At 58.7% G+C, this 57,671-nt stretch carries 49 protein-coding genes and 1 pseudogene (2 of these 50 cut by a window edge); 29 read left to right on the top strand and 21 right to left on the bottom strand.

The window, feature by feature from the left end; all coding sequences use genetic code 11:
• From QP922_RS06530 to QP922_RS06550, 5 genes are all read left to right on the top strand, one after another.
• Nucleotides 1–51 carry the 3' portion of a thiamine pyrophosphate-dependent enzyme gene (locus tag QP922_RS06530; protein ID WP_284808454.1) on the top strand. 1,596 nt of this gene lie to the left of the window's left edge, so only the last 51 of its 1,647 coding nucleotides appear in the window; its start codon lies off the left edge, out of view; the stop codon is at nucleotides 49–51.
• Between the two features lie 12 nt (nucleotides 52–63).
• Nucleotides 64–1,401 carry an aromatic amino acid transport family protein gene (locus QP922_RS06535; RefSeq protein WP_284808455.1) on the top strand — a complete coding sequence of 446 codons (1,338 nt, stop codon included), beginning with the start codon at nucleotides 64–66 and terminating at the stop codon, nucleotides 1,399–1,401.
• Nucleotides 1,402–1,413: 12 nt separating this feature from the next.
• Nucleotides 1,414–2,454 carry a histidinol-phosphate transaminase gene (locus QP922_RS06540; RefSeq protein WP_284808456.1) on the top strand — a complete coding sequence of 347 codons (1,041 nt, stop codon included), beginning with the start codon at nucleotides 1,414–1,416 and terminating at the stop codon, nucleotides 2,452–2,454.
• A 148-nt stretch (nucleotides 2,455–2,602) separates the two neighbouring features.
• Nucleotides 2,603–3,979, top strand: coding sequence for an NAD-dependent succinate-semialdehyde dehydrogenase (locus QP922_RS06545; RefSeq protein ID WP_284808457.1), 1,377 nt, complete (start codon nucleotides 2,603–2,605; stop codon nucleotides 3,977–3,979).
• A 10-nt stretch (nucleotides 3,980–3,989) separates the two neighbouring features.
• On the top strand, nucleotides 3,990–4,763 hold the full coding sequence (locus QP922_RS06550) for a nuclear transport factor 2 family protein (RefSeq protein WP_284808458.1): 774 nt from the start codon (nucleotides 3,990–3,992) through the stop codon (nucleotides 4,761–4,763).
• A 105-nt stretch (nucleotides 4,764–4,868) separates the two neighbouring features.
• On the opposite strand, the gene QP922_RS06555 is transcribed toward QP922_RS06550, so the two are convergent.
• Both QP922_RS06555 and gabT (QP922_RS06560) read right to left on the bottom strand, forming a co-directional pair.
• Nucleotides 4,869–6,098, bottom strand: a complete 1,230-nt coding sequence (locus QP922_RS06555; protein ID WP_502869590.1) for an aromatic amino acid transport family protein — start codon at nucleotides 6,096–6,098, stop codon at nucleotides 4,869–4,871.
• Between the two features lie 78 nt (nucleotides 6,099–6,176).
• Entirely contained in the window at nucleotides 6,177–7,505 is a 1,329-nt protein-coding gene (gene gabT, locus QP922_RS06560) for a 4-aminobutyrate--2-oxoglutarate transaminase (protein WP_284808459.1), read from the bottom strand.
• A gap of 117 nt (nucleotides 7,506–7,622) precedes the next feature.
• On the opposite strand from gabT (QP922_RS06560), the gene QP922_RS06565 reads away from it, so the two are divergent.
• Nucleotides 7,623–9,068, top strand: coding sequence for a PucR family transcriptional regulator (locus tag QP922_RS06565; protein ID WP_284808460.1), 1,446 nt, complete (start codon nucleotides 7,623–7,625; stop codon nucleotides 9,066–9,068).
• 4 nt (nucleotides 9,069–9,072) lie between these two features.
• Here the strand turns inward: QP922_RS06565 and QP922_RS06570 are convergent, their stop codons facing one another.
• Nucleotides 9,073–10,560, bottom strand: coding sequence for a helix-turn-helix domain-containing protein (locus QP922_RS06570; protein WP_284808461.1), 1,488 nt, complete (start codon nucleotides 10,558–10,560; stop codon nucleotides 9,073–9,075).
• Nucleotides 10,561–10,710: 150 nt separating this feature from the next.
• On the opposite strand from QP922_RS06570, the gene gabT (QP922_RS06575) reads away from it, so the two are divergent.
• From gabT (QP922_RS06575) to QP922_RS06605, 7 genes are all read left to right on the top strand, one after another.
• Nucleotides 10,711–12,036 carry a 4-aminobutyrate--2-oxoglutarate transaminase gene (gene gabT, locus QP922_RS06575; RefSeq protein ID WP_284808463.1) on the top strand — a complete coding sequence of 442 codons (1,326 nt, stop codon included), beginning with the start codon at nucleotides 10,711–10,713 and terminating at the stop codon, nucleotides 12,034–12,036.
• Nucleotides 12,037–12,071: 35 nt separating this feature from the next.
• A complete protein-coding gene (locus QP922_RS06580) occupies nucleotides 12,072–13,520 on the top strand; it encodes a flavin-containing monooxygenase (protein WP_284808464.1) in 1,449 nt (482 codons plus the stop codon).
• A 14-nt stretch (nucleotides 13,521–13,534) separates the two neighbouring features.
• Nucleotides 13,535–14,515, top strand: coding sequence for an alpha/beta hydrolase (locus QP922_RS06585; RefSeq protein WP_284808465.1), 981 nt, complete (start codon nucleotides 13,535–13,537; stop codon nucleotides 14,513–14,515).
• Nucleotides 14,516–14,614: 99 nt separating this feature from the next.
• A complete protein-coding gene (locus QP922_RS06590) occupies nucleotides 14,615–15,946 on the top strand; it encodes a YkvI family membrane protein (protein WP_284808466.1) in 1,332 nt (443 codons plus the stop codon).
• A gap of 18 nt (nucleotides 15,947–15,964) precedes the next feature.
• Nucleotides 15,965–17,683: a helix-turn-helix domain-containing protein gene (locus QP922_RS06595; protein WP_284808467.1), complete on the top strand. Its 1,719-nt coding sequence runs from the start codon at nucleotides 15,965–15,967 to the stop codon at nucleotides 17,681–17,683.
• 117 nt (nucleotides 17,684–17,800) lie between these two features.
• A complete protein-coding gene (locus tag QP922_RS06600; protein ID WP_284808469.1) occupies nucleotides 17,801–18,919 on the top strand; it encodes an alcohol dehydrogenase catalytic domain-containing protein in 1,119 nt (372 codons plus the stop codon).
• A 68-nt stretch (nucleotides 18,920–18,987) separates the two neighbouring features.
• Nucleotides 18,988–20,502, top strand: coding sequence for a permease family protein (locus QP922_RS06605; protein WP_284808470.1), 1,515 nt, complete (start codon nucleotides 18,988–18,990; stop codon nucleotides 20,500–20,502).
• A gap of 235 nt (nucleotides 20,503–20,737) precedes the next feature.
• Here the strand turns inward: QP922_RS06605 and QP922_RS06610 are convergent, their stop codons facing one another.
• Nucleotides 20,738–21,922 carry an acyl-CoA dehydrogenase family protein gene (locus tag QP922_RS06610; protein WP_284808472.1) on the bottom strand — a complete coding sequence of 395 codons (1,185 nt, stop codon included), beginning with the start codon at nucleotides 21,920–21,922 and terminating at the stop codon, nucleotides 20,738–20,740.
• Between the two features lie 82 nt (nucleotides 21,923–22,004).
• Between QP922_RS06610 and QP922_RS06615 the strand changes: the two genes are divergently transcribed.
• From QP922_RS06615 to QP922_RS06625, 3 genes are read left to right on the top strand one after another with little or no spacing between them, the layout of a single operon-like run.
• The gene (locus QP922_RS06615) at nucleotides 22,005–22,415 is read left to right on the top strand and encodes an acyl-CoA thioesterase (RefSeq protein WP_284808475.1); all 411 of its coding nucleotides are present in this window, start codon (nucleotides 22,005–22,007) and stop codon (nucleotides 22,413–22,415) included.
• On the top strand, nucleotides 22,405–23,409 hold the full coding sequence (locus QP922_RS06620) for an NAD(P)H-dependent flavin oxidoreductase (protein WP_284808557.1): 1,005 nt from the start codon (nucleotides 22,405–22,407) through the stop codon (nucleotides 23,407–23,409). Before QP922_RS06615 ends, QP922_RS06620 begins: the two co-directional genes overlap by 11 nt.
• A gap of 3 nt (nucleotides 23,410–23,412) precedes the next feature.
• Complete coding sequence (locus tag QP922_RS06625) at nucleotides 23,413–24,213, top strand: enoyl-CoA hydratase-related protein (protein ID WP_284808476.1); 801 nt, start codon at nucleotides 23,413–23,415, stop codon at nucleotides 24,211–24,213.
• A gap of 202 nt (nucleotides 24,214–24,415) precedes the next feature.
• Here the strand turns inward: QP922_RS06625 and QP922_RS06630 are convergent.
• From QP922_RS06630 to QP922_RS06640, 3 genes and pseudogenes are all read right to left on the bottom strand, one after another.
• Nucleotides 24,416–24,620, bottom strand: a pseudogene (locus tag QP922_RS06630) (IS256 family transposase); the annotation flags it as partial.
• Between the two features lie 135 nt (nucleotides 24,621–24,755).
• Nucleotides 24,756–25,868 (bottom strand): FAD-dependent monooxygenase, encoded by a 1,113-nt coding sequence (locus QP922_RS06635; protein WP_284808478.1) that lies wholly within the window; start codon nucleotides 25,866–25,868, stop codon nucleotides 24,756–24,758.
• 399 nt (nucleotides 25,869–26,267) lie between these two features.
• On the bottom strand, nucleotides 26,268–26,963 hold the full coding sequence (locus tag QP922_RS06640) for a hypothetical protein (protein WP_284808480.1): 696 nt from the start codon (nucleotides 26,961–26,963) through the stop codon (nucleotides 26,268–26,270).
• Between the two features lie 377 nt (nucleotides 26,964–27,340).
• Between QP922_RS06640 and QP922_RS06645 the strand changes: the two genes are divergently transcribed.
• The gene (locus QP922_RS06645) at nucleotides 27,341–27,787 is read left to right on the top strand and encodes a MarR family winged helix-turn-helix transcriptional regulator (protein WP_284808482.1); all 447 of its coding nucleotides are present in this window, start codon (nucleotides 27,341–27,343) and stop codon (nucleotides 27,785–27,787) included.
• 26 nt (nucleotides 27,788–27,813) lie between these two features.
• Here the strand turns inward: QP922_RS06645 and QP922_RS06650 are convergent, their stop codons facing one another.
• Together QP922_RS06650 and QP922_RS06655 are read right to left on the bottom strand one after the other, a co-directional pair.
• The gene (locus QP922_RS06650; protein WP_284808484.1) at nucleotides 27,814–29,049 is read right to left on the bottom strand and encodes a M20 family metallo-hydrolase; all 1,236 of its coding nucleotides are present in this window, start codon (nucleotides 29,047–29,049) and stop codon (nucleotides 27,814–27,816) included.
• An 11-nt stretch (nucleotides 29,050–29,060) separates the two neighbouring features.
• A complete protein-coding gene (locus QP922_RS06655; RefSeq protein ID WP_284808486.1) occupies nucleotides 29,061–30,650 on the bottom strand; it encodes an amidohydrolase in 1,590 nt (529 codons plus the stop codon).
• A gap of 99 nt (nucleotides 30,651–30,749) precedes the next feature.
• Between QP922_RS06655 and QP922_RS06660 the strand changes: the two genes are divergently transcribed.
• The 5 genes from QP922_RS06660 to QP922_RS06680 all read left to right on the top strand — a co-directional run bounded on the left by QP922_RS06660 (nucleotide 30,750) and on the right by QP922_RS06680 (nucleotide 37,241).
• Entirely contained in the window at nucleotides 30,750–31,895 is a 1,146-nt protein-coding gene (locus QP922_RS06660) for an RsbRD N-terminal domain-containing protein (protein WP_284808487.1), read from the top strand.
• Between the two features lie 52 nt (nucleotides 31,896–31,947).
• Complete coding sequence (locus tag QP922_RS06665) at nucleotides 31,948–32,556, top strand: cation efflux transmembrane domain-containing protein (protein ID WP_284808488.1); 609 nt, start codon at nucleotides 31,948–31,950, stop codon at nucleotides 32,554–32,556.
• Between the two features lie 410 nt (nucleotides 32,557–32,966).
• Nucleotides 32,967–34,349 (top strand): hypothetical protein, encoded by a 1,383-nt coding sequence (locus tag QP922_RS06670; protein WP_284808490.1) that lies wholly within the window; start codon nucleotides 32,967–32,969, stop codon nucleotides 34,347–34,349.
• 246 nt (nucleotides 34,350–34,595) lie between these two features.
• A complete protein-coding gene (locus QP922_RS06675) occupies nucleotides 34,596–35,753 on the top strand; it encodes an alpha/beta hydrolase (protein WP_284808492.1) in 1,158 nt (385 codons plus the stop codon).
• A 93-nt stretch (nucleotides 35,754–35,846) separates the two neighbouring features.
• The gene (locus tag QP922_RS06680) at nucleotides 35,847–37,241 is read left to right on the top strand and encodes a GntP family permease (protein ID WP_284808558.1); all 1,395 of its coding nucleotides are present in this window, start codon (nucleotides 35,847–35,849) and stop codon (nucleotides 37,239–37,241) included.
• Nucleotides 37,242–37,665: 424 nt separating this feature from the next.
• Here the strand turns inward: QP922_RS06680 and QP922_RS06685 are convergent, their stop codons facing one another.
• The 3 genes from QP922_RS06685 to mmuM are packed head-to-tail and all read right to left on the bottom strand — an operon-like array spanning nucleotide 37,666 to nucleotide 39,514.
• The gene (locus QP922_RS06685) at nucleotides 37,666–38,157 is read right to left on the bottom strand and encodes a gluconokinase (protein ID WP_284808493.1); all 492 of its coding nucleotides are present in this window, start codon (nucleotides 38,155–38,157) and stop codon (nucleotides 37,666–37,668) included.
• A gap of 47 nt (nucleotides 38,158–38,204) precedes the next feature.
• On the bottom strand, nucleotides 38,205–38,591 hold the full coding sequence (locus QP922_RS06690; protein ID WP_284808494.1) for a hypothetical protein: 387 nt from the start codon (nucleotides 38,589–38,591) through the stop codon (nucleotides 38,205–38,207).
• Between the two features lie 44 nt (nucleotides 38,592–38,635).
• Nucleotides 38,636–39,514 (bottom strand): homocysteine S-methyltransferase, encoded by an 879-nt coding sequence (gene mmuM / locus QP922_RS06695; RefSeq protein WP_284808495.1) that lies wholly within the window; start codon nucleotides 39,512–39,514, stop codon nucleotides 38,636–38,638.
• Nucleotides 39,515–39,958: 444 nt separating this feature from the next.
• Between mmuM and QP922_RS06700 the strand changes: the two genes are divergently transcribed.
• The 3 genes from QP922_RS06700 to QP922_RS06710 all read left to right on the top strand — a co-directional run bounded on the left by QP922_RS06700 (nucleotide 39,959) and on the right by QP922_RS06710 (nucleotide 42,404).
• Complete coding sequence (locus tag QP922_RS06700; RefSeq protein WP_070672934.1) at nucleotides 39,959–40,513, top strand: CAP domain-containing protein; 555 nt, start codon at nucleotides 39,959–39,961, stop codon at nucleotides 40,511–40,513.
• Nucleotides 40,514–40,779: 266 nt separating this feature from the next.
• On the top strand, nucleotides 40,780–41,913 hold the full coding sequence (locus tag QP922_RS06705; protein WP_284808497.1) for an ImmA/IrrE family metallo-endopeptidase: 1,134 nt from the start codon (nucleotides 40,780–40,782) through the stop codon (nucleotides 41,911–41,913).
• Entirely contained in the window at nucleotides 41,910–42,404 is a 495-nt protein-coding gene (locus tag QP922_RS06710; protein ID WP_284808498.1) for a DUF4411 family protein, read from the top strand. Before QP922_RS06705 ends, QP922_RS06710 begins: the two co-directional genes overlap by 4 nt.
• A 67-nt stretch (nucleotides 42,405–42,471) precedes the next feature.
• On the opposite strand, the gene QP922_RS06715 is transcribed toward QP922_RS06710, so the two are convergent.
• Complete coding sequence (locus QP922_RS06715) at nucleotides 42,472–43,971, bottom strand: sodium:solute symporter family protein (protein WP_284808499.1); 1,500 nt, start codon at nucleotides 43,969–43,971, stop codon at nucleotides 42,472–42,474.
• A 239-nt stretch (nucleotides 43,972–44,210) separates the two neighbouring features.
• Here QP922_RS06715 and QP922_RS06720 point away from each other — a divergent pair, with 239 nt between their 5' ends.
• On the top strand, nucleotides 44,211–44,927 hold the full coding sequence (locus QP922_RS06720; RefSeq protein WP_284808501.1) for a FadR/GntR family transcriptional regulator: 717 nt from the start codon (nucleotides 44,211–44,213) through the stop codon (nucleotides 44,925–44,927).
• Between the two features lie 9 nt (nucleotides 44,928–44,936).
• On the opposite strand, the gene QP922_RS06725 is transcribed toward QP922_RS06720, so the two are convergent.
• The 7 genes from QP922_RS06725 to QP922_RS06755 all read right to left on the bottom strand — a co-directional run bounded on the left by QP922_RS06725 (nucleotide 44,937) and on the right by QP922_RS06755 (nucleotide 52,319).
• A complete protein-coding gene (locus QP922_RS06725; RefSeq protein WP_284808503.1) occupies nucleotides 44,937–45,647 on the bottom strand; it encodes an N-acetylmannosamine-6-phosphate 2-epimerase in 711 nt (236 codons plus the stop codon).
• Between the two features lie 41 nt (nucleotides 45,648–45,688).
• The gene (locus QP922_RS06730) at nucleotides 45,689–46,630 is read right to left on the bottom strand and encodes an ROK family protein (protein ID WP_284808505.1); all 942 of its coding nucleotides are present in this window, start codon (nucleotides 46,628–46,630) and stop codon (nucleotides 45,689–45,691) included.
• 31 nt (nucleotides 46,631–46,661) lie between these two features.
• Nucleotides 46,662–47,606, bottom strand: a complete 945-nt coding sequence (locus QP922_RS06735) for a dihydrodipicolinate synthase family protein (RefSeq protein WP_284808506.1) — start codon at nucleotides 47,604–47,606, stop codon at nucleotides 46,662–46,664.
• A 114-nt stretch (nucleotides 47,607–47,720) separates the two neighbouring features.
• Nucleotides 47,721–48,806, bottom strand: a complete 1,086-nt coding sequence (locus tag QP922_RS06740; RefSeq protein WP_284808508.1) for a 3'-5' exonuclease — start codon at nucleotides 48,804–48,806, stop codon at nucleotides 47,721–47,723.
• A 19-nt stretch (nucleotides 48,807–48,825) separates the two neighbouring features.
• The gene (locus tag QP922_RS06745; protein ID WP_284808509.1) at nucleotides 48,826–48,990 is read right to left on the bottom strand and encodes a hypothetical protein; all 165 of its coding nucleotides are present in this window, start codon (nucleotides 48,988–48,990) and stop codon (nucleotides 48,826–48,828) included.
• 141 nt (nucleotides 48,991–49,131) lie between these two features.
• On the bottom strand, nucleotides 49,132–50,151 hold the full coding sequence (locus QP922_RS06750; protein ID WP_284808510.1) for a 5-methylcytosine restriction system specificity protein McrC: 1,020 nt from the start codon (nucleotides 50,149–50,151) through the stop codon (nucleotides 49,132–49,134).
• A gap of 56 nt (nucleotides 50,152–50,207) precedes the next feature.
• On the bottom strand, nucleotides 50,208–52,319 hold the full coding sequence (locus QP922_RS06755) for an AAA family ATPase (protein WP_284808512.1): 2,112 nt from the start codon (nucleotides 52,317–52,319) through the stop codon (nucleotides 50,208–50,210).
• 274 nt (nucleotides 52,320–52,593) lie between these two features.
• Here QP922_RS06755 and QP922_RS06760 point away from each other — a divergent pair, with 274 nt between their 5' ends.
• The gene (locus tag QP922_RS06760) at nucleotides 52,594–53,682 is read left to right on the top strand and encodes a thermonuclease family protein (protein ID WP_284808513.1); all 1,089 of its coding nucleotides are present in this window, start codon (nucleotides 52,594–52,596) and stop codon (nucleotides 53,680–53,682) included.
• Nucleotides 53,683–53,719: 37 nt separating this feature from the next.
• Nucleotides 53,720–54,226: a GNAT family N-acetyltransferase gene (locus QP922_RS06765; protein ID WP_284808515.1), complete on the top strand. Its 507-nt coding sequence runs from the start codon at nucleotides 53,720–53,722 to the stop codon at nucleotides 54,224–54,226.
• A gap of 77 nt (nucleotides 54,227–54,303) precedes the next feature.
• Here the strand turns inward: QP922_RS06765 and QP922_RS06770 are convergent, their stop codons facing one another.
• The gene (locus QP922_RS06770) at nucleotides 54,304–56,016 is read right to left on the bottom strand and encodes a bifunctional metallophosphatase/5'-nucleotidase (RefSeq protein ID WP_284808517.1); all 1,713 of its coding nucleotides are present in this window, start codon (nucleotides 56,014–56,016) and stop codon (nucleotides 54,304–54,306) included.
• Between the two features lie 737 nt (nucleotides 56,017–56,753).
• On the opposite strand from QP922_RS06770, the gene QP922_RS06775 reads away from it, so the two are divergent.
• Nucleotides 56,754–57,671, top strand: partial view of an arginine deiminase gene (locus tag QP922_RS06775; protein WP_284808518.1) — the 5' portion only. It continues 330 nt past the right edge of the window; only the first 918 of its 1,248 coding nucleotides appear in the window; its start codon is at nucleotides 56,754–56,756; the stop codon falls past the right edge of the window.

Raw genomic sequence — 57,671 nt, forward strand, 5'->3', positions numbered from 1 at the left:
GCACTCATCAACGTCATCACCGATCAAGACCACTCCCTGCCCATCGAATAGAGGAGGCTCACCATGAGCACCACACACAATCCCCCGACAACATCCTCCGTGCCCGCCAGCGAGCTGAAAGAAGGTGAGCACCTCGTCGGTGATGATGTCGTGGCCAAGCAGCGCCCCGCTGCTTCTACTGCCTCGTGGATCATTACCCTCTTCGGCACCGCGGTGGGTGCTGGTATCCTCTTCCTGCCGCTCAACGCCGGTGGTTTCGGCTTCTGGCCGCTTGTCTTCGCCACCGTCTTTATCCTCCCGCTGGTGTACTTCTCCCACCGCACTTACGCGCGCATCGTGGCCGGTGCGCCGAAAGAGGATCACGGCAAAGACATCCTCGAGCTGGTCACCCAATACCTAGGCAAAGGCTCTGGTGTCGCCTTCGCCCTGCTGTACTGGATTTCGGTCTTTTCCACCGTGCTCATTTACGGTGTCTCCATCACCAACGCCGTCGACAGCTTCATTGTGAACCAGCTCGGCGGCCCCTCCCTTAACCGCTGGCTACTGGCCACCATCTGTGTCGGCATCATGACCGGTGGCTTCGCCATCGGCCGCAAGCCCATGATTTGGCTGGCCCAGGTGCTGGTGTACCCGCTCATCATCGCGCTGGCGGTGACCTCCATCTACCTCATTCCGCGCTGGGATCTCCAGAGCTTCATCCACTTCGACGACGGTGCCGATAGCTGGGGCCAGATGCTCAAAGGCATCTTCCTCATCCTTCCAGTGCTGGTCTTCTCCTTCTCCCACATGGCGGCACTGTCGCAGTTCGCCATCGACATGCAGCCACAGTACGGCGAGAAGACCGAGAAGCGCGTCTCCCGCACGGAGCTCTACACGTCCATCCTGCTCGTGGTCTTTACCATGTTCTTCGTCTGGTCCTGCGTCCTTGCCTTGGGCGCGGACGGCATGAATGAGGCACTGGAGCAAAACATTCCAGTGCTCTCCTACTTCGCCAACGTCACCGGCACGCCGTTCATGGCGTATATGGCGCCCATCGTCGTCATCTGCGCCATCGTGTCCTCCTACTTCGGCCACATGCTCGGCACCGAAGAGGGCACTGAGTACCTGCTCAAGACTGCCGCGCCACAGCTGGCAGAGAAAGTTTCGCATCGCAGCCTTCTCAACATCATCTACCTCATCGCCTTCGTGGGCACCACCCTCGTGGCGGTCTTTAACCCGTCCATCATTTCCATGATTTCCGTGGTCTCTGGCGTGTTCGTGGCATTCATTGTCTACATCGTGCCGGTATACATGTTCAAGAAACTGGACGTTTACAAGAAATTCCGTAACGACCCCTGGAACTACTTCGTCTTCGGTATGGGCGTGCTCATCATGGCCGTCACCATCTGGGACATGCTTTAGAAAGGAAACCGCATGCTTCGCAGCGATCTCTCCAGCTTCCCTGAGTACAAGGTGGGCAAGGATTTTCCTGACGCCCTCAAGTTGTCCTCAAATGAGGTTGCCTTCCCGCCTTCGGAGAACATCATCGCCGCGGCTGCCGACGCCGCCCGCACCACCAACCGCTACCAACAGCCGGGCTCCCCGGAGCTCACCAACGCTCTGTGCAATTACCTTAATCTGCCTGCGGACAACATCTTTGTCTCCGCTGGTTCCACCCCGATTCTGCAGGCCACTATCTTGGCCTGCTGCCAAACCGGCGATGAGGTCATCGTGCCCTGGCGCAGCTTTGAGGCCTACCCCCTCTACGTGCGCATGGCCGGTGCTACTCCAGTGCTGACCCCACTGACGGAAGACTACCGCGTAGACCTTGACGCTGTGCTAGCCGCCCTCACCGACAAGACCAAGCTCATCATCCTGTGCAACCCCAATAACCCCACGGGCACGGTCATTACCCACGGCGAATTCCGCGCGTTCATGGACCGTGTGCCTGAGGACGTCGTCGTCCTCCTCGACGAAGCCTACTGGGAATACAACGATGCCCCCGATACCCCGGACTCCGTCGAGGAATACACCCGCTACCCCAACTTGCTGGGCGTGCGTACGTTCTCCAAGGCCTGGGGCCTCGCTGGAATGCGCGTGGGTTATGCGGTAGCCGGCAGGGAGATTATCAACGCCCTGCGGTTACTCTCCCTTCCCCTGACGGTCACCGCCATAGCGGAAATGGCCGCAGTCGAGGTGCTCAAGCACCACGACGAGCTTCTCGACGCCGTCGCCATCACCAAAGCCCAGCGCGACCGCGTCGCACACGAGCTGGGAGCTGAACAATCCTACGGCAACTTTGTGTGGCTCCCGCGCGGGGACGCCGCGGAGGTAGAGCAAAAGATTCTTGACCAAGGAGTGGTCATCCGCCGCTACCTCGACGAAGGTGTTCGCGTATCGATCACCAACGAGGAAGAGACAACCGAGTTTTTGGAGGCATGGCAGCGGGCCGGCATTAAGCCGTGGACGGGCTAACTAGTTCGCGCTCACCATCTTTTCCCAGCACGACCCCACCTCGTAGTGAGATAAAAGCCATAGAGTAAAAATTTATTGGCGCGCGTCACATGGCAGCGCTATAAAGGGGATCACCCCGTCAGACTAACGACCACAGGAGGACAACATCATGCCTGGAATTCGTGTAGAAAACCCCGCTACCGGCGAGGTACTGGAGACCTTCGACCACATCACCGAACAGGAAGCACTCGCAGCCGTCGACACCGCTCACGAGGCCTTCCTCAGCTGGCGCGAGACTCCCATCGAGGAGCGCGCCAAGATTGTCACCCGCGTTGGCGAGCTCTTCGACGAGCGCAAGGACGAATTAGCTGACATCATCGCCACCGAAATGGGCAAGCCAATCTCTGAAGGCGTGGAGGAGGCCGAGTTCTGCGGCGCTATCTTCTCCTACTACGCCGACAACGGTCCGAAGTTCGCCGCCGATGAGGAAATCCCCGTAGAGATGGATGGCACTGCTTACATCCAGCGCCGCCCCTTCGGTGTTCTGCTGGGCATCATGCCGTGGAACTTCCCCTACTACCAGGTCGCTCGCTTTGCAGCTCCCAACCTGATGCTGGGCAACACCATCATTCTGAAGCATGCGGAAATCTGTCCGCGTTCCGCGCTGGCCATCCAGAAAATCATGGATGATGCCGGCGTGCCCAAGGGTGTGTACACCAACGTCTTCGTTACCCACGAGCAGGTTGAAAAGATCATCGAGCACAAGGAACTGCGCGGCGTATCGCTCACCGGTTCCGAGCGTGCCGGCGCTGCCGTCGGTGCCATCGCTGCCAAGAACCTCAAGAAGGCAGTCCTCGAGCTCGGTGGCTCCGACCCGTACATCATCCTTGACACCGATGACGTCAAGCAGGCAGCCAAGGATGCGTGGGAGACCCGCCTCTACAACACCGGACAGGCCTGCAACTCCAACAAGCGTCTTATCGTCATGGAAGATATCTACGATGAGTTCGTTGCCGAGCTCGTCGAATTGGCCAAGGCCATGAAGCCCGGCAAGCCGGAGGACGCATCCGAGACCGTCTATACGCCACTGTCCTCGCGCGGTGCCGCCGAGAAGCTCAAGCAGCAGCTCGATGATGCCGTTGCTGCCGGCGCTACCCTGCACGTCGGAGGTGAGCTGGTCGATGAGAAGTCCTCGTACCTGAGCCCCGCCGTGCTTACCGACGTCCCCGTTGGCTCCGACGTCTACTACGAAGAACTCTTCGGCCCCGTGGCCACCGTGTTCAAGGTCAGCAGCGACGAAGAAGCACTCAAGCTGGCCAATGACACGCAATACGGCCTTGGCGGCTGCGTCTTCTCCCAAGACGTCGAGCGCGCGAAGAAGATTGGCCAGAAGCTTGAGGTGGGCATGTCCAACGTCAACACCTACGCCGCTGAGGGCGCGGAGGTGCCATTCGGTGGCGTGAAGAACTCCGGTTATGGCCGCGAGCTGGGCCCGTACGGCATGGATGAGTTCGTCAACAAGTGCACCTACTTCGTAGCAAACTAAGGGAGATATCATGAGTTCACTGGGACACTTTGTTCTCGATGTCCACACCGCGCTTTTCGACGGGCACGATACCTCCGTCCTAGACAAGCACTTCGCCGACAACTTTGTTGAGCACTCCCCGCTCATTGCCAACGATGCCGAGGGCCTGAAGAAGTTCGTGGATGATCTCGGCGATGGTTTGAAGTACACCAACGCCCGTGTCATCGCGGATGAGGCCAACAACCTCGTTGCTCTGCATGGCCGCTTCGACGGCATCGAAGAAGAGCCTTTCGTGGGCTTCGATATCTACCGCGTCGAGGGCGACAAGGTTGTCGAGCACTGGGACAACCTCGTCCCTAAGGCAGAACCAAACGCAAGCGGCCGCACACAGCTTGATGGCCCCACCGATCCGGGTGATGAGAACCTTACTGAGCAGAACCGACGGCTCGTCACTGAGTTCTTTGAACGTTCACTCATCGGCGGCGATTACTCCGGTTTCATCGAGTACACGCGCGACGATCAGTTTGCTCAGCACTCTCCCGACATTGCCGATGGCGCCCAGAACTGCGTCGACTTCCTCACCAAACTACGAGAGGACGGCGAGGGGCTTGAGTATGAGCGCATTCACCGCACCGTCGCTCAGGGCCAGTTCGTGCTGACTCACTCCGAGGGCAGCATCGCCGGCGCCCGCCACTCCTACTGCGAGTTGTGGCGCGTCGAGGACGGCAAGATTGCCGAGCTGTGGGATGCGATTGCTGAAGTCCCGTCCGATGACGAGGCTCTGCATAAGCACGGAATCTTCTAGACCACGCGCTTAAGGGCTGGTGTTTAATCCCAGAGGGTTGAACACCAGCCCTTTTGCTATGCACAGTAGAGCGATAGATTACGCCCTAGATAGATACCTTCATGGCTATGCCCAGCCAGCCGGCACCAATCCGACAATGGAAATGATCGAATAGATGAATGCCAGGCAGTACACCACGATGATGGTGCCCTGAATAGCTGGGTGTGCGAGACCGCCCACGGTCCAGCCAGGATCACGGTCGCCCTTCTTGCGGGAGGCGTGCAGCAGCATTACCGGGATAACGGACATGATGGCTCCAGCGAAGCCACCGGCATACGACAATGCTGCAACGAATCCACCGAGGCCAGCAATCGAAATTACCAATGGTGGAACAACCGTCAGTGCCACCGCGACGATGCGCTGTCCCTTTACACCTTCCCAGTGGAAGATATCTAGAACGTTTCGCATGGTGGTGAAACCAATCGCCAGGAACGATGTCAGCATGGCTGCCAAGGCAAAGATGTTGGCCAGGTAGTAGGCAACCGGGCCAAGTGCCTCACCCCATGCAATGGTCACCACTTCGGTAACCTCCATGCCGAGCAGGCCGAGTGCTGCAAATGGAACCAGCGCCAGGGTAAAGCCCGTGATGACCATGCCAACGACAATCGCTCGCGCGGTCTCCTGCGGCTTCGACGGATCCATGCCTTGGACCAGCTCCGGAACCACATACTGCGCCAAGAAGGAGAACACCGCCAGGTTCAGAATCGGAACGATGAAGAAGGGATGAAGAACCAGAAGGTTTTCCACCTTGATGCCTGGGCCCAGGATTGTCCATCCACAAAGGACGGCAATGATGATGGCCATACCGGCGGTAATGGCACCCTCAGTGGCACCCGTGGTGTGCAGGCCGCGGTACATCACCCACGAGCCAAACCCAAAGAAGATCAACGTTCCAAGAAGCGGTGGCAGACCGAAGATGTTGTTAATCAAGTCACCGGAACCTGCAGCATACGCGATGAGTGCGCCGATACCGTTGACGATGATGGCAATGAATACCAGCCACCGGCCCCACTGCCCGAGGTAATGCTCGGCCAGTCCCGAGACTTGCAGCGTGGCCTTGGTGCGCATGGCGCACTCCGCCACGTACAACATGGAAATGGTCGTGAGCGTGCCAGCCACGAGCAGGGCGATGACGAGCGCGAGGAATCCACCGTTGCGAGCGGCATAAGGAATAGAGAGGACTCCAGCACCGATGTTGGTGCCGAAGATGAGGGCGATGCCCTGCACGAAGGACAGCGCAGGCTTGAATTCCTTCGTGGATTCATCCTTCTGCGGCACAGAAATGTTGTTGGACAAAGACTTCTCCGATGACTACTAAACTGCTACTAAAACGTGAACTCACCCGGCCTTCACCGGGTGAGAACTGTATTCGCCTTACTTGTATTCGCTGAACTGCTTGACGACGACTTGCAGCGCCTCACGCCACAGGTCTTCCGGGATGGCTAGGGAAGGCAGGAATCGGATGACGTTGTGGTCCAGGCCGCAGGTCAGTAGCAGGACACCTTCGGCCTTGGCAGCGTCGGCAATTTTGTGCACCAGCTCAGAATCTGGCTCGCCATCAGCAGTGACGAACTCGAGTGCGAGCATGGCGCCGCGGCCGCGGAACTCGGCCACGCGGTCGTCGCCAAGAATCGGCTCCAGCTCCTCGCGGGCGACCTTCTCCAGGTTCTGGGCGCGCGCACCGAAGTCCTTCTCCTCGAATTCCTTGAAGGTTGCCAGCGCAGCGGCACACGCTACCGGGTTACCGGTGTAGGTGCCTCCCAAGCCGCCTGGCTGCGGGGCGTCCATAATTTCCGCACGGCCGGTCACTGCGGACAGCGGCATGCCGGAGGCAATACCCTTCGCGATAGTCACCATGTCTGGAACGATGCCCTCGTGGTCAGAGGCAAACCACGTACCGGTGCGCATCATGCCCGCCTGAATCTCATCAACGATAAAAACGACGTCGTTATCGTTGCACCATTTCTGGATTGCTGCGAGGTAGCCCTCGGCCGGGACGACGAAGCCGCCCTCGCCCTGAATCGGCTCGGCAACAACACAGGCCAGGTTGGCTGCACCCACTTCCTGCTCAATCATGGTGATGGTCTTCTTGGCAGCCTCGGCGCCGCTCAGGCCGTCACGCAACGGGTAGGACATCGGAGCGCGGTAGATCTCCGGAGCAAAGGGACCAAAGCCGTTCTTGTACGGCGACTGCTTAGCGGTCATCGCCATGGTCAGGTTCGTACGGCCGTGGAAAGCGCGGTCCATGACCACGACCCCGCGCTTGCCGGTGTAGTTGCGGGCAATCTTCACGGCGTTTTCCACAGCCTCAGCGCCGGAGTTGAAGAGCGCGGTCTTCTTCGGGTGATCACCCGGCGTAACCTCATTAAGCTTCTCTGCCACGGCAACGTAGGACTCGTATGGGGAGATAGTGAAGGAGGTGTGCGTAAAGTGTGCCACGGCCTCCTGGACCGCGGCCACAACGGCCGGGTTCGAAGCGCCAGCGGAGGTCACGGCGATGCCGGAGGCAAGGTCGATGAAGCGGTTGCCGTCGGCATCGGCAAGAATGCCGCCATCGGCATCCACTACGTAACCCGGAAGCGACGGCGCCATGCCCGCGGGGAGGGCGTTCTTCCGGCGCTCATCCAGGGCGGCGCTCTTCGGGCCCGGGACCTGCTGGCCCAGGTGGCGAGACTGCTCAATGTGGTACTGAAGTTCCTGCATGGTCTTCCTTTTGTGCTCGGATGAATAGTGTGCCCCTTAGTGTGGTCTCCACCACCCTCCGCACACTATGGACAAGATGTATAAATTTCCTCCCCATAGCTGTGTACCCTGTCCACCATGCGTGAGATTTCCTTCCGCTGGCTGCTCAACCAGCGCTCATTGAACCTGCGAAGCATCGTCACCGGTAGCGCCACATTCAACACCATCCACGCTTCCGAGCTCGCGGACCCCAGCGAGTTCACCTCCCCCGGGGCGCTCATGCTCACGTTGGGGCTTGCCTTCCAGGAAGAACCGGAGGGCTTCGAACGCTATGTTGCGGCCCTGGCCGCGGCCGGCGTGCAGGGCATAGGCTTCGGCACCGGGCTAGCCTTTGACGAGGTCCCTACAGAACTTATTCACGCCTGCTCGCAACACAGTCTCGCCCTCTTTGAGGTCCCGCGCGCCACCCGTTTCGTGTCCATCACCACGGCCGTGGCTCAGGAACAGGCCCGCCTGGACAACAACGCACAGTTTGCGCTCCACCGCCAGCAGGAGCGTCTCAATCAAGCTGCGGCCACGAGCATAGGGGCGCTCGTCATGCAAGCAAGCAAAGAACTCGGCGCCGCGGTAGCGGTGGCCAGTTCCTCCGGGGTGGTGGTCAGCCGCAGCGATCGCGGCCAGCTCAGCGCAGCCGACGCAGCGGTGGAAGCCGCGAAACAAACGGGGCGGGGAACGGGAACCTCGACAAGCACTGGCGCCACCATCACCAGCATCTTCGGCTCGGCGGGACGGCGATGGGCCATCGCAGTAACGCGCGCGGAGAAGTTTGATTCCTACTCCCGCGCGCTTATCCGACACCTAGCGGGGCTGGCCAGCCTGCTCTTGGATCACCCCGACACCACTGCGCATACGATCCTCGGGGCATTGGCGCTTGACGCCCAACTCGCCGGCATTGACTCCCCCGCCCTGCAGGCGGCCTTTCATACGGTCGATAGCCATGACCTCATAGATATCCTGTTCCTCACGGCACCATCCCCCTCCCGCCTCGCGCGGGCTTTAAATGAGATTGGAAAGACCAAACCACTCAGCCTTATCCGCCCGGAACACGATTCGGCACTTATCGCCCTTCCCCCGGGCACCGCAAACCCGAACTTAAGCGGGAACCATACGCGCTTCCTCCGGACGTCCATCCTTCAGCGCATCCAATGGCAGGCATTAACACCGGCGCTGTTGTCCTCACTCCAGAGCCACGCACGCAGCTTGCCCCTCGGTACTGTGGCCGCTTTCGATTCCGCTGCTCCCACCTGGCTGGCAGAACCCGGAGTACCCGAAGCCCTCGCTGCCCGGCGCGCGGCAACGGTCAGCCGCCTCATCGAGCACGATGCACAACACAACACCGAGTTGTGCGCCACCCTGCGTTCCTTCCTCGTGGGTAACGCCAACTTGGCCACCGCCGCCGCGGAGCTCGGCGTTCACCGGCACACGGTGCGCGCCCGCTTGGACAAGATCGAGCAACTCTGTGGCGTGGACCTTACCAACCCCGTCACCCGCGCGGAGCTGCTCTTGCTCAGCCTTGATTCTTAAGAACTCAGTCCGGAACGCTCACGCCCAGGATGAGAAGCTCCGCCGCCACGAGAGGATCCTTAAGGTCCACCTCCAATAATTCCTCCAAGTCCGCGATACGCTTTCGCACGGTGTGACGGTGCGATTGCAACTCATCAGCGGTGCGGCTTACATGCCCGCCTGCGCGCAGGTAAACCTCCAGGGTCTTCGCTAATTCGGTGCCGTGCTCCGTGTCGTACGCGCGCACCTTGCCCCAGGTCTCCCTCGCGCGGTCATGCACCGCTCCCTTGACCCTGGGATCCTTGGTCCAGCTCAAGGTGCGCGATTCCGGGCCCGCGAGCATGCCCGGCTGCAGTCCAAAGGCGAAGGACTCCAGCTCGCGGACAATCCCCACCCCCAGCTCGGCCCACGGCATGGGTTGGCCTACGACGATGCGCTTGCTTCCACGAAGATCGCGCAGCAAATCCTGCAGGTTCTTCATCGTTCGGTTTCCCCTAAAGAGCAGAAGGCTGGAGGATTTGTCCAGCGCATACTCAAAGAGCAAACGCCCGTGGTCCTGAAGGCGAGCATCCAGGGCCTGGATGAAGCGCTGGTGGGCGCGCTCCCCTTCAGATTTCACCAGGACCGGCCGCACCCTCCCCTGCGCATCGCCCACGAGGTGGAAGATGCGCCGCATGGGATCTTCCGGTTGGTCCAACCCCAGCTGGATGGCCAAAGCCATGGAGTTGAGCTCATTCTGCGTGCGCCGCAGCTCCTGCGGGCGCTTCACGCTGAGCTCCGCTAGGCCCGCGGCCTGCTTGAGCAGCGCGCGTTCGTTCACACCGAAGCCATCACGCGACACTGCCAAGAGCCCGAAGGAACGCGCACCGTGGTCGGCCAAGCGCTGGGCCAAGACATTCCAACCGCCCACGCGGCGCGCAGCGTAGAAGTTCTGGGCGCGAGTATCGGCGATCACCGGCGCCCAATCCACCGGGGGCAGCCCCGGGTAGCTCGACTGCGCAAAGACGCGCCCGTCTTTATCGACGAGACAGGAATGCGCGCCCAGGAGGCGACTGGTCTTATCCACGAGGGCATCAAGGCCGGCCACAGCGGCGTCGTTCAGCGCGCCCTGCTGGGCAATGAAACGCTCCAACCCTTCCTCACGCTGGCGCTGCAATTCGTCGTGCAAACGCGCGAGCACCGAGACGAAAGGGACGCGCCGCGCCACCGTGAAGAGCGAAATATTGCATTCCCGAGCGGCCTCCAGCATGCCTGGCGGAACCTCGGCAAAGGCCAGCCCAACGCCGAAACCCACCCCCGTCACCCCACCCTCGGCCACCTTGCGGATGTACTCTGCCAGTTCCTCAGGCTGTCCTTCAAATGCCATGCCGGTGAGCAAAATGACGGCCCCAGATCCCACGAATTCGCGCGGATCGCGCAGTTCACACGGGTGCATCACGGAAAAGGAACGCCCGCAATCGTGCAGGATTTCTATCCCCAGATCGGGTTGATTGGCCAACCAAGTAAGGGACACGCTTCCCTCTTCCAGCCCGGCCGCTACCCCCTTATCCACTGTGGACAATTTCTCACCATTCTTTCACCAATACGTCTGTGGCCCTCCTGAAGTTTAGCCATCAGAATGACCTACGTCATACAAAATCTCGAACATTAAGGAGCAGACAGCATGCAGGATCTCAAGCACCGTCTCCCCCAGGAGCGGAATGTCTCCACCGCAATCCCTGGCCCCCGCAGCCAGGAGCTGAATGCCGCCCGTGAAGCAGACGTCGCCGCTGGCGTCATCCCGGGCTACCCCTCCTACATCACCGATGGCGACGGTGGCGTGCTTGTCGACGTCGACGGCAACACCATCGTCGACTTCGCTTCCGGCATCGCCGTGACTTCCGTCGGCGCCTCCAACCAGCGCGTTGCCAAGGCCGTCGCCGAGGCTGCTAGCCACCTCACCCACACCTGCTTCCTCAACGCTCCTTATGAGGGCTTTGTCCAGGTAGCCAAGAAACTCAACGAGCTGACCCCGGGCACCCACGAAAAGAAGTCCTGCCTCTTCTCCACCGGTGCTGAGGCAGTGGAAAACGCCATCAAGATCGCTCGCCGCTACACCGGCAAGAACCGCGTCGTGGTCTTCGACGGCGCCTTCCACGGCCGCACCAACCTGACCATGACCATGACCGCCAAGAACAAGCCGTACAAGTCCGGCTTTGGCACCCTGGCCGCTGACATCTACCGCGCGCCGATGTCCTACCCGCTGCGCGACGGCCTCGACGGCAAGCAGGCAGCAGCACGCACCCTGCGCTACATCGAGCAGTACGTCGGCACCGAAGAACTGGCTGCCGTGATCATCGAGCCGGTTCAGGGCGAGGGCGGCTTCGTCGAGCCGGCCAAGGGCTTCCTCCCGGCACTGCAGGAATGGTGCACCGACAACGGCGTTGTCTTCATCGCCGATGAAATCCAGGCCGGCATCTGCCGCACCGGCTCCTGGTTCGCCTGTGAAGACGAGGGCATCATCCCGGACCTCATCACCACCGCCAAGGGAGTGGGCGGCGGCATGCCGCTCTCCGCTGTGACCGGCCGCGCCGAAATCATGGATGCCCCGGACCCGGGCTCCCTCGGCGGCACCTACGCCGGTAACCCGGTGGCCTGCGCTGCTTCCCTGGCGGCCTTCGAGGAAATGGAGGAGTTGGACCTCAACTCCCGCGCCCGCGAAATCGAGGCCATCATCCGCGAGGAGCTGGAGCCGCTGCTCGAACTCACCACCGTTGCTGAGGTCCGCGGCCGCGGCGCCATGATCGCCATCGAGCTGGTCGATGACAACAACCAGCCAAACACCGACCTCACCGCCAAGGTGGCCAAGACCTGCCGCGAGCAGGGCGTGCTCATCCTCACCTGCGGCCTCGACGGCAACGTCATCCGCCTCCTGCCGCCCCTGGTCATCAACGAGTCCACCCTGCGTGACGGCCTCCAGGTTCTGGCTGAAGCCATCCGCGCGAACTAATCCGAAACACTAACACCTCAAGGAGACACACCACTATGAAGATCTACGACTGCATCATCCTCGGCACCGGCTACGGCGGACTGGGCATGGGCGCCCAACTTGTTCGCGACGAGCAGCAGGACTTCCTCATCCTCGAAGCAGCCGACGAGGTCGGCGGCGTCTGGCGCGACAACACCTACCCGGGTGCCGCCTGCGATACCCAGGCGCTCATCTACTGCTACTCCTACTTCCTTAACCTTGGCGTCTCCCGCATGTTCGCCGGTCAGGACGAGATGCAGGGCTACCTCAAGGCCCTCGCCGAGGAGTTCAACCTCTACGATCACATCAAGTTCAACCACCGAATCACCAACGCCGTGTGGAAGGAAGACCTCAAGGCTTGGGAAATCGAGGCCAACGGCGAGACCTTCTACGGCCGTGTCTTCGTCGGTGCGTGGGGCCAGCTTTCCAAGCCGAAGATCCCGAACTTCCCGAACCGCGAGGCTTTCCAAGGCGTACAGTTCCACTCCGCTGAGTGGAACCACGACGTCGACCTGAACGGCAAGAAGGTTGCCGTCATCGGTAACGCAGCTTCCGCAGTCCAGCTGGTTCCGGAGGTAGCCAAGGAGGCGGAGAAGCTCTCCGTCTTCCAGCGCTCCGCCAACTACATCCTCCCGCGCAACCAGGTCATCTTCACCGAGGAGGAGCTCAAGGAGTTCCAGGAGAACCCGGATTCCTACCGCGCCATCCGGCAGGAAATCCACGAGGTCCGCGAGGAGGGCTTTGACCGCACCCGCAAGGGCACCGATTCCGCTGCCGAGGGTGTCGAGCAGGCTATGGAACACCTGCGCTCCCAGGTCAACGACCCGGAGCTGGTAGAGAAGCTCACCCCGACCTTCGCCTTCGGCTGCAAGCGCATCCTTCGCTCCGATGACTTCTACCCCACCTTCAACCGTGACAACGTAGAGCTTGTCACCGCTGGCATCGAGAAGTTCACCGAGACCGGCATCCGCACCGACGACGGTGCCGAGCACGACTTCGACGTCGTCATCTACGCCACCGGCTTCCACTCCCAGGAGTTCCAGGGTGACCTGCCGATCGCTGGCCGCGACGGCGTCGACCTGCGCGAGCGCTGGGGCAACTCCCCGGAGGCTTACCTGGGCATGACCGTGGACGGTTTCCCGAACTTCTTCATGCTCTACGGCCCGAACACCAACCTCAACCACCACTCCGTGGTGGCCATGCTCGAGGCCCAGGACCGCTACATTTCCCAGGCCGTTGCTTACCTGCGCGAGAACCCGGAGGCAGCCCTCGACGTGAAGAAGAACGTCATCGACGAGTTCAACACCCGTATCCAGAAGGAACTTGAGGCATCTGCGTTCTCCGCTGACTGCTCCTCCTGGTACAAGAACGAGGAAGGCCGCGTTATCAACAACTGGTCCGGCAACGTTGCTGAGTACTACGAGCTCACCGACGAGCTCGAGCTCAACGACTACGAGCTGGTCTAGGAGGTAGTTTCACAATGCACACGCTGCACGACGAATATTCCGGGCGTCCCGTCGCTGAGGATGCGTGGAAGGCGCTGAAACCTTTCCGCGATGGTGGAGCGAAGTCCTTCCACAATTTCCCCATCCCGCAGGTGCGTGAGAACTACGTAGCCTCAGCCCACACCAACCCGCTCCATGAGGAGAAGGAACCCGCAACCACGGATTTCCAGGTCGACGAGTTCCAGGTTCGCCTCTACGATCCCCGCCCGGAGGAGGAGCGCGGCCAGGACACCCCTGCAGTGCTCTACATGCACGGCGGCGGCTGGCTTATGGGAAACCTGGAGACCCACCACTCCTCGGTACGCCGTATCGCGGTGCTGACCGGTCTCCCGGTCGTCGCGGTGGATTATCGCCTCGCCCCGGAGCACACCTACCCGGCGGCTATCGACGATTGCCGCGCCGCCTACCGCTGGCTGTCCAACCCGGAGGCTGAGCACGGACTGACCGTGACCTCCATCGCGGTCGCCGGCGACTCGGCCGGCGGCCAGCTGGCTGCCACGTTGGCGAATGAGTTCGCGGTGCTTGATGACGTCGCCAAGCTCAGCGCCCAAATCCTCCTCTACCCGATCACGGATTGCTCCCGTGAGCGCACCGAGAACGGTGCTTCCTACAAGCGCTTGGAGGAAGGCTTCCCGCTGGCGTCGGACACCATGCGCTGGTTCATCGATACCTTCGTCACGGAGGAATCCCAGCGCACCGCCACGGATCTCTCCCCACTGTTGCTGGAAGAGCTACCGGAGGGCCTGCCCCCGTCACTCGTCATCACGGTGGACAACGATCCGCTGGCGGATGAGGGCATCGAGTATGCCGGCAAGCTGGCCAAGGCTGGTGTGGATGTCACGCACAAGCACCTCGTGGGATACCACCACGGCTTGTTTACTTCCGCCGCCATCATTGACCGCGGCGAAGAAGAGCTCGCTGGAATCGCTGAGTTCATCAAGGCGGTGACGAGCTAGCAGCCACCACTGACCCACGGGGCAGGCTCCCATTTTTTAAAGGCAGCCTGCCCCGTTCGCATAAGCAAAAGTTTCAATCCTTTAACAGTTAGGTTTATCATGCTCAAGCGCTCATTCGGCATCGCGATGGCCTTTATCGGCGTGCTCGCAGGTGCGTCCTTTGCCTCGGGACGCGAGGCCCTCCAGTACTTCGTTGCCTTCGGCAACATGGGTGTTGTCGGCGCCATCGTCACAGCCCTCGCCATGACTATTTCCGGCATCACCATTCTTCAATTAGGTTCTTATCACCGCGCCAAGGAGCACACCTCCGTGTTCAATGCGGTGTCCACCCCCATCGTGTCGAAGATCCTCGATGTCGCCACGCTGACCTGTCTCTTCTGCATCGGCTTTGCCATGTTTGCCGGCGCCGGCACCAACCTCAATCAACAGTGGGGCTGGCCGGTATGGATCGGCGCGATCCTCATGCTGGTCCTCACGTTGCTGACTGGTCGGCTTGACGTGGACAAGGTGACTATCGCCATCGGCGCTATCACCCCGTTCATCATCGTCCTGCTGACCATCGGCACCGTCTACACCGTGTTGACGTCCAACCCTGATTGGTCGCATCTCAACGAGCAGGCGCAGAACATTCCCACCACGCTTCCGAATTGGTGGGTCTCCGCTATCAACAACTTGGGCCTGAACGTCATCGTGGTGGTCTCCATGATGATCGTCATCGGCGGCAACTTCCTCGATGCCAAGGAAGTGGGCTACGGTGGCATTCTCGGCGGCCTGTGCTTCCTGTTCCTGCTGGCAGTCCTAGTCGGCGGCCTCTACGTTTCCGTGGGCCCGATCACTGAGGCCGAAATGCCGACTTTGGCCATGATTGAGCAGATCCATCCATGGCTTGGCTTTGCCATGTCCGTTGCTATCTACGGCATGATTTATAACACCGCCATCGGCATGTTCTACGCCTTTGCTAAGCGCCTGACCCGTGGCAAGCCACAGCACTTCTACAAGGTCTACGTCATCTCCGTGCTCATCGGCTTCGTCCTTTCCTTCATTGGCTTCTCCAACCTCATCGGCTGGGTCTACCCGATTCTGGGCTACATGGGCATCGCCATCATGTTCATCATCGGCTTTGCCTGGCTCAAGAACCGCAAGGACCTGCAGTCTGAAGCGGACCTACGCCGCCGTGCACGCGAGCTGCTCAAGAAACGCTTTGAGAATGACAACCACCTCTCCGACGAAGAGATGCAGGAGCTCACCGCCATCGCCCGCAATTCCTCCATCCCTGAATCTGACTTCATTAGGGAAATCATGACCGAGGTCGACTCTGCGGACCTCCCGGAAGAAATGCAGATTGGTGACGGAAAGCTGCACGCACTCATTACGGGCAAGCCCATCCCGCGTGCGAAAAAGCCCGGTCCGCGTACCAAGAAGAAGGTCTAACCCTAATAAGCTGTAGGCATGTCTCTCCTCGGCCCCGTCCTCTTCCACCTCGCCAGCGGCACCCGTGTCCCCGACGAGCTGCGCGAGCAACTGGCGGCCGAGGAGCTGAGCGCGCTGCGAGCTGTGGAAGAGACGATGCGCGCCAACCACACATGGCGCGTGATGTCGACGAAGCTTCTCGACGTCTCCCACATGCTCAACGCTGGCCGCGATTCAACTGACATTCTCCAAGCTATCGTGCGGCATGCGCGCACCACTATCGGAACCGATGTTGGCTACCTCAGCCTCAACGATGAGGACACCGGTTTCACCAAGGTGCTGGCGACCAGCGGTGTGGTCACCGAGGAATTCCGCACCATCAACATGCCGATGGGTTCGGGAATCCTCGGCATTGTGGCCGCCACCAACCGCCCAGCGTGGACCTATGATCATTCGGCTGATCCTGATGTCACTCATGTGGACTACGTCGACCGTGCGGTGCAAGCGGAAGGCATTCGGGGCATCCTCGGGGCCCCGATTCGCATCGGCGGCACAACCATCGGAGCGCTCCTCGTGGGTGATCGGCACCCACGCCACTACACGCACGAGGAAATCGCAGCCCTGGAGGTGCTCGGCTCTATCACCTCCGTAGCACTGGAGAATGCACAGGTCATTGAGAGCCAGGGCAAGTCCGTAGCGGAGCTGACCCGCTCCCAGATAGCGCTGAGCCGTCATATCGAAGAGCTTCAGTGGCTCAATGAGGTCAACACGCAGCTGCTCCACGTGCTTATGAACAACGCCAGCTTCGAGGAACTCGAACGCGTGCTAACTAAGAGCCTCGACGCGCCAGTGACGCTATGGACCACGGAAGACACCCCGGATACTCCCCCGGCCAGCACGTTCCCTGTGGAGTTTAATGGCCGTGAACTGGGCACAATCGGTGTGGACAAGGAGCTGAGTGATACCGAACTCCGCGTCATCAGCCATGCCTCCGCGGCGTTTACCTCCATCGCGTTGTTCGCCGAAGCGCTTGTCGACGCCACCGCGCGCAAAGTCGACGACCTCGTCTACGCCGTAGCACTCGGCAACGCTGGACGCGAGGAAATAGCCCGCCTACGACACCTCACGGGCATCAGCCTCACGGCATCAACTCAGCTCTACTTCCTCGGTTTAAACTCCGAGAAGGGCCTGCCAACTCGCCCACAGCTAGAGCACCTCCTGCCTGGTCATGCCGCCATTACGCATCATGACCAACACGTGTGCGTACTGTATCAGCCGGAAAGAGCCATCGAAAAGGCTCTTGCTTCCTTACTTAAGACCTATCCTGACCTCGCTCTATCGGCCATTGGTTTTAGCGGGGTGGATTCTGCACGCAGCGCCCATGATTCGGCTATGGCCTACCTTGACTCTGCCATCGCACTCGGCCTGCGCGGACAGCTCGTCACTGAATCGACCCTGGGCACAGTGGGGCTCATCTTGGGAGCAGACCCGCATGCCCTCGAGCTGCTTTCTACGCACACCATTGCCCCACTCCTTTGCTACGACGAAGAGAATTCCACCGAGCTCGCTAGCACTGCTCACCAGTACCTGTTGTCCGGCCACAGCATCCCGCAGACTGCGCGCATCATGTTCATTCACCCCAATACCGTGCGTCAGCGCTTGGACCGGATTGTGTCGTTGATGGGTGAGGACTGGGCCGTCGGCCAGCGCGGTCTCGACGTGTTCCTTGCACTGCGTGCCCATTCCCTACGTGGATAGATCAATCCACACCAACTTCGCACTACGGTGTAGTTTCCCACATGTCATTGTGCCTTCCACGCCGAGCTAGTGACGTAGATTTCGAGACATTAGCTCATCCCACGTTTGGAGGTAACCATGTCTGACACTCTCACCATTCGCGGCGCCGTCTTGGAGCGCTCTGGCGACGAGCGCCCCTACGCCGACTCGAAGCCCATCACTGTAAGCGAACTTGAGCTCACCGGCCCCGGCGAGGGCGAGATCCTGGTCAAGATCACCGCTGCCGGCCTGTGCCACTCTGACCTTTCCGTGGTCAACAACAACCGCCCGCGCCCACTTCCGATGCTGCTGGGGCACGAATCCGCTGGCATCGTCGAGAAAATCGGCCCTGGTGTCACCAATGTCAAGGTCGGCGACCACGTCGTCATGACCTTCCTGCCTCGCTGTGGCGAGTGCGCTGGTTGTAAGACCGACGGCAAGATGCCGTGTGAGGTTGGCTCCAAGACCAACAATGAAGGCACCCTGATTCGCGGCACCCGTCACCTTACTCGCAACGGTGAGACCATCCAGCACCACCTCGGTGTCTCTGGCTTCGCTACCCACGCAGTTGTCTCCGAACTGTCTGTGGTACCCGTCGGCTCTGATGTCCCGGCAGACATCGCCGCCATCCTTGGCTGCGCCATCCTCACCGGCGGCGGCGCCATCCTCAACGAGATCGATCCGCAGCCGGAGGACAGCATTGCGGTCGTCGGCCTCGGCGGTGTGGGGATGGCCGCCATCATCACTGCTGCTGCACTCGGTGTGAAGGAGATCGTGGGCATCGACATGCAGAAGGATAAGTGCGAGAAGGCCATCGAGATCGGCGCTACCTCTGCCATGACCCCGCAGGAGGCAGAAGAGTCCGGTAAGAAGTTCACTGCTGTGGTTGAGGCCGCCGGCCACCCGAAGGCACTAGAGACTGCCTACAAGGTCACCGCGCCAGGCGGCTTGACCGTGACCGTGGGCCTGCCTGCACCGGGCTCCACCATCACTATCGATCCGCTCATCATGACCGCCGAAGCCCGCCGCCTCCATGGCTGCTACCTAGGCTCCTCCGTTCCATCGAAGGACATCCCGAAGTACGAGCAGCTGTGGCGCGAAGGCAAGCTCAACGCTGAGGCCCTCATCTCTGACCACATCAAGCTCGAAGACATCAACACCGCAATGGATCGCCTCTCCGATGGCGTGGCCCTGCGCCAGATCATCGAGTTCGACTAATCCTCCCTGCCCCCTCTGAGCCCCGCGCCACTGCGCGCGGGGCTTTAGCCCTTTGAAAGGAGGCCACTATGGCCGAAACCAACGTAGCTGCCGAGCCCGAAGATCAGGGTATTGGTCAAGCTTCACCGCACTGGAAGATGGGGCCCTTTGATGTCCGTCTTCCCTTCGTTCACTACCGCATGGAGTGGCCCGACTTCGCACAAGGTCTTTTCATGTGCGTGGTCGATCTGGGTGCTATCCCATTGATGACAGAGGCCCTCGGCATGCCTTACGAAGCAGCATTGGCCGTGGTCATCCTCAACGGTTTGCTGTACCTCACTCACCACTTGCTCGGTGACCCTGTGGTTCCCGGCTGGATTACTCCAGCCATCCCACTGCTGACCGTCTACATCCAGACCTTCCCAGAAGGCGAACAGCGCGTCTGGGCGCTCATTAGTTTCCAGCTCATGCTGGGCATATTCTCCTTAACGCTCGGCGCAACAGGATTAGCATCGAAGGTCGTTCGCCTCATTCCATCAGGCCTGCGATCGGGAATCGTGCTGGGCGCCGGTATTGCCGCCATTATCTCGGTCTTCAAAGACGACGGTCGCTTCCACTCCTTCCCCATCACCATCACCATCGCAGTGGCCGTGGCCTTCTTCCTCATGTACTCCCGTGGATTCCAGTCCCTGCGACAGAAGGCCTCTGGGTGGCGTTTCCTAGCATCCCTCGGCATCTTGCCGGCAATCTTCATCGCGGTCTTCGTCGCCCCACTCGCCGGTGAGGCTCCTTGGCCGGACGTGGAGTGGGGCTTCTCCAAGCCGGACTTTATGACGCTGTGGTCTGAGTACACGGTGTTCGGTGTGGGCCTGCCACCGACGCACATGTTCCTCACCGCTATCCCGACGGTGCTGGCCGCCTATATCGTCGTCTTCGGTGACGTCCTGCAAGCCAACGCTGTGCTCAAGGAAGCTGACCATGTGCGTACTGATGAAGCCGTGGTCTACAGCCCATCCCGCGCCCACCTGCTCTTTGGCGGCCGCAACATTCTGATGTCCATCATTGGCCCCGATGTCGCCATGTGTGGTCCGCTGTGGGCCGCCATGCACGTGGTTATTGTGGAGCGCTACAAGCAGGGCAAGCGCGCCATGCGCTCCATCTTTGGCGGTGCAGGTTCCTTCCGTTGGGGTACCAACGTGGGCCTTCTCCTGCTACCTATTACCTCATTTGTTGAGCCCATCCTCCCGGTCGGCTTGGCTCTGACGCTCATCATCCAGGGCTTCGTATCTGTGCGCGTGGGCATCATGGAGGCCAAGAATCAGAAGGATCTTGGCATTGCAGGCGTTACTGCTGGTGTCCTCGCTACCCAAGGCGCAGCCTGGGGCTTTGCCGCCGGCATCATCATGGTCTTGGTTATCTACGGCAAGGACTTGTTCAAGGACGAGCGCGACGGCACCATTCGTAACTTCGACGAAATCGATCCGGATGAAGGCTTCGCCGATGCCCAGGCGGACTTCACGGAGCTGGCCGAGCTCAACGATGTGGATGTCGATGGCCGCCCCATCGATCCCAACGCCCCGAAGACGAAGGACAAGAGGAGCTAGCCAGCGCACCCTAGCGGACAGCAGGTTCGCAGCACTCCTCGTTTCCGCTGTTTTTAGATGGTCCCTTTACTTTGGTCCCACATCAGAGTGAAGGGACCATCTTTCCCTGTTTTCTGGCGCACAAATGGTCCCCCATCTGGGATGAAGGACCAAAGTAGAAGGACCACACTGTTGGGACCATTTACCAAACCTGCAGGAACCACCTTTCATGGTTCAACAGCCCAGACCCGACCAACTAACTAAACGCCTGCTCCCCCGTCAGCACGCGGCCCAGGATCAGCGTGTGGATCTCATCGGTGCCCTCATAGGTGCGCACTGATTCCAGGTTCGCAGCGTGGCGCAGCGGCGAGTAGTCCGTGGTGATGCCGTTGCCGCCGAGGATGGTGGGGGCCTCGCGGCAAATCTCGATGGCCGTGCGGCAATTGGCCAGCTTGCCCACGGAAATCTGATAAGGCTCCAGCGTGCCCGCATCTTTGGCGCGACCAAGCTGAAGAGCGAGAAGCTGGCCCTTGTTGAGCTCCACTGCCATGTCAACGAGCTTCTTCTGCGTCAGCTGAAAGGACGCCAAGGAGCGGTCAAATTGTGTGCGCTCCTTCGCGTATGCCAGGGCGGCTTCGAGTGAATCACGTGCCGCCCCCAATGCACCAAAGCTGATGCCGAAGCGGGCTTCGTTGAGGCACATGAACGGCCCCTTCAGACCTGGATGCTTGGGCAGCAGTGCATCCGCAGACAGGGTAACCCCTTCCAGTTCAATATCGCACTGAATGGACGCACGCATGGACAACTTGTTCGTAATCGGGGTCGCTGTAAACCCCGGTGTGGACGTCGGCACGATGAAGCCGCGCACACCGGGCTCCACGCCGGCAGCGGCAGCATCCTCCTCAGCTACCTTGGCCCAGATGATGGCCACTGTGGCCACGCTCGCCAGGCCAATCCAACGCTTGGCGCCATCGAGTACCCACTCGCCCGAGCGGTAGCGCGCCACCGTCGCCATGCCCGCCGGGTCCGAGCCCGCAGTCGGCTCTGTTAGCCCAAAGCAACCAATAACATCACCCGCGGCCATTGCGGGAAGCCACTCCTGCTTCTGCTCTTCGGAGCCGTGCTTGTAAATCGCTGACATCGCCAGCGAACCCTGCACGGAGACCACCGTGCGCAGGCCTGAGTCGCCTGCTTCCAATTCCTGCATGGCCAACCCGTACTCCACTGCGGAGCGCCCAGCGCAGCCGTAGCCCTCGAGGTGCATGCCAAACAGACCGGCCTCCGCAAGTACCGGGAAGATGGTTTCTGGCAAGACGGCATCCTCGTACCACTGGGCAATGTGGGGCCGAATGTGCTCGTTGACCAGCGCAGCCACCCGATCCCGCGTGGCCTTTTCCTCATCGGTCAACAGGGATTCAATGCCGAGCAGATCCGTTGTCATGGCACTCTCCTCTCAATTAGATTTACGAACCACAATTCGTATGTATAGTGATACGCAACACTTTACCTTTCAAGGAGGATGAATGCGCGCCCCCGCCAACGCCATACCGGTAACCCTCGCCCTGAGGTGGTCCGACCAGGACGCGAATGCCCACGTCAACAACGCCACGATGGTCACCCTCATCGAAGAAGCTCGTGTTCGCGCCGCCAAAGATCTCACCGGGCCTTTCTCCACGGATACCTACGCTCACGTGGTCCGATCCCTCGAGGTGGTCTATGACGCCGAGCTCACCTATGCCGATTCCATCGAGGCGCGCGTGTGGGTCTCGCGCATTGGAAATACGTCCTACCAGGTCTCCCACGAGCTCATCCAGGACGGGAAATCCTGTGTCTTTGCCACGGCGACGCTGGTGCTTATCGACGTCTCACGGCGCCGCCCCATCCCCCTCCCCGAGGACCTTACAAAGCGCATGAGCGCCCATTATTCCGAATAGCCATTCACCTAAGGAGTTAGACATGATTTCCACCCGCGTTACTGACATGCTTGGCATCGAGCACCCCATCGTCCAAGGCGGCATGCAGTGGGTCGGCCGCGCCGAGCTCGCCGCGGCCGTATCCAATGCCGGCGGCCTCGGCGTCATTACGGCACTGACCCAGCCCACCCCAGAAGATCTGCGTCAGGAGATCCGCCGCGCCCGCGAACTTACTGACAAGCCTTTCGGCGTCAACCTCACCATGCTGCCGGCGATTACCCCGCCGCCTTACGCGGAATACCGCGACGTCATCATCGAGGAAGGTATAAAGATTGCCGAAACCGCTGGCAATAACCCGAAGGACCACATGCCGGCCTTCAAGGACGCTGGTGTCACCGTCATCCACAAGTGCACCTCGGTGCGCCATGCGCTCAGCGCCCAGAAGGTCGGCGTGGACATCGTCAGCATCGATGGCTTCGAATGCGCTGGCCACCCCGGCGAAGATGACATCCCGGGCCTCGTCCTCATTCCGGCGGCTGCGGACCAGCTGAATATCCCCATCATCGCCTCCGGTGGTTTCGCTGATGGTCGCGGTTTGGCCGCCGCACTCGCCTTGGGCGCCGAGGGCATCAACATGGGCACCCGCTTCGTTGCGTCCACCGAAGCGCCGGTGCATGAGAACGTCAAGCAGGCCATCGTGGAGCGCTCCGAGCTCGATACCCAGCTGATTCTCCGCGAGCTACGCAATTCCACCCGTGTGGCCAAGAACGCCGTCAGTGATGAGGTTGCCGAGCGCCTGGCCCAGGGCGCGGAGTTTGGCGATATCCGCCACCTCGTCGCCGGCAAGCGCGGCCGCGCAGTCTACGAAACCGGTGACCTGGATGCCGGCGTGTGGACCTGTGGCACCTCGCAGGGGCTTATCCGCGACGTTGCCTCGTGTGCCGACATCGTCTCCCGCATCACTGCCGACGCCGAGCGCATCATCTCCTCCCTCACCACGCTTGTTAAGGACTAACCCATGACCGAAGCCATCCTGACCCGCCGTGAAGGTTCTGCCCTCATTGCCCAGATCAACAACTCCTCGCGCCGCAATGCCATAGCCAAGGAGCACTGCGTGGCACTGTCTGCCGCGCTTTCCGACGCCTCCCAAGACCCCTCCATCCGCGCCCTCATCATCACCGGTGATGAGACCGCCTTCTGCGCGGGTGCAGACATCGTGGCGGCGGCCCAGACTGCGGCTGAAGCACAGCAATCGGACGAGGCCCCCAACCCAGCCGAGTCGACGATGCTGCCGCAGCTCAACGCCCTCATCTCCGCGATTCAGACGGCTGAGGTGTCCGTCATTGCTGCCGTTGAGGGCGCTGCCGCCGGTGCCGGCGCCTCGCTGGCTTTTGCCTGCGATCTCATCGTGGCCGGCGAGGAATCTTACTTCACGCTGCCCTTTGGAAAGATTGGCCTCATCCCCGACGGCGGTGTGAGCTTGACTGCTGTCGCCTCACTAGGCCGTCATCGGGCGCTCGCGCTGTCCCTGCTGCAGGACAAGCTGGGGGTTGAGGAGGCTGCAGAGGCAGGAATCGTCGCTAAGCGCGCGCCCCAAGGCCAGGCCCTGGGAGCCGCACTCAAGGTAGTCGAGCGCCTGCACATTGCTCCGCGCGATGCTCTGACCAAGGCTAAGGAGGCCATCAACCGCACTGCGTTAAGTCAGCTGGACGAGCAGCTGACGTGGGAAGAGCCCACGCAGTACGCCCAGATGACCTCTGCTGGGCACAAGGAAGGTGTCATGGCTTTCTTGGAGAAGCGCCCAGCAAAGTTCGACTAGAAAAGACGTACAGACGATTGCCAGGCTGAGTCCATGGCGATGCCAGCACGGCCCGCCATACTCATTCTTGTGCGTTTGAGAGAGCGCATGCGAGAGAGAGAACCCCTCCCCCTCCGGAGGGCGGCTTAAGCCGATATACGGAGGGACTTGATAGAGACGCCGACGAGCCCCCTAATTCCCTGGGGGCTCGTCGACGTTTTCGGGTTAAGGGCCAAATCTGTGTCGTTTTCTCGTCCATCCAGGAACGGTAGATCGTGGAGAGTTCGTGCAGTTGTGCACCCCCATACTGCTGCTTCGTCCGAGGTGGTGCTCTGGGTCAGTTTCAGCGCAAGTGTGTAGATGGTGCGCCCAGCATCAGTGCGAGGCTGCGCGATGGAGTAGCGGCGTACCACGCGTTGGGCGATGACATGGTCGATAGTCGCTGCAATGATCCTTGCCACCACGGAAGAGCTTCTGCTGCGACCCGACGCGTTCGCCTACATGATGCAGATGAAGAAGCTCATCATCGATGACTTCTAAACCTGGCTCAGCCTACAATTGCTCTACAACGCGGGCATTTCCCAGCTGGTAACCGCCTGCACTTGTCGGTTAGTAGCTGCATCCGGCATACGTTGGAGCACCCAATTGCGCGCTGCTGCTATCCGAGCACCACCGGTGTGAACAGTGCGCCCAACGAGCCCGGATCGACGCGCAATGTTCTGGCTTCGGCGGAGACGGTGCTCGTCGTAAGCCCCGAAATCCACATTGCCGTTCTGAAGAAGCGCGGCAAGAACTGCGGCATCCTCAAGACCCTGGCATGCCCCCTGCCCAAGGTTCGGGGTCATTGCGTGGGCCGCATCGCCCACCAACACCACCTTGCCGATGTGGTAACTCGGCAGGGGAGACGCCAACTCCTGGATCGGCAGGTACTGGATCGACTCCTCCGGCGTCGAGTGAAGCAAGGCAGGAATGGGTTCATGCCACTGACCGAAGGTGTCCCTCAACTGGCTCAGGCCGGTCTCGCTTGGCTGAGCTTCCGGCCCGGAGAGGACAGCGAACCAGTAGACGCGACCGTTGTGAAGCGGGACGGCTCCAAATCGAGCGCCCACGCCCCAGGTTTCGAAGCCAACGTTCAGAGCTGGGGCTTCGCTGATTGCCCGCCACGCGTTGTAGCCTGCGTAGCTGATTCCGGGGTCGTTGAAGCAGCTGCGGCGTACCGAGCTGCGGATCCCGTCTGCCCCAATCACCACGTCGAACTGTTCCTGTGAGCCGTCGGCGAAGCTGACGACGCCGGAGCCCGCGTCAACGTGCACGGAATCGGCGGACGTGTGAATACGCGCCCCGGGAATATCCTCTAAGAGCAGCGCGTGGAGCTCGGATCGATCGAGCGCAAGTGAGGCCTTGGTAATCTCGGCCGGGATGTTCGTTAGCCAGTTTCCCTGCGGCCTACGCAATCCACCCTGTAAGGGGACTTGGTTTTCTTGGAGTTCACGGAAGCCCGCCCCAATACCTAGAGCATCGAGAGCGGCTAGGCCGTTCGGGGCGAGGGTGATGCCGGCGCCGCCGCTGCGAACTCGCGGGTGACGTTCGTAAATTTGCACGTCTATACCGTGGCGGTGAAGGGCTGCCCCTAGTGCAAGACCGGAAATACCAGCGCCGATGATTCCTATTCTCATGGCTCCCGAGATTACCTTAGGTCTGCCTTACCCCCGTTTCTAACCCCGGGGACAACTCCCCATCCTTATGCCCCGCAGCCTCAATAGCCCTTACCTGCACAATCGTTCACTTGCAGGGAACACACAGCTCACACACTCTACCCATCCCGGCCACGAACGAGCATTTTTAATAAAAAAGTTGCATACTGAGTTTCGTGCGTTGGAGAGAACGCACACAGAGAGAGATAGAGAGACTTCAGCGCTCGTGGCCCCCTTCGTGTGTGGCCCGGGCGCTGAAGTTTTGTTTCAGGGGCGACCACCATCGACCCGTCCTCCCCGCCGACCCAGGATCGGCAAAGCCCCCGCCTCAGTTCAATGAGGCAGGGGCGCAGGAACCTAGGAACCTAGGAGCTTCCTATTTTAGAAAGGGAGCTTGATGTTCAGGTTCAGGGTCTTGGCGATTACCGGGAAGGCAGCAGCGACAGCGGCCAGAACGCCAGCAACGATGCCGAAGATAGCCAGCGGGGTCGGCTTACCGTCCTTGGAGGACAGAGCGTCGCGAGCGGAGCTCTTCTTGTCCTTGGACGGGGTCGGCTCAGCAGACTTGGAAGAAGAAGGAGTAGTCGTTGCGGAAGCCGTCGTGGAGGAGTCAGAGGACTTGGTGGTGGTAGCGGACGCAGAAGTCTCGGAGGACTTGGTAGCGGAAGCGCTCTCGGATGCCTTAGCGGAGGTGGTGGCCTTCTCGGAGGTGGTTGCCTTAGCGGAGGTGGTCTCCTTCGGCTCGGAAGTCTTCTCAGACTCGGAAGCAGTGGTGGTCGCCTCCTCAGAGCTGGAGGACTCAGATTCCTGCTCCTCGGCTGCCTGACGGTTTTCGACAATAACCTTCACCGCCAGGTAAGGCAGGGTCTGCTTTCCGTCTGCGGACTTGTAGTCACCCTTACCCTCTTCGGCGGTCATGTCCTTGTAGTAGGTGACGCCGTCAACCTCAATGGAAGCCGGAAGTGACACGACAGTGCTGTCAGCGGACTCCGGGATCTGAGCGATTGCGGCGGTGGTGCCACCAAGAACGAGGGCGCCGGACAGGGCAGCTGCGACTAGGGAACGAGAAATCTTCATGAGTATCTCCTATAGGGATTCGAATACTAGGGAGCCAAGATTTGACCGACATTAACGATAGTCACATCCATCTGTCGCTTCGTAGAAATTTCGCTTTATACCCCCGTGGACGAAAGAGAAAGAATGCTCAACCTACGTGCGCGGAACCAGAAGAAATTCGTGACCATCTGGGATTTTTCTTGCCCACAACTGACTGACAATGTTGTAGCGAATACCCCGAAGAAATTCGATTCGCTACCCCCATCGTGCGGCCTTCAATCCGCCGAGGGGGTCGCGAAGGGCAAGTTGAACACCCTCAATGGGGCTCAAAGCGACTATTAGTGCTGCCTATGAAAACCGGTTGCGGCCACCAGTCTAAAACTCTTACGCTTAATCGCGTGGCTGATAGCGAAAAGGTTTCGGAGACTATTGCAGAGTGGCGCAGGCTAGAGCGAGCCCGCGCGCGGTTTGATGCGGAAGCACGCCGTGAATACGGCATCTCCGGTTCCCATCTCAATCTTCTCCGGCTCATCGATAAGAAGGGTCCCATCCCGATTCTGCAGCTGCGTAAGGAGTTAGGCTGGCAGCCGGCCACCATTGGTCAAGCGGTGAAGCGGTTGGTGCGCGATGACCTTATTTCTCTTGTCGATGACCCCGCGGACCTTCGTCGCCGCCTGTGTGATATCACCGAAGAGGGCCGTCAGTTCCTGCTTCACGTACCACTCACCGGCCCAGCGCGTCTGCGCACCTATGAGGTCAGTGAAGAAGAGCTCGAAGCGATGAAGCGCGGGTTTGAGATCGCGCTAACCGCCTTCGGTTATGAGAACTGGAGTGATGACGACTAGTCCTCCCAGCTCTCGCTACCGTTGGCTTACTCTTCCGCGCACCCGGTGGTGACAAGGCGCTGTGCCACGTGGGTAAACACGTCGAGGCCCGCTAGGCAGTCAGCCTCAGTGGTGAACTCCTTCTCATTGTGAGAGATGCCGTCAACAGACGGGATGAAGAGCATCACCGTTGGCACCATCTCCTTGAGGTTGGTCGAGTCATGACCGGCCACCGTATAGATCTCTTGGTAGGGGTAGCCACGCTCTTCAACAACGTCACGCGCCAGTGCCACGCCTTCGGCTGGGTAAGGGTTCAATGCCCACTCGTGGGTCGGGGTCAGCTCTACTGAGGTGCGGGATTCTTGCTCCGCGGCGGAGATGATCTCCTGCAGGCGCTTGTAAGCAGTATCAAGAACTTCAGTGGAGGGTGAGCGTACATCGATGTTGAAGCGCACCTCGCGGGCAATGGTTACCGGTGAGTTCGGTTCCAGCGTGAGCTGGGAGACCGAAGCCTGCAGCTGGCCTTCGGGGAATTCGTGGGTAAGACGCTCTACCTCCGCGATGATGAGGGAGGCACCAAAAAGGGCGTCTTTCCTATCCGCCATGAGGGTAGAGCCGGTATGGCCTTGTTCGCCGGAGACCATCGCTTGGAACTTCTTTGCTCCCCACGTGGCGGTGACCAGCCCGATGGTGTTGCCGTTGGCTTCGAGCTCTTTGCCTTGCTCGACGTGGATCTCCGCATAGGAGGCCAGCGTGGGCGCCTCGCCGCGCGGAGCCCAGCCTGCGGCCTCCTGCGCTTCGGCGACGGTGACGCCGGCGAGGTCGGTGACCGAGTGGGCGTCGGCAAGCGCGAGCGTTCCGGTGAATACAGAACTTCCCATCATGGACGGCGCGAAGCGTGAGCCTTCCTCATTGAACCAGTTGATGACCGCAAGGTTAAAGCGCGCGTCCATACCCGACTGGGCCACGCGGCCGGCTGCATGCGCTGCCGCAAGCACGCCATAGGCACCGTCGAAGCGGCCGGCCAAAGGTTGGGAATCTAAGTGCGAGCCTAAGCCGACGAACTCAGCGCCGGGGTTAAGTTCGAAGAGCCCGTATTGGTTGCCAATCTCGTCGTAGATGACACGCGCGCCAAGGGATTCGAGGACCTCGTGGAACCAGGCACGGTTGAGGTTGTCGCCCTCGCTGGCGGCCTGGCGCTCCACGCCGCCGCCGGGGGTGGCGCCGTTGGCGGACATGGCCTGGAAATCGGCTAGAAACTGTTCATCAGTGGTTGCTCGCATCGCTTTTCTCCTTAGAAGCTTCCGTAGCGCAGCTCGCCGCCCACGATGGTGGCGGCCACGTCGATGGTGGATAGATCAGTCGTCAGTGGGTCGGCGGACAGCAGCACAAAATCCGCAAGCTGTCCTGGAATAACCTGGCCTTTTCGGCCTGCCCAGCCTGTTGCTGCAGCGGAACCGGCGGTGTAGGCATAGAGCGCTTCGGCAGGCGTGAGGCGGTCGTCGGGTCCAAAGTCCTGGCCGGTCTCAGTGCGGCGTTCGATGGAGGCTTTCATAACGTCGAGCGGCACGCCGGGAGCCACGGGTTGATCGGAGCTGCCGGGGAGGATGAGGTCGGCGGCGAGAAGCCGCTTGCCCGGATAGCTCCACGCCGCACGTTTCGGACCCAGCGCCTTTGCCATCGCATCACCAAACGTCGAGATGAACAGCGGCTGCGGCACCACCACGATGGGTTGTCCGCGCAGGCGCTCAATTTGATCTGGGCGCACAATACCGCCGTGCTCAATGCGGTGCGGCATAGCCGGAATGCCATTTTTCTCCACGGCCATCTCTAGGGTCTCAATCGCAAAGTCCACGGCCGCATCCCCGATGGCATGAATCGCCAGGGACCAGCCAGAAGCCGCAGCCTTGAGGGCGCGCTCGCGCATCTGCTCAGGATCTCCCTGGAAGTAGCCGTGGTGCTGGCAGCAGGCATACTCTTCCGTCAGCGCAGCGGTGGTGCCGAGGATGGAGCCATCACTGAACATCTTGACAGGGCCAATCTGTAGCCATTCATCACCAAAGCCGGTGCGTAAACCACCATCGAGTCCCCATCCGGGCCCATCCGATTCATGGCCCTCAATCTTGTGGAGGACATCCATGGTCACCATGATCTGCATGCGCGTATGCAGCGTGGCGTTCTGGTAGGCCGCGATTTCACGCGGGCTGTGGCCGATCCAGCCACCCGCCACGCCGGCATCCGTCACTGAGGTGAGCCCGCGCTCGAGATAGCGGCGCGTGGCCAGCTCCAAGGCGCGCGCAATCTCCTCCCCGGATTCCGGAAGCGTGACGTTCTGAATGGCGCGCATGGCGTTTTCATCGACCAGTCCGGTGCAGTGGCCCTCATCATCGCGGACGAATTCACCGCCCTCCACCTCTGGCGGGTTGGCCGGGTCGATGCCCGCTGCACGCAAGGATGCAGTATTCACCGTGTAGGCATGCCCCGAATTGTGTTTGATGAGCAGTGGCTTGCCGTGTGTGGCGCGGTCCAGCTCCGCAATAGTCACCGCAGCATCCAGACCCGAGGGCCTAAAACCAGAGGCAATGATCCAGCCATCCGGGGTGGGCTCGGCACTGGTGAGGGCAGAGTAGACGTCGTCAGGCGTGGCGACCTGAGAGAGGTCCACCTCGAGCAGCGTTTGCCCAAACCACACGGTGTGCGAGTGCGCATCGTTAAATCCCGGGGTCAAGGTTCGCCCGCCGGCATCCCACGTCGTATCCGCAGGGAGAGCGCGTGCGGCATCATCCAGCGCGAGGATACGGCCGTGAGCAAAAGCCACTGCACTCGCCACTGGGTGGGCGGGGTCCTGGGTAAGAATGTGGGCGTTATCGATGAGCGTAATCATGAGACCTCCTTGTGTTGTTCACCACATACTAATGTGCGCCGTGACGCGTGCCGCAAGGGTAGGGCGTTGTCCTACCCTCAGCGGTGTAAGGTTGTGCATATGCACGAGGAGCGGTGGCGTGAGATTGTCGCAGAGGTCCATAGCGATATCCCCCGATTAGTGGAGGATTTTCTCACTGCTTTCACCGCGGCTGGCCGCTATGGCGATTCGCTCGTGAGCGAGGATGAGCTGCGCCTGACAGCCTTCGAAGTCTTTGCTCGGATTACAGAAGTGCTGGTAGGCGCCATGGACAAGTCGGAGTTGCGCACTCACGCGCAGAATCTGGGCCGGCGGCGCGCAAGGCAGGGAGTGGAGTTGGCCTCGCTTATCGACGCCATCCAGCTCGACTTCGACGTCCTCTGGGCCCGCCTGCGCGAGGCCGCCGGAGCGGATCAATCCACCCTAATTGAGCACGTGGCCCACCTGCATTCCGTTGTGACGTTGTACAACCTTATGGTGCGCGATGCTTACCGCGTGGAGGAAGCCCGCGGCCAGCATGACGTGCGCCTGGCCCATGCGCGCCACTTGGAGCGCCTCCTCGCCGCCGACGACCTTGACCCACTCGGAGTCACCGAGATCGCCCGCGCCCTCGACGTGGTCGCAGATACCCACTTCCACGTCGTCATCGCACACCCCACCGCCGCTGTGGAATTACGCGCGCTTCTCGACGCCCCCATCGCCTCCGGCACCGCCTTCGGCCACGGCACGCGCGGCATGTTCGTGGCCTTTTGGCCTGCAGGAACACCCGCAGGGCCCACCGTAAACCGCGATGAGCTTGCCGCGATCCCCGGCGTGCGCTTCCCCACAGTAAAGGGCCTGGCCGGCGTCCGCGCCGCCGCCCGCCAAGCCCCACGCCTCTTCGCCGCTGCCGGCACACTCCCCCACCTCGTCGACGTATCCGATCTCCTCTGGGCCGTGGCCGGCGATGCCATCGCTGGCTTCGAAGGAAGCCCCATTACCCAGGCCACGGAAGCCATCGCGACACTGCGCAGCACCAACCCTCCGGTCTACGACACCCTCACGACCTACCTCGACACCGGCTCCATCAAAGACACCGCTGAAGCCCTCCACTGCCACCGCAACACGGTCATCAACCGCCTCCACCACGTCACCACAGCCACCGGCTTGGACGTCACCCAACCCAAAGGCGCGGCGCTGGTGCTTCTCTGCCTCTTTCGCGCAGCGCCACCTGCCACGGCGGACTAGATCGAGGGGCGACCGTTAGGCCGTAAGCCCCAGCCAAGTAGGCTCGAGAGTTGTGTCTCAAGAGCTCTCATCGTCCACCTTGGATCAGCGCGCCCGCCGCATCGTCGCGTGGGTTGCAGCACTAAACCTCATTGGCTTCTTTGGCGAGTTCATCATCGCCTGCATCATCGGCTCAGCGTCGCTGTTTGCTGACGCAGCTGATTTCCTCGAAGACTTCCTCATTAACGCGCTGGTGCTCGCGGCACTGAGGTGGTCGGCGGAGGGGCGTCGAAAAGCGAGCTACGGCCTTGCAGGGCTGATTCTGATTCCTGCGGTGGCGTCGTTTGGCATGGCGATATGGAAAATTATCAACGGTGCCGTGCCCGAGCCGCTTGCCCTGTCGGGCACCGCCATCGCAGCCATGGTCATCAACCTCGTGTGCGCGGTACTACTCATTCAGCTACGCCATGGAGGCGCCCTGACACGCGGCGCATGGCTAGCGGCCCGCAATGACGTGGCCGCCAACATCCTCATTATCGGCGCGGGTCTTCTCATGATGGTGTGGGTAAGCCCCTGGCCGGACATCGTGGTGGGAATTCTCATTGGCGCTATCAACCTGCGCGCAGCAGCTGAGGTTTTTGAGCAAGCGCGCGCTGAGGATCCAGAAATCGAAGAGGACTAGACGACGTTAACTTCAGCATGTTTTAAGCAGAGAGTGTCAAAAACTGCAATTTTGCTTGCACCTTGCGGCATGAAAAGTAACTTCCCAGCCGCTCTCTTTGAACCTTTTTTACCCCCTGATTGGGTCAAACTTTAGTTGATGTCCAAACGGTCAAGAAGACGTTTCCCCAGAATACGGTCTAGATGACAAGACCAAGGTAAACGCAATTTTCTTAGCCAATTGTTCACCTGCGTGTCACCCTATCGATATTTGCTTTGCAGCCCAAAAATATTAACAATCCTCAGGATGCGGGATCCTGAAAGCCCCCCTTAAAGTGGCTTCTCGTCACACACTGAGCAATACAGCGCAGCACAGCGCAACCACAGTGCGTCACCACATTGCCCCAAACATTTTCATCCAGGAGAACAATCATGACCATGCGTCGTCGTACCGCTGGCCTCGTGGCCGGCCTCGCGATTGCAGGCACCGCCCTCATCGCACCGGCTGCATCCGCAGCAACCCACACCGAGTCCTACCCGGAGACCCCGGCTGTCAACGCCAAGCTCCCCATCGTTCACACTTCCCACGGTTCCGACCACATGAAGGCCAACGTCCTCAACCCGCGTCCGGTATGTAACCCGTGGGAGGACCACCGCACCGTGGTCTACAAGGTGACCGACAACTTCATGCCGGCTGGCACCATCTCCACCACCAACCAGACCAAGAAGGACATTCCGCTGCAGCAGAATCTGTCCAAGTCCCAGTCCATCACCCTGTCCGTCAACGGTGACCGCACCGAGACCACCTCCATGAACATGGGCGGCAAGGGCTCCGGCAAGGGTGCTGAAGGTTCTTTCGGCGTCTCCCACCAGATTGCCACCAAGCTCGGCGCTTCCGCTTCCTACTCCCTGTCTTGGGAAGCTGGCCAGTCCATCGGCCCGTACGACGTTCCGCCGAACCACACCGGTGAGGCTACCTACGGCTTCCGCGTTCTGAACATGACCGGTACCCAGCAGTACTGCAAGCCGAACGGCACCTGGTCCACCCCGACCTTCTGGTCCGCTATGCAGCCGATGAAGAACGAAGTTCGCGTCAAGCTCTACGACGACATCGCTGACTCCTACGCTCCGAACAAGAACGCTCAGAACACCACCGACGTCAACGACCCGAAGGTTGTTGAGGAGGAGAAGTCCCCAGAGGCTGACGCTGAGGTTCTGAAGGACAACGAGGTTGCTCCGGAGGAGCGCGCCGTATCCGAGGCTGAAGGCAAGAAGGAAGAAGAAGCCGACAAGAAGCTGCAGGACAAGGTTGACAAGGGCGAGGCTACCAAGGCTGACCAGAAGCTCGACCTCAAGCCGGTTCTGTCCACCTCCGGTGCAAAGCACGCTGGTTTCGCTGGCACCGTTGCTCTCCGCCTGGAGAACGTTGGTACCGAGCGCTACTACGGCGACTACCCGGCTGTTCAGTACCGCGTTGACGTGAAGACCGCTGAGGGCCCGAAGGGCGTTGACCGCCTCATCACCCCGCGTTCCTCCAACGGTGCTCACATCCGTGACCTGGGCTTCGACGAGAAGACCTCCACCCGCTCCTTCGAGGTCACCCTGGCTAACCCGATTAACGCTGGCGAGTCCGCTCGCGTTGCCAACCTGGACTTCGGCGACGGCAACACCAAGGAAGGCCGCATCAAGAACTACATCGAGGTCACCCAGATTTCCCGTCTGAAGGGCGACAACTCCACCGACAACGACCAGAACGTTGACTCCCGCGAGATCACCGTGAAGGACACCGGTAAGAAGGCTGAGGGTCTGTTCTAAAACAGCCCCCTCTTCGCCGCCCCCTTGCAGCAGAGAGAGTGCAGCCCGCCGGCGCTTAGTCCGGTAATGAGAGAGTGAGTAAACCCCGACCGACAAGGTCGGGGTTTCTTTCTGTCTAATACTCCTCTATTACCCCCTCTGCAGCGAACCATTCCTCATTTATTAACACCACACAACCTTCGCGCCAAAGGACGGCAGCACACGGGCTATTTACGCTGCGCACCCCTAGTTGGCTATTGTGAACAAATGCATTTCTCTCGTTCCGCACTCGCGGGCCTTCTCTCGGTGGGGCTGATCTTCTCCCCTACCCACGTGCAGCCGGCACAGGCGCAGGCACCAAATACGATGAGCAGCGCTCTCGCCAATATTGATCAGTACGCCTCTGCATTCGATCCCACCGCGTTGGGCCCTTTGGCACCAGTACTCTTCAGCGAGAACGTCTTCGCCACCTGGGGCCACGTGCTTCAGCAACTAAAGCTTCCCGTCGTGCCACCGGAAGCCACTCGCCCGCCAGCAACCACAGCACCAGCACAGCTGCGCGAGCTGAGGCACATCCAAGACAATGTGTGGGAGCTCAAGGCCTATTCGCCTGCGATGGACCGCGTCATCACCAACGACATCATTCTCCCTGCGGGAGGAGTGGAGAATACGCAACCCCGCCCGACCTATTACTTGCTGGGTGGCGCGGGCGGCGGTGCGGAGGCAACGTGGTGGGATGGCGGCGGTGCCTCCGAGTTCTTCCGCGACAAGCACGTGAATGTCGTTTCACCACGCGGTGCTTATGGCTCGATGATGTCCGACTGGGCACAGCCCCACGACACCCACGGTAGATACAAGTGGGCCACCTACCTCACCAAGGAGCTCCCTCAACTCATTGACGCTGAATTTCATGGCACCGGCCGCGACGGCATCGCGGGCCTGAGCAACTCTGGCGGCCCCGCACTAGAACTGGCCACATTTGATCAGCGGTTCACAGTAGCTGGTTCCTATTCCGGTTGTCCCTCGACCACAGGTGTACTCGCGCAGGGATTCGCGTGGGTCAGCGCGGCGTACTACGGCACGGACCCAGCACACTCCTTCGGCGCGCCATGGGATCCGGCGTGGGCACAGCACTCACCGGTTCTCAACCTTGATCAACAAAAGGGACGGAAGACCTTTGTCATCGTCTCTCGCGGTGCCCCAGCAGACTTTGACGTCGACATTGAAGACTCACCCCTACCCGCGTTGGGCCTCAACGAGCGCTTGGACTATTGGTGCAGTGCCTTTTATGCCAGGCGTGCCACCGCCGCTGGCGTTGACCTTGACTACTACGAGCTTCCGGCGGGACGGCACACGTGGGGCCTGTTCCGCCGTGAGCTATCCATCACTTGGGCCACGGTAGGCCCAGCACTCGGGGTGGAATAACGCCTTCACCCCACCCCTCACGTGAAATTCCACACCGAGGAAACGTCTAGATCGCCACACACTGCCGCAGTAAAGTCAGTGGTTATGAATGTTATGGATACTTGGGAGCCCACACTGGGCACCGGACCACTGTTAGGGATTGCGGTGGCGGCCATCGCCGTCATCCTCATCCTCGTCATCCACTTCAAGGTGCACGCCTTCGTCACCCTTGTCACTGTCTCTGCACTGACTGCCCTCGCCGCTGGCATCCCGCTGGACGGCGTGGTTCCGACCATGACAAGTGGCTTCGGCTCGACCTTGGGTTCGGTGGCTTTGCTGGTCGGCTTAGGCGCCATGATCGGACGCTTGGCGGAGACCTCCGGCGGCGCCAAAACGCTTGCCGACGCCCTCGTGAAACTCTTCGGCGAAAACAAAGCACCCCTAGCGCTGGGCGTAGCCTCCCTCATCATGGGCTTCCCCATCTTCTTTGACGCGGGGCTCATGGTGATGCTGCCGGTCATCTTTGCCGTCGCCAAGCGCCTAAATGGCCCAGTCCTGGCCTACGGTATCCCCGCCGCCGGCGCGTTTTCCGTCATGCACGTCTTCGTGCCACCGCATCCGGGACCTGTCGCCGCCGGTGAGTTCTTCAGCGCGGACATCGGCCTGATCCTCATCTTCGGTCTCCTCGTTGCGCTGCCCACGTGGTATCTCTCCGGCTACCGCTTCGGACTCCACCTGGGAAAGAAGTACCCGTTCCGTCTGGAAGAAGCCGTAACCGGTGCGCTCGTCAGCGATGCCGAGCTGCCGGATCGCCCGGCCTCTGCGGCCTCGGTTATCAGTGTTTTGCTCATCCCGATGGTGCTTATCTTCGGCAATACCGGGTTGACCACACTGGGCACGGCTGGTGTTGTCGATCCTTCTGCCACGTGGGTCCGCTTCTTCATCTTCTTGGGCCAGACCCCAATCGCTTTGCTGATTACCACTCTGATGGCGATGGCCGTGCTGGGTCTTCGCCGCGGTGAGGGCAAGAGCGCAATTGAAAAGACTGTGGAGTCTTCCCTCGGCCCCATTTGTTCCGTCGTTCTCATCACCGGTGCCGGCGGCATGTTCGGCGGTGTGCTGCGCACCAGCGGTATCGGTGATGCGCTGGCAGATTCCATGTCCGGTCTCGGCATCCCGGTAATCCTGGCCTGCTACCTCATTGCGGTTGCCCTGCGCCTAGCACAAGGTTCGGCCACCGTTGCTCTCACCACGGCCGCCGCACTGATGGTGCCCGCCGTTGAGGCCGGCGGTTTCAACGAAATTCAGCTGGTCCTCATCACGCTTGCCACCGCGGCCGGCTCCGTCTTTGGCAGTCACGTCAATGACTCGGGCTTCTGGCTCGTCGGCCGGCTCATGGGCATGGACGTATCGACCACACTGCGCACCTGGACGGTAAACCAGGCGCTGATTTCCTCCATCGGCTTCGGCATTGTCCTTATCTTCTACGGCGCCGCCGCTTTGCTGTAGTCCTTATTAGCTCGTTGCGATGAGCGCGACCACCTCCCTTCGCGCTCACCGACAATCCGTACTGACCTCCCTTCGCGCTCACCGGCAACCCGTGGGGCAGCCTCCTAACGCTCACGGTGAGCGCGAAGGGTGCAGGCACGTAGCACGAGCCCGACTTAACTCACTATCAAGTGCTGAAGACGCAGCCACCCTTGACAATGCAGTCTGCGGGTTGAGCGTCTGGGTAGTTGTTTTCGGCACTAATGCGGCTCAAGTCAGAACAGAGCAGGTCCCCTGGCGGACACCTACCTTCGCGCTCACCGGCAGCCCGCTCGGCAGCCTCCTGACGCTCACGGTGAGCGCGAAGGGCGGGGGCGAGTTGTGTGAGCGCAAAGGGCGGCCCCGCGATGCCTCAACACCAAGCGGGAAAGTCTTGTAGCTACAGCTAGCTCTGGAGGTACTGCGCCGCCTCAGCGGCCAGCTCCTCCGGCGCGGCGCTGACATCCAGCACCAGCCCTGCTTCTTCTGGGTGCAAGTCCTCCAGCGTCTCGAACTGCGAATCAAGCAGGGACACCGGCATGAAGTGACCAACGCGCTGGCTCATGCGCTCCTTGAGTAACTCATAAGAGCCGTGCAAATGCACAAAAACTGTGTCCGGCGCTGCGGCTCGAATGATTTCGCGGTAGGAATACTTGAGCGCAGAGCAACCGACAATGGCTCCCTCCTCGCGCTCCGCAAGGAAGCGTCCGATGGATTCGAGCCAGGGTTGCCGGTCGGCGTCGTTAAGCGCCTGCCCCGAGGCCATCTTCTCGATATTCGCCGCTGGGTGCATATCGTCCCCATCCCGAAAGGGCAGGCCGGTGCGCTGTGCCAGCAACTCCCCGACCGTGGACTTGCCGCAGCTCGAGACTCCCATGATTACGACGTGCTTGCGCATCAATCCTCCTTAAGCATCCCACGCGCTACCCAATGCACGCTGCGCGCTTAGCGCAGCGGGGCGTAGCCAAACTCGCCGCGCTGTACTTCGCCACGGGCGTTGGGTTCAAAGGTTGCACACAGTGCGGCCGCCACGTAGCGCACGCCGCCTTCCGGTGCGGAAGAACCGACGCGCTCAGCGCAGTTCTGCAGCGCGGGCAGGCCGATGTCCTGCCCCGGCCTCGTCATGGAGAAGAAGGACGCAGCCATCATGGTGTTGCCATCGGCGCGCACGTATTCCGAGGAACCCTTGATAGCCTGCCAGGCAATCGCCCCGACGGGATCAGTGCGGAATTGGTCCCGCTCAGTCTGGGTCAGCTCAGCGTTGGCGGCGGGCACGGTGAGAGACGCAACGAGTAGCGCAGCGCCTGCGGCGAGAAATCGAAACTTTTTCATAGGAATACTGTATCCCCACAGCAGAGGGATTGTCTCAGCGTTTGCTATTTGCTGTCTACAGGGATAGCTTCACGTATCCGCCGAATCCCAGCAGGACCCACGCGGCAACAACCACCCAGCAGGCTAACCCCAGCCGCGCGCAGTTCCACAGCAGCCTCGGGCAGGCTCAGCGTCTCGGCAGGAGCCGGCCGCCATTCGTGGGCGCCATAATCCCAAGACTCACCGCTGTTAGGACAAGCCAGCAGCGGCTTATCAGTGCCTGCACGAAGCGTCTTCACCACCGCGAGCGCCTGCGAAGGACTCACGCAGTTCACACCTATAGCACCCAACCGCGGTGCGTGATTGGCCAGTTCGATAACGCGCGATAGCTTCGCCGGGTCAGCAGCAATGGCACCGGTAATGCTCAGCGCAAAGGGCTTGGGTTGATCCGAGAGGAGTTCCAGTAGTGCTGCGACCTCATCAACGTTGGGGATGGTTTCCGCAAGGAGGAAATCCGCGTCTGTATCCGCGAGCACCGCTACCCTGCGAGCATGCCAGCACTGCAGCTCACCGCGGGTAAGGCCATAGGCCCCGTCATAATCAGTACCTCTCTCCGGACCCGCACCATAGGGGCCAATGGATGCGGCGACCAGCAAGCCAGGCTGGGCACTGCGCTTATCGACGACCCCACGAGCCACCCCAACACTGCGACGCAGAAGCGCCTCCGCCTCCTCGCCTAGAACATCGAAGGTGACTTGATAGGAAGCTGTGGTGGCCACCTGGGCGCCAGCGGCGAAGAACTCAGCATGAGCGGATTCAATAAGCGCGGGGTTTTCACGCAGCACTCGTGCTGACCACAGCGGGCCCGAAATGTCGTGTCCCTGGGCTTCAAGAAAGGTTCCGAGGCCGCCGTCGAAAAGCAGCGGCGCATCAAAAAGTCCCATGCCGCCCGAGCCTAACAGCCAGCCTTACCCAGCGGTCTAGCTCAGCCCCTTCTTCTCAATCCACGACACATAAGTGCAAATTATCCATTCCCAGGAAGAATCCATAAATTTCCATAGAAACACCCAAGGTTTTGGACATAGTCGACCCGTCATCAACCAAACCCCAGGATGTGAGAATGTGACCCTGAGCGACCACCCCCAATCGTCACCCCCGATCGACGTAGTATTCGGCCCAAACTATGCAAGTTCAGGCAAAAAGAGCCCGAAAGCCAAAAGAACCTTAGAACTGGGGCGAGAAGCGTCGCAAACCTAAGTGAAATCCTTAAAGCCACTGGTCAGTTAGGATTTCCAGGGCGCAACGAGCTTTAATCTTAGGCGAAAACAACCGCACGCCATGCGGGATTCACACCGCCGATAAGGCCCGACATAGAAAGGGGAACCACAATGTTCCGCCTTCAGCTTAGACGCACCACCACGAAAATTATTGCTCCGGTCGCAGCAGCCGCCACACTCCTCGCAGGTTCCGTTAACGCCCCTACTCAGGCTGGTAGTTCCTTCGGCGCCTTCAATCCGGCTTCCTTCGGCGTTGCTACCCCAGCCGCCGCTGGCACGGTTGCTCAGGCACCCTCTACCTCCGCAAGCATCCAGGGACTCATTAATCAAACTAATGCACACCGCAAGGCCAACGGCCTCGCTCCGCTGCGCGTAGATGCCAACCTAACCAACCTGGCACAGGACTGGGCCAACACCCTCAGCCGCGATGGCGTTACCCGCCACCGCCCGAACTACTGGACCTACTACCCCGCCAATCTGCCAGCTGGCGGCGAGAACGTCCTCCAGGCATGGACAGACTACAGCGATGCCCGCCTGGTACAGCTGTGGATGGACTCCCCGGGCCACCGCAAGAACCTGCTTGACCCGCGCGCCAAGTCCGTAGGCATCGGCCTGGCCACCACCCCCGAGGGCAAGCTGTACGCTGTGCAGAACTTTGGCCGTTAAGCGCTAAGCGCAAGCCAGCCGACTACCGTTATGATGCGTCCGTGAGGATATAGCCTCTCGGCGCATCTTCTAGTTTTACGTACTTTGCGTGGGACTTTTCGCTCGCCCACCAATTTCAGGATCCGCAAACGAAACAGCTCATAACAGAAGAATGCGAACCATCCACTGAGCTTGGAGACCATACTGCGAGCCCTCGTCGCCGATCCTCCTCTAAACTTGTCTTTAACATTCAACTAGCTGCACAGAACGTAACAAAAGGAGGGGCTATGACCGTCCGCGTTCCGATGTCCCCTCCTGTCCTCGAATGGGCTGTTGAGAGAACGCGACTCCCCATCAATGAGCTGGAAAAGAAATCTGACTTCCGTTCTTTGCGCTCTTGGCTAATCGGTGAAAGCACCCCAACGTTCAGGCAAGCTCAGAAACTAGCCAAGCTTGCGGGAATCCCTTTTGGCTATCTGCTTCTCGAAGAACCTCTCAAACGCACCCCTCAACTTCCTGACTTCAGGACCCCCGGAAGCTCTCCGTTGTCCGAATTCAGCCCAGCACTTGAGCAGACGATTTATGCCTGCGAGCGGCGCCTAGAGTGGTACGCAGAAGATGCCCTTGCTAACGGTATTCCGTCCCCGAGCTTTATCGGCCGCTTTTCTACGAATACTCCCGTATCTCAAGCTACGAAGTGGGCATACGGTCTGCTGGACTGGGGTCCGGGTAAGCAAGAAAGAAGCCGAGATCGCGTGGCAACCCTCGCTGATGCCATTGAGCGCACCGGGATTTTGGTCATGCGTAGCTCCATCGTGGGCAATAACACTCACCAGAAGCTTGACGCTGATGAATTCCGTGGATTTACGTTGATCCGAAATTCATACGGCCTCATTTTCATCAACGGTGCGGACTCTGGTGTAGGAAAACTGTTTAGTTTGGCCCACGAGTTCGGACACGTTCTTCTAGGTGAGCAAGGAGTTTCCGGTGGTCCTTTCAACCAGCGCGCCGTCGAACGATGGTGCAATCAATTCGCCGCTGAACTTCTTGTCTCTACCGAGGACACGCTCAAACAATGGTCCGAAACCAAAGACTTGGAAGCAGTGTGCCGGTGGGCGTACAAAACTTTCGGCGTAAGCCGCGACGTCACAGTATGGATCCTCGTAGGTAATGGTGTGCTCCCCCGTGAAGCTGGTCAGCGATTCCTCCAGGAATCTCCACGCCCAGCGACAACACAGCAGTCTGGCGGCGGCGACTTCACTCTCGGTCTGCGTTCCCGACTGGGCGGGCGCTTTCTCGAAGCGGTCACTGGAGCGCTCACCGAAGGCAGAATCGACGAACGCGAAGCATCCCGTCAGCTTGGAATCAAGAAAATCAGCACTATCAAGGCATTGGTTGACCAGTACCAGGGACTGCCATGACGCGCTACCTCATCGATTCCAATATCGTCATCAACGCGGTTCGAGTGTATCCTCGCGACGTATTTCCAAGCTATTGGGAGTCTTTCGAGAATTTCGTGACCACTCAAACGTTTTTCTTTCATGACACCGTTCAAGAAGAGCTGGAGCGGAGAAAAGATTTCGTCTCGGAGTGGTTCCAGGACTTTGTCCCTCATGACCAAATTCTGCACGTAGACAATGCCGAGGTTGAGTCATACCGTCTCCTGTCTACATGGGTAGCTTTCGAGCGTCAGCCTCAGTTCGAAGAAGCGGCAGTACAAGAATTTCTCAATGATGCTGCGGACTCATGGCTCGTGGCCTCTGCTCATGCCCGAGGCCTCTCAATCATTACCGATGAGAAATCCCAACCGCGCAGAGTCAACAGAGTCAAGCTCCCTGACGCGGCTGCCGCATTAAGCGTTCACTGCTCCACTTACTTGGATTTCCTTCGGTCGCAGGGAATCTGTTATTGATTAGAGGCTAATAACCGCGCCGAGGTGTAAGTTAGCTCTGCCCCCTCAGCAGGGTGAAAGAACAGATTTATACCGTACTACGGCGCGTGTACTCAAGGTTCTTGCCATAAATGGTCAACCCTGTGATGTCATGTTCATCAGCTTTCCGGAAGATGAAGGATGCCAAATAGCCGATAACGAGAGTTCCTACGAAGGCGACAATCGAGACCAAGAATGGGCCCTGGTCCAGCTTTCCAGCACAGTACGCAGCAATCGCTCCGCAAATGAGCCCAGTGAGAACGCCATTGGAATTTGCGACCTTCGTAAAGATACCCAAGACAAATACCGCAGTGAGCGGAACTCCAAAAAGACCGGTAATCGCAAGGAACAGGTCCCACAGGTCCGACTGGTTGGTGATGATGAGATACAACGCGACGGCCAACCCGAAGGTTCCGGCAATGATGATGACTAGGCGAGAGAAAGTAACCGACGCTTCCTTTGCCGAGAAGCGGTTATAGATATCTACGACAACGCACGCGGAAATCGAGTTGAGCGAAGAAGAAATAGTCGATTGCGCAGCCGCCAAGATGGCAGCAATCAATAGTCCGGCAATGCCTGCAGGCAGCTCCGAAAGAATGAAATACGGCACGACAGCAGAAGTGTTGACTCCTTCAGGCAGGCCACCCTTCGCTTCGTAGAAGTTATACAAAGCCGTTCCCATTCCGTAGAACAGCGGAATTGTTACCAGCGCCAGAATTCCGTTGACGATGAGAGACTTCTTCGTCGCTTGAATCGTAGGAGTCGTTTGGTAACGCTGAACGACGTCTTGGGAGGAGGTGTATTGGTGCAAGCTGTTCAATACATTTCCGATAAAGATGAATGGTATCGAGGTGAAGACAGCATTCGTGGTGAAGTTGTCCGCTGAGTAGAATTTCCCTTCTTCAGCAGCGTTAACCACCGCACCGCTAAATCCATCAGGAGTCATAGCCATGGCCGTCAGTACTACCGCTGCAGCGCCAGCCAACAGCAAGATACCCTGAATCACATCAGACCAAATCACGCCTTCCATACCTCCCAGGAAGGTGTACACAACACAAAGAACGCCTACAAATGCAGCGACGACCAGCGGGTTGATATCTGCCACCGACGTAATCGCCAATGTCGGCAAATAGATAACGATAGCGATGCGCCCAACGTGATACAGGACGAAGAGGAGCGAGCCAAGAACTCGGAGGACAACGGAGAACCTCTCCTCAAGGTATTCGTAGGCCGTCGTTATATCCAGCTTCCTAAAGAATGGGACGTAGTAACCAATCAGAATTGGAACAATGGCAAAAATAGCGAGGTTACCGGCCGAGTAGGCCCAGTCAGTCAGATATGCCTTTTCCGGCGTGGACATAAATGTGATGGCAGACAGCGTCGTGGCATAGATTGAGAATCCTGCCGCCCAGCCAGGAATCCTGCCACCCGCTTTGAAGAATTCGTCCTGATCGCTTCCGGCCCTGCGTGCAAAAAAAGCGCCGACAAGAAGCATTCCCAGGAGATAGAGGAGCAGAACTATCCAGTTGAGCGTTCCGAACGATTGCATTTGGCCTTCCCTTCAGGGCTTTCAATATAGAGAGATAAGTCACTCTCTGATTCGTCTGTGCAACAAAGCATGTTGAAAGCTACGATACATCAGACGTCTGATGTGTGAAAGGATTTAAGATAAAGCCGTCTGTCTTTTGCCCATCAGTGTGAAGAATTTCTCCCCAGCAGCTTTCATTTTTCATAAATCCAGCCGAGGTGGGAGGCTTAAGATGGTTTGAACAGAAAAGAGGGAAACCAGTGGACACCGGAACGTGGGGATTCAGCGAAGCCAAACATCGCCCTGCCTCAACCACACAACAGGCTGTCGAAGGCATCAAACAATTCATTCGGGACAACGCCCTCAAGCCTGGGGACAACTTGCCAACAGAATCAGAGCTTTGTGCGGAACTCGGCTTCTCTCGCTCCTCCGTCCGCGAGGCCATCAGGATCCTGACGACGTTAGATATCGTCGAAGTCAGGCATGGAACAGGAACATTTGTTTCCAGCACGACACTCAAGGCCTTAGTTCAAGGCCTCATTTTTCGAGCGACTCTCGACGCTGATGACAACCTTGAAACACTTCGTAACGTGGTGGAGATTCGGCAGGCAATTGATCTAGCTATCGGACAAGAAATCACAACCAAACCCGACCCCTCGAAGCTAGATCAGTTGAGCGCCATCGTCGAAAAGATGTCAGCCAAGCGGGAGCAAGGTCTCAACTTTGCCGAAGAGGATCGGGAGTTTCATCAAGTTCTTCTTTCCGAAGTAGACAACCCGATTATCCGTGAGCTCAATGATGCCTTCTGGCAAGTGCACATGAACGTCATTCCACTCCGCAAGTTGGAAGAACCCCAGGACTTAAGCAGAACAGTTCGCGCACATCAAGACATCATCGATGCTCTACAGAACAATGACCTCAAGAAGTACCAAGAGTCTGTGCTCAGGCATTACGAACCCCTGCTGACTTCGCTGTGACAGTCCGCGTCAGTTATTAAAGCTCCGTGTAATCCACGCAGGGTCTGTAATGGCAGTGCCAATGATGATTGCATTGGCGCCAGCGCGCTTTCCTGCAGCCACATCATCGCGCGAGGCAAACCTGCCTTCGCCGATCACAAAGGCATCCTCACCGCAGAGCCGTCGTCCCTCTGCCAAGCATTCAAGATCTGGGCCTTCGGTCTTGCTCCGGAACTCTGTATAGCCAGCCAGCGTCGTTGAAATGATATCTGCTCCTGCTTGGTGGGCCCGCTGCATTTCTTCCGGGGTAGAACAGTCAGCCATCGACAGAACATTAAGTCGGTGACACTCCGCGACAAGGTCAGAAAAGCTTGAGCCATCAGGCCGAGGGCGATCCGTAGCATCCGCACAGATAACAGCTGCACCTGCCTCAGCCAATTGGCGTACGGACTCAACGGTAGGGGTGATATAAACCCCCTCACTCCCCTCCTTTGTCAGACCGAAAACTGGTACATCTACTGCGGTTGCGATTACCTCGACATCCTCAATGCCGCCATACCCGCCACACCGGATCGCGCGGCTTCCGCCCTCAACACACGCACGAGCGACATGCGTCAAGGTGTGAGTATCGCGCATTGGGTGACCATCTGGCGCTTGCACCGAGACAATCACCGAGTTTCGAATCATGTCGTGAACTTCTTCTCGGCGGTCCGCCAGTTCACTGCTCTTATACCTAAACATATGCCTGAGCCCTCCTCTGGATATATCGCAGATAAACGGTGCTAAAAAGCGTTATCTCGAGCAAAAGCCGCTGCGCCTACTAACGGGGCTGTCGCCGGGGATTCAGTAACCTGAACTGCAACGGAGCGATTCGGCTTCAACGCGAAATCCTCTATGGCCTGACGGAATGGTTCTTCGACAGCGGCCCCAATCTGGCACACACCGCCGCCTAAGACAACGGCATCGAGATCAAGCCCTGAAACAAGACCAGCCACCGCGCGGCCGAGGCCATAGGAATTCCCTCGAATAATCCGGGAAGCGAGCTCATCTCCCTGGTTCATTCTTTCCACGACCTTTTCGAGGGGAAGCGTTAACTGATCTCGCTGCTTCCACTGCACCCGTTCGCTTGCGGGGTTCGCAGAAAATTCTTCATAATACGCAGCCAGGCTATTGCCGCTCATGATGTTCTCGGCGCGGTCCGCACAGCCCCGGAAATCAGCGCACAAGAGCTCCGAGAACTCTCCGGCAGATCCGGTAGGTCCGCTAAGCAAAACCCTGTTATCGCTTACTGCCCCACCGACACCAGTTCCCAACGATAGGTAGAGAACCCTGCCTGACTGAAAATCCCTCGCGGCTCCGAGCATTAGCTCTCCGTACGCCCAAACCCTCACATCGTTATGAACAGCACACGGGAGATCAACAACCTCTTTCGCGACCTCACGAAGGTTGGTGCCAGCCCAGTTCTTAATGGTGTCTCCGTTGTAGGTGACGAGCCCTTCGGGAGCTTTAATGACTCCTGGCGAACCAATGCCTATTCTCGCCGGGGCAATGCCCGATTCCTCCAAAGCCAGTTGAATGGCTCTCTGGATCTGCTCCTGTGGTGAAGCCCCGGCTGGCTGGGTAGGAATCTTTCCCAGCGCTACTGTTTGTGTTGGGTCTTCATCAGCCACGAAGCCCCAACCAATCTTTGTTGCACCGACATCAAGCGCAAGCGTACTAGTCACTCTTCACTCGTTTCGTCGTAGTTCAGCGAAATTAAGGCTCGATCACCTGAGCGGCATCGACGATTTCATGAATCTTAGCCAGCTCCTCTTCGTTCAGAGCGACATGCGGGCGGGACATAAGCCCCGACGGGAAGACGCCCAAGTGGTGAAGCGCTGCCTTGAAACTGCCGAGGCCCTGCGAGCTTCCGCCCATGCGCGCGCCATCACCAACACCAACGATGGTGAAAAGGTCACAAATCTTAGACTGCAATTCCGCAGCCTCTGCATACGATCCGTCAACTAGGAGCTCATGCAACTTCACGTAGGAAACCGGATCCACGTTGCCCAGACCAGGTACCACACCATCGGCACCTGCCAGGTAAGCAAAGTCGACCGTAGTTTCCGAGCCAGTCAAGACCACAAAGTCTTTCACCCCAGCCTTGTTGCGGGCACTAATCAGAGCACGCGTGTATCCATCATTGCCGCCAGAATCCTTAACACCAGCAATAACGCCTTCCTTGGCGAGGGAAATAAGAGTAGAAATATCCAGCACCGAGTGAACACTGACCGGAATGTTGTACGCGTAGATGGGAGTCTCTGGCGCGGCTTCGTGAAGAAGCCGGAAGTGCTCTGCAATTTCTACATCATGAGTACGAACATAAAAAGGTGCAGTAGCAACTAACCCTTGCACCCCGAGCGCGACGGCATCGTCAATGTGCTCGATGACTCGCGGAGCCGTCATATCAATCACGCCGGCGATGACCGGAACGCGTCCTTGAGCCTGTTCCACCACCGCTGTGATGACTTCCTTGCGCTGCTCTCGAGTGAGGAAAGCTACCTCACCTGAAGAACCGAGAACGAACAGTCCATGAACGCCAGCTTTGATAAGCCGCTCTGCCTGGCGCTTGAGGGTATCAATGTCAACAGAATAGTCCTCATTAAACGGAGTTAGCAGCGGTGGCACCACGCCACGCAAGAGCTGTGTATTTGCAGTCATGTTTAGGAACCTTCCCATTCGCCTTCGTATTGGAGTCATAAGACATCATACGTCTCCTAGGATTGTGATGCAGTTCCTTCTGGCGAAAAGAAGCGTGAAAGAAAGCCGACTAACCTACCCCGGCAACAACTCCGACGCCTCCCCCACCACGCTCACCACGAGCACATCGCGGGCGCGGGAGGCCGCCACGTAAAGCAACGCGCGTTCCCGCTGCAGCGCTTCATCGGCCTCAGCCGGCGCTAGCCCCTTCATGAGGTAGCGCTGCGGCAGCGCCTCACGGCTTACATCCAGCAAGATGACGTGCGTGAACTCCAGGCCCTTGGCATTGTGCATCGTCATCACCGCCACCGGGCGCTCCCGGGAGGTGCGCCGCCCAGTGCTCACCGCCACACCAAGCTCACCCAACTGCGTGGCAATCTCATCTTTACGAGGGTTGGTGCGGGTCAGCACGCCAATGGAGACATCTTCCTCCCCGGAGGCCCAGTCCCGAACATGCGCGGCCAAAGCCTCGGCTTCCTCCGCCTTGCTGGCAGAACTCAGCACCACCGGTGCCGGGCCCTGGCGCACCGAACGGTAGCCGTGAAGATCATCGAGATCCTCTTCCGAGTCAATCCACTCGGTCCCCTCCAAAATCGCCGTGGCATAGCCCAGGTTCTGCCGGGTCGTTCGGTAGTTCACCCGCAGCTTCCTCGTGGCACGGCCGCGGGTTTCAATCCCGTAATCACGCAGCACCAAACGCTGGCCATAAATGCGCTGGTGCGAATCCTCCGCAATAAAGATGTCATTCGGCTCACGCTTAGCCACCGCCCGCAGGAATTTCCAATGGCCGGCGTGGAAGTCCTGGGCTTCGTCGATAAGCACGTGGTCAAACATGCCTTCAGTGCCGGTGCGGTGCTCCACGATGTGCGCGGCCACCACCGCCGCAGCCGCATACGTCAGCTTCCCAATGGACGCGCACGCCGCGTGGAAGTACTCCACAATCGCCCACACCGCCTTGCGCTCAGCGCGGTTCAGCGGAGTTCCCCGCCCGGTGCGCCGCGCACGCAGGTAGGTCTTCTCATCCGCGATCCCCTGCGTGAGGATCACCGCCGAGTACTCCTGCGCCAAAAACGTCGGGTGGGATTTCTCCCGCGGGAGTGAGCCGCCTTTCAGCTTTTGTACAGCGGCACCGGCGTGCGGCGCAGCGTGGACTCCAGTCACAGGCGGGTGTGGACTCCAGTCACAGGCGGGTGTGGCGAATTTGCGGTGGCCCCGGGCGGACGATGACGATGGCAGTGGTATCGCGCACGTAGTCGCTCACGCCGCGGGCGCGGATGCGGAAGCCGTCGGTGGTGCGCGCGACGTTGCTGACCAGCCAGTGCTCATCGCGGCAGGAGATGGTCACGCCGGGGCGAGCTAGGAGTAGTCGGTAGGACTCATGGCGTCCAAGTCATCAGTGGGGATGGACTTGGCATGGCAGATTGTGGCTCAGGCGTTCTAAGGTCTCCGACAAACTAATTTCCAGCAAGGCAATGGTTCATCACATTCATTTCTCATTCAAGAGCGACCGCTCAACCACGGCATCCAACTGCTCTTGAACTTCCCTCCACGACGCGTCAAGGTTTAATGTCTTCGCAGCGATACGGTGACCAGAAATTGATGCAGAAAAGTCGGGGGAAATTTCCTCGTTAGTTTTTGCGTACAGCAACAGACCTGAAACCTCCCTTCCGCTGTTTCGCGCAAAGTTAATCACGTAGCTCAGCAACTGGTAAAGATGCCGAGAATCAAGCGTTGCCTTGCCAAAGCGTGACCACTGCATCGCCGAGCGATAATACTTCGCATCGATGACTAGAGCGGAAGAACCATTCGACAGCACCACGTCGGAGCGCATGATGGGAAGCTGTTCTTCTCCCCATACTTCCCCACTCAAATCCCAAGAAATGTGAGGAGAGGATGGTTTCAGTTCCGGATAGTGCCTCTGATAGTAGCGAAGTAGAAATCGCTCATACAGCCTACTTTCTGCTTCTTCTCCCAACCACGAGGCCAAGGTGATTCCGCCTTCGGATTCCCGTTGCATGAGCCCTTCAACGACCATCCAACACACACCATGCAGGAGTTTGTATTCAGTAGTCAGACGTGTGTAGTGCACATCACGCCAACGGATTGATCGCGGTGCGATTGAACGAACTTCAACGAAACGGTACAGAATATCCCCGAGCCTGCGCCGACGGTGTCGGCTCAACTCTCCCTCCGTTAGAAGCAGTTCCACCACCGACTTAAGAATCCTATTGTGCTGGGTATCAAGCAGATACTCATCAAACTCGCACTCAATCGCGCCTCGGCTACGCGCAGCGGTGGCTATCGTGCTTGCAAAATCAATTCGTCCACGTACCGTCCGTAGTTCTTCTTGCACGCGCTGATAGTCGTGATGCAAACCTCGCTTAACTTGATCTTCGATTCCTTGGATGAGGATTTCTGCACACAGCTCGTGAAAGTTTTCAAACTCTTCTCCAAAGAATGAAGTAGTTTCTATGCGACTTATAGAGTCAAAGGCATAAGCCAGCATGACATAAATGTTCCGAAGAACAAGCGAACTCTTCGGCTTTGTGGAGCCTGCTGGCACTATTCCACCGCCTCGCGCAGACGATTCGACCACGAATCTACAAGCGCAGGTTCATCAAACCAGTATTCTTCCAGCAGCGGAACAAGGTCATCCTCAACGACTGAGTAAAGCCAATCGTCTTCGGTTTCATCTCCACTAGAGCCTTGGACGACATAACTGTGGCCAATCAGAAAACCTCGTCCCAACCTCGGATCATCTGCGATTACTTCATTCAGAGCCCTGATAACCTCCACCAGCGCGTCAAGTGATTCGCTTTCTTGTGATTCCTTCCAAGCCTGAAAACCAGCAGATTCAAAAGCGGGCGGTATGTTGAAGAATCCAAAGCGCCGGCGCAGAGCATGATCCATTACCGCGAGACTGCGGTCCGCAGTATTCATTGTTCCGATGAGATACACGTTCTCGGGAACGCTAAAGATCTCGTCGTTGTAGATAAGCCGAAGTCCTTGTCCACGTTTGTCAGATTCAATGAGCATCAGTAGCTCTCCAAAAATCTTCGATACATTGCCGCGGTTTATCTCATCAATAATGAAGAAGAAATGACGGTCGGGTTCCTCTCGGGCCTTCTCGCAGAAAGCGTAGAAGGGCCCGTTCACTAAATCAAAGCCACCATCTTTATTGGGCCTGAAGCCCATCATAAAGTCCTCATAGGAATAGCTTTGATGGAACTGAATCTGCTCAATTCGTGAAGAGTCCTTTTCCCCCATATCTGCAAATGCGATCCGGCGCGCGACGTATGTTTTGCCAACGCCAGGCGGACCGGTCAAGATGACATTCTTCTTACGACCAACCAATGACAGCAAACGATCAAACTGGTGTCTGTTGAAGAAAACTTCATTTAAGAATTCTTTATCAGAGTATGCCTTAACTGAGGAAACGGGACTTAGCTCGTCTTCTCGCTCTACAGCGAACAAAGCATCGAGCTGATCGATCAAGCCGCGCTTATCGGTGATCCGTGTCAGTGATTTCTGGATAGCGTTTAAGGTGTATTCCCATTCTCCAGTAAACTCCCACTCCACATTACGTACATTCTTGAACTCGCTGCGGTTCTTTTCGTAGCGCGGGCCAGAGGCAACAACGCCTCGTCCAAGAATTTTGTTCTTGCCACGACGAGCAAAAACAATGTCTCCGACTTTAATCTCACGTTGAAACTCCCAAACGGCCAGTGGCTGGTTGCGAGAGATTTTTACAGAATCATCCCTCTGCATCTCAGCTTCAATAGCTGCACGATCTGGATACGCACCAAAATCCCCTAAACCATCCCAGCCGAGCCCGATGAGCCCCTCGCTCATAAACTCGTCCCACCGTTGCTGGCTATCACCGGGATCGTAGAGCCAATAGTTCCGGCGTTGAGGTTCTTCTGATTCCTCCTCGTTCCACAGAGAAAAGACAGCCGGGGTCCAAAACCCAAACTCGCCCTCGACTTCCTCTGCTATAGCCGCTCGAATGGAATACAAGTCACGGTCGATGGCCTGCGGCGTTTCTCCCGTTCGACCATCGATCATCGAGCTGAGCTCACCAACTATTTTTTCCTTCAATCCTTGCGCCGAAATTGCTTCAAAAGCTTCTGGGAACAGCAGGAACTGCATTATATTCCTGATATCTGATCGGTCATCAACAGCCAGGTTAAGTATGAAGTCCTGCAGTTTTGCTGGATCGCGCAAGATAGCTCTTCGTTCGGTTTCAGACTGCTGACGGAATTCTTCTACAAAGCCAGCCATCCATGAAACGTGCCGCCACATTTCCCCGTTGAAAGCTCGGCCGGCCTTAAGTCCAGCGATACCGGACTTCCTGTTCATCAACTCAAGCAAGCTGTGTGGGATCTCTACTTCCCCTCCAAGACGCTCAAGCACAAGGTCAACATGTTTAATTCGAGTCGACGGGCGAGCGTTAATGAGGGCATGTTCTCGGAGAAAGACAAGCTCGGCCGCTAGAAGGGTTACTTCTTTCGAAGCACCTTTCAGCTGCACGTCGAGTTTTTCCCATTGAGTCATGCTGGTTCCAACGATCGGGTCCTTGACCAGCCTCTCGCGGACTTCAATAGCTGCTTCAGGCGTCCAGATAGTTACAGAAGGGTCGATGATAGATCGCCCTCCGCCCATGAGGTTCTGCACGATCGGTGCGATTTCATGAGCGATCCTCAAGTCATGAGACAAGCGCGAAGCCGTAACCCGAGGCTCTAACTCAAACTCACTTAGTTTTCCCATACGTCAATTATCCAGTAAACAGTTCTGGTTTCTAGGTATCTCCCTACAGATCAGCATTAACGCTAGCTGTTAGATTTCTCCGCAGGTCTGCAGAATTCGGTCACATCTCCAGTCCCCATCAATACAGGAATGTATACTCCTGATGTTCTTGTTACTCTCTTTCTCTCGTGAGGTTCCTGATATGGGATTTTTCAAGGTTGTCGCTGGGCTGTTGGCTGCCGGCGGCGTAGGCTACGGCGCCTATGCCATGTTGGGGCCGGATTCCTCTGGTGACGTAATTACGGTCCAAAACGTCATCGATGGCGACACCATCGATGTAGCGCAGGGCGGTGAAACCAAACGCGTTCGCCTGCTCAATATCGATACTCCAGAGATTGGCAAAGAATGCTTGGCCGAGGAAGCAAAGCAATACTTGGCTGGCCTGCTGCCAGCGGGCACGGTGGTGACACTGGAGTACGACGCCGAACGCGAGGATAACTATGGCCGCACGCTGGCCGGTGTATTCAAGGAGGGATCCTTAGTTAATGCTTCCGTTGCTGAGGAGGGCCTAGCCATTCCGATGAAGGTGGGCGGAAACACTCGTTTCTTCTCGGAGGTCTCTGCCGCCGCGGACAGGGCCCGTGCTGCGGACAAAGGCATCAACTCGGCCGGCCCCGAGTGCGCTTTTGGCGACGACAGCGCCTACCAGTCCTACCAGGACGCACGCTCCGCTGTGGATGAGGCGCAACAGTTCCACTTCGATGACATGTGGAACGACGAACAGCTCGACAAGGCTCGTAGCCATGCCACCCGCCTAGTCATCGCGAAGTTAGCCGTAACCAAGCTGGAAAAGGCTATGGCGGAACAGTCTGAGTTCCAGAAGGAAGCGTTTGGCAAAGAGCAAACAAAGCTTCTCGACGAACTAAAGAAGGACGCCACTGAGCGAAAGGAATCTTTGGACCACGAAATTTCCACCGCCAACGAGGAACGCGAGAAGAAGCACGCCGAGGAAGAAGCAGCGCGCGAAGCTGCGGAGGCTGCACAACGTGAAGCAGAAGAAGCAGCCCGCCGTGCGGAACAAGAGGCCGCGGAGGCTGCCCGCCGCGCGGAGCAGGAAGTTCAGCAAGCCGCACCCGCCTACCAAGCGCCGGCCGCACCAGCGCCCAGCAATCCGGTTGACAACTACACCGGCTGCCGCGCCTACGGTGGAAACTACGCAATGACCAGCATCGACAACAAGGGTCGTCCGTACGCAAAGATTGACTGCACCACACGCGCGCAGATTGGGTAGCCTTGGCAGACCGTAACTTTCGACGTCAGGACTCACGATGAATGACACCTATGCTCTAAGCACTCCGCGACTCAACCTTGCGGTACCGACGGATGCCGATATTGACGCCATCTTTACCATTCACTCGGACGCCCGTACCTACGAGCACCGCCCTGAACTTGCCATGAAGACCAGGGAGGAAGCCACGGAGCTGGCACGCGCATGGCAAGCCAATTGGCGCGAGAATCAGCTGGGCTACTACGTGGTATCCACGCTCGATGGCACGACCATAGGTTTTACCGGTGTGCGACACAGCGAAGAAGCCGGTGAAGAAGTGCTCAACCTCTACTACCGCTTCGCGCCTGAATCGCAGGGCAAAGGCTACGCCAAGGAGGCCGCAGCCGCTGCAATTGCCAGCGCGCGTGAGCGTTTCCCGCAGCTCCCCGTCGTCGCCATCATCGACCCCACCAACGAGGCGTCGATTGCCCTAGCCTTGAAGCTCGGACTTCAACACGTCCCCGGCGCGGGAGTGCCGGATGATTATGAGGTGTACCGACTGGGCTGATAAAAATATCTGGACACTCGCAGCTCAGCCACTCTTTTGATACGTGGGGATGACTCCGTAGAACTGAAATGCCCTGGTTATTGATGCAGTCCCTGCAAGGGGAAGTGATCCGAAGGAAGATTTAGTTGCCACGAGCCCGGCAAGAAGGTCTTCAGATAGCGAACAATCCCATCCAGTAAAGACTTGGGAGTAAACGCGACGAAAGCACCCGCCAGTGCAGCAATCACCCCGATGGCAATGGCCACTGCATGCGAAGAGCCAATCGACGATTCTTCTGTCTTTCCACCGTTTGCTGGACCGTTTGGCTTTTCAGGAGTCTGCAAAGGTGAAAGTTCACCGTGCCGCTTGATGTACTCGGAGAAGACATCGACGTCGATTGCCGTGCCGGTAGAAGTAACATGTGCATCGCTGAATGAATCGATCTTGTCGCCACCGTTCACCACGTAGTTGCTAATGGCCAGTGAGTACGTGGCATTCATATCCATTGACGTACCATCATCGAGCTTTATCGCCGTGACCCGCTCACCAAATGGCGCAGATGCGTCGAAATCAAACGTGAATCCGGCAGTTCGCGGGAAGCCGTTTCCACCGTCCGGGTTGGATTCAATACCTTTTTCCAGTGCATCTTTGATCTGAGCTCCGGTTGCTTGAATTGAGATTGGTGAGTTACCAAAAGGAAGCACCGACTGCGCATCGCGACGGGTCAGGGTCCCCTCTTTTATGTCGGCACGCTGGCCACCACCGTTCTGCCATCCAAGCTGTGTACCAAAGTGTTCACGATATGCATCCGCTACCAAGGGCCCGAGTTCTGCCTTTGATAAGGGCTGAGTCGCAGTACCGAGTTCCTCACCCAGTTGGCGGTCTAGCTCCCCATAAAGTTCCTGGGAGCGAGCCTTCCACTCTTCGTTAGCGGTGAGCGATGGATTGACTGGGTGATTCACGACCTTCACTGTGCGCTTCTGCGTGGAACGGTCAACAGTAATGTCAAGGTGAACCAGCGTCCCGTAATCAGCGCGCGGTGCAACAATCGGGCGTTTGTCGGCCGTGTAGGTTACTTCTTCTGGTGATTGTGCCTCGTTTTCTTCGCGCAGCGCTGCTGCAAGCTCGGGAATCTCCTCCATCACCAGAGTGGTGTCATCTTTTGAAATCTGACTCAGCAGAATGATTGCATCTACGTCTTCTTCTTGAAGCCTGTTGACCCCGGCGCGCGCGGATTCAACAAAATCCCCCGTAACAACTTCCTTGGCAGCTACGGTCCGATCAAGGTCTGCAGTAAGGGACACAAACCCGACGGTAAGTTCACCGGACTTGGCGATAAAGGTGGTTCCATCCTCACTGATCGGTTCGCCATTCTGGGTAGTCAGATTGCTGGAAATCCACGGAAACTCAGCCTTTTCAATAAGACTGCGAGTGTGGTCCAAACCGTAATCAAAGTCGTGGTTACCAAAATTACCGACGTCCACACCCAACTCATTAAAGGCCTCTACGAAAGGCTCACCGCGAAATACCGAGCCGAATAGGCTTCCAGCGGCCAGTTCCCCACCGAAAGCGACGATGGGATCGCCTTCTTTTTCCCGGAGAGTGTCGAGTGCAGTTGCCAAGTAAGCGATACCACCCTGGTGGCTTCCATCATCCCACGAACGCGGTTCAAACTCCTTCATGTCTTGGAAGTAGACGACGTCCCCAGAAGCCACAGCCCGATCAGTGGGAACAGCTTCAGCTGCAACGGCATTTGCTGCGTTAAGAGAGAAGAGGGAGGCCAAAGCAAGAAGGATATGACGATTACGCATGGAAGAATTTTCTATTTCTTGGTTGGAGAAGTTCAGACATAAGGGGAAAATCGAAATGAATTTTGGAAGTCTAAATGCTTACTTTCTGCCCCTGCTCCTAGACCGTCAAGCAGCACTCACTTAATCCTCAACGACCTTCCGTTCCTTAAACCGAGTGAGATGTTTGAACCGCATGTTCGAATCAATCACATCGATGTCCGCCCCGATCCCTACTGTCAAAGATACCCCTACAAGGAAGGCAGGAAACCTGCCCTTCTTCCCTATCACTCTGGGGCCGCGTTGCCACTTCCCACCGACAGCGGCGCGGCCCATTCTTCAAACTTCAAAGCTCTTTGGGTTGGATTCGGTCAAAGGGTCATAGGAGATCATGAGAAATCTCCCCTTTTCTACTATTCGCGTAGAGTTTCATCCCCTCCGCATTTATTCATCCGTTCACGGGCTGGGGCGCGATGGCCGTCGGTGTCGGCATTACCGCAGTGGCGGGGAGGTGAGCGTCGGCAAGCACGGCGTAGAGCTTCGCCGTGAACCTGCCGGCAGCGCATGAATAAACAGCGATAATAGTATGCACCCCGCCGCAAAAACTACATCTACGTGGGATTTCTCCTCCGTGTGCGAGTTTGAAAAAGTGCGAATCCCCCATAGAATTGTCGCCTAGTTCACATTAGCCAATCTACGGTGACTCTATTCACCAATTAAAGAAATGGCGCGACTCACCGAGGGCTAGGAAAGGTTCAAACATGACAACTCCCCTACCAGGCGTCTGGTCCGAGGCAGGCAAGCTCCACCAAGTGATGGTGTGCGCGCCGGGGCTCGCGCATGAGCGGCTGACACCGAGCAACTGCAAAGACCTGCTCTTCGATGACGTCCTGTGGGTTGATGAGGCTAAGAGACACCATGAGGAATTCGTCGCCAAGCTGCGTGAGCATGATGTCGACGTTCTGGACATGCACACGCTCCTGGAGGAAACCCTGGACACAGAAGGTGGACGCGATTTCATCCTGGATTACAAGCTCTTGGATAGAAACGTCGGCGCAGGAATCGGCGGCGAGCTGCGTCACTGGTTCGAGGAGCTGCCCACGAAACGGCTCGCGGAGCTGCTCATCGGTGGAGTGTCCTTTGCTGAAATTCCCGAGGGCCTCGGCCACGGCATCATTGATACGATGCGCGCGGTCTATGGCCCCACCGCGTTTGCGTTGCGTCCGCTGCCCAATACGCAGTTCGCGCGCGATAATTCGGCGTGGATTTACGGCGGGGTGACTCTCAACCCCATGCGTATGCCGGCGCGGCACCAGGAAACGCTACTGACCCGCGCTATTTACAATTTCCATCCGCGGTTTGCCAACGCAGATTTCAAGTTCTGGTACGGCAATACTGACGAAGACCAAGGTTTGGCCGCGCTTGAAGGCGGTGACATCATGCCGATTGGAAAAGGTATCGTGCTCGTCGGCATGGGTGAGCGCACCACGTGGCAAGGAGTCAGCCGATTGGCCATGCGCCTCTTCGAGGAAGAAGCGGCCACCCAGATCATCATCGCTGCCATGGCCAAGGATCGCGCATCGATGCACCTCGACACCGTCTTCACTTTTCTGGATGCAGATAAGGTGACGGCCTACCCCAAGGTCGTTGACACCATTCGCCCTATCGTGTTGCGGCCT

This window comes from Corynebacterium sp. MSK218, from assembly GCF_030232655.1.
In the GTDB taxonomy this organism is placed as follows: domain Bacteria; phylum Actinomycetota; class Actinomycetes; order Mycobacteriales; family Mycobacteriaceae; genus Corynebacterium.

Bases quoted from the DNA above. Each gene is read 5' to 3' on its own strand.
- QP922_RS06535 (WP_284808455.1), top strand. From the start codon at position 64: ATGAGCACCACACACAATCCCCCGACAACATCCTCCGTGCCCGCCAGC.
- QP922_RS06540 (WP_284808456.1), top strand. From the start codon at position 1,414: ATGCTTCGCAGCGATCTCTCCAGCTTCCCTGAGTACAAGGTGGGCAAG.
- QP922_RS06545 (WP_284808457.1), top strand. From the start codon at position 2,603: ATGCCTGGAATTCGTGTAGAAAACCCCGCTACCGGCGAGGTACTGGAG.
- QP922_RS06550 (WP_284808458.1), top strand. From the start codon at position 3,990: ATGAGTTCACTGGGACACTTTGTTCTCGATGTCCACACCGCGCTTTTC.
- gabT (WP_284808459.1), bottom strand. From the start codon at position 7,505: ATGCAGGAACTTCAGTACCACATTGAGCAGTCTCGCCACCTGGGCCAG.
- QP922_RS06565 (WP_284808460.1), top strand. From the start codon at position 7,623: ATGCGTGAGATTTCCTTCCGCTGGCTGCTCAACCAGCGCTCATTGAAC.
- gabT (WP_284808463.1), top strand. From the start codon at position 10,711: ATGCAGGATCTCAAGCACCGTCTCCCCCAGGAGCGGAATGTCTCCACC.
- QP922_RS06580 (WP_284808464.1), top strand. From the start codon at position 12,072: ATGAAGATCTACGACTGCATCATCCTCGGCACCGGCTACGGCGGACTG.
- QP922_RS06585 (WP_284808465.1), top strand. From the start codon at position 13,535: ATGCACACGCTGCACGACGAATATTCCGGGCGTCCCGTCGCTGAGGAT.
- QP922_RS06590 (WP_284808466.1), top strand. From the start codon at position 14,615: ATGCTCAAGCGCTCATTCGGCATCGCGATGGCCTTTATCGGCGTGCTC.
- QP922_RS06595 (WP_284808467.1), top strand. From the start codon at position 15,965: ATGTCTCTCCTCGGCCCCGTCCTCTTCCACCTCGCCAGCGGCACCCGT.
- QP922_RS06600 (WP_284808469.1), top strand. From the start codon at position 17,801: ATGTCTGACACTCTCACCATTCGCGGCGCCGTCTTGGAGCGCTCTGGC.
- QP922_RS06605 (WP_284808470.1), top strand. From the start codon at position 18,988: ATGGCCGAAACCAACGTAGCTGCCGAGCCCGAAGATCAGGGTATTGGT.
- QP922_RS06610 (WP_284808472.1), bottom strand. From the start codon at position 21,922: ATGACAACGGATCTGCTCGGCATTGAATCCCTGTTGACCGATGAGGAA.
- QP922_RS06615 (WP_284808475.1), top strand. From the start codon at position 22,005: ATGCGCGCCCCCGCCAACGCCATACCGGTAACCCTCGCCCTGAGGTGG.
- QP922_RS06625 (WP_284808476.1), top strand. From the start codon at position 23,413: ATGACCGAAGCCATCCTGACCCGCCGTGAAGGTTCTGCCCTCATTGCC.
- QP922_RS06635 (WP_284808478.1), bottom strand. From the start codon at position 25,868: ATGAGAATAGGAATCATCGGCGCTGGTATTTCCGGTCTTGCACTAGGG.
- QP922_RS06640 (WP_284808480.1), bottom strand. From the start codon at position 26,963: ATGAAGATTTCTCGTTCCCTAGTCGCAGCTGCCCTGTCCGGCGCCCTC.
- QP922_RS06650 (WP_284808484.1), bottom strand. From the start codon at position 29,049: ATGCGAGCAACCACTGATGAACAGTTTCTAGCCGATTTCCAGGCCATG.
- QP922_RS06655 (WP_284808486.1), bottom strand. From the start codon at position 30,650: ATGATTACGCTCATCGATAACGCCCACATTCTTACCCAGGACCCCGCC.
- QP922_RS06660 (WP_284808487.1), top strand. From the start codon at position 30,750: ATGCACGAGGAGCGGTGGCGTGAGATTGTCGCAGAGGTCCATAGCGAT.
- QP922_RS06670 (WP_284808490.1), top strand. From the start codon at position 32,967: ATGACCATGCGTCGTCGTACCGCTGGCCTCGTGGCCGGCCTCGCGATT.
- QP922_RS06675 (WP_284808492.1), top strand. From the start codon at position 34,596: ATGCATTTCTCTCGTTCCGCACTCGCGGGCCTTCTCTCGGTGGGGCTG.
- QP922_RS06680 (WP_284808558.1), top strand. From the start codon at position 35,847: ATGGATACTTGGGAGCCCACACTGGGCACCGGACCACTGTTAGGGATT.
- QP922_RS06685 (WP_284808493.1), bottom strand. From the start codon at position 38,157: ATGCGCAAGCACGTCGTAATCATGGGAGTCTCGAGCTGCGGCAAGTCC.
- QP922_RS06690 (WP_284808494.1), bottom strand. From the start codon at position 38,591: ATGAAAAAGTTTCGATTTCTCGCCGCAGGCGCTGCGCTACTCGTTGCG.
- mmuM (WP_284808495.1), bottom strand. From the start codon at position 39,514: ATGGGACTTTTTGATGCGCCGCTGCTTTTCGACGGCGGCCTCGGAACC.
- QP922_RS06700 (WP_070672934.1), top strand. From the start codon at position 39,959: ATGTTCCGCCTTCAGCTTAGACGCACCACCACGAAAATTATTGCTCCG.
- QP922_RS06705 (WP_284808497.1), top strand. From the start codon at position 40,780: ATGACCGTCCGCGTTCCGATGTCCCCTCCTGTCCTCGAATGGGCTGTT.
- QP922_RS06710 (WP_284808498.1), top strand. From the start codon at position 41,910: ATGACGCGCTACCTCATCGATTCCAATATCGTCATCAACGCGGTTCGA.
- QP922_RS06715 (WP_284808499.1), bottom strand. From the start codon at position 43,971: ATGCAATCGTTCGGAACGCTCAACTGGATAGTTCTGCTCCTCTATCTC.
- QP922_RS06725 (WP_284808503.1), bottom strand. From the start codon at position 45,647: ATGTTTAGGTATAAGAGCAGTGAACTGGCGGACCGCCGAGAAGAAGTT.
- QP922_RS06735 (WP_284808506.1), bottom strand. From the start codon at position 47,606: ATGACTGCAAATACACAGCTCTTGCGTGGCGTGGTGCCACCGCTGCTA.
- QP922_RS06750 (WP_284808510.1), bottom strand. From the start codon at position 50,151: ATGCTGGCTTATGCCTTTGACTCTATAAGTCGCATAGAAACTACTTCA.
- QP922_RS06760 (WP_284808513.1), top strand. From the start codon at position 52,594: ATGGGATTTTTCAAGGTTGTCGCTGGGCTGTTGGCTGCCGGCGGCGTA.
- QP922_RS06765 (WP_284808515.1), top strand. From the start codon at position 53,720: ATGAATGACACCTATGCTCTAAGCACTCCGCGACTCAACCTTGCGGTA.
- QP922_RS06770 (WP_284808517.1), bottom strand. From the start codon at position 56,016: ATGCGTAATCGTCATATCCTTCTTGCTTTGGCCTCCCTCTTCTCTCTT.